The sequence below is a fragment of the Shewanella sp. 38A_GOM-205m genome (assembly GCF_000518445.1).
GTDB classification, from domain to species: domain Bacteria; phylum Pseudomonadota; class Gammaproteobacteria; order Enterobacterales; family Shewanellaceae; genus Shewanella; species Shewanella algae.
Window position 1 is genome coordinate 115,343 of record NZ_JADP01000004.1, and the last position, 55,824, is coordinate 171,166.

Genomic DNA, 55,824 nt, shown 5'->3' on the forward strand with positions numbered 1-55,824 from the left:
CTAAAAGATTCGGGGAGGCCGCCTGATGCAACTTGTCAGAGAAAATGAAGCATTGACACCCCAGCGGCCTAATCCGTTATTTATCGTTGCCGCCAAGGAGTTCAAAGATTGCCTGCGGAGCCGCTGGCTGCAAACGGCTTGCTGTTTGTTTGCCCTGTTGGCGGCTGCGGTTATTTTCGGCGCCGGGGCCTTAGGCGGTGAGTTTCGTTGGCAGGCGCTGCCGCAGTTGTTCAACTCTCTTTTAACCTTAAGTGTCTTCCTGGTACCGCTGCTGGCGCTGCTATTGAGTTTCGATGCCGTGGTGGGGGAGGCCGAAGCCGGCACCCTGTTATTGCTATTGACCTACCCCTTGAGCCGCAGTCAGTGGCTGGCCGGCAAACTGATGGGGCAGGGCGGCGCCCTGCTGCTGGCTTTGCTGCTGGGGTTTGGCTTGCCTTTGGGGTTATTGCCGGTATTGGCTCAGGAATACCGTAGCGTCGAGTTGCCCGCGGCCCTTGCCCTCTTGCTGGCCAGCGCCTGGTTGCTCGGGTTGGTGTTTATGCTTTTAGGCTACTGGGTCAGCATGCAGGTTAAACAGAAGGCTCAGGCACTGGCGCTGTTGATGCTGCTTTGGCTGCTGCTGGTGCTGCTCTATGATCTGGCCTTACTGGTATTGGCCGTGGTTGCGGCCGATACCCTTGGGCAGTCGGGATTGCAGTGGCTGATGTTGCTGAACCAGGCCAGTGTGTTTCGCTTGCTCAATCAAAGTTTTCTGGGCTTGGCCAGTGGTGTGCCGACCTGGCCCTGGTTACTGGGAATACTCTTTGGCTGGCTGTTGTTGTTATCTTGGCTGTGCCGCTACAGTTTTCAGCGCCGGCCGCTGTGAATCAGCTATTGGAGTTTGCTGTATTAGATAGTTTTTATTTAACGAAAACAAATTGTTAATTGATATAAGTATCACATTCTGACTGTTGCACTCAGGTTAAACTCATAACCTATCCTCAAGCCCCCGCGAATGGGGGCAGTCAAATCTTTTGGAGTGACTTTTCGGAGTGCCAATGCAACAGCTGACTCCCTATTTGGCGTTGGATACCAAGGCAAAACACTTGCTGGATCAACGCGATGGTTCAGAAATCGTCCTGTCGTTTTCTGAGGCTCAGGTATTGTCACACCTGTTGTCTGCCCCGGGAAACGTGTTTGGAAAAGACGAGTTGCTGGCTGTAGGTTGGCCGGAGCGGGTGGTGGCGCTGACGTCACTGACCCAATGCATCAGTATTCTCAGAAAGAAACTGGAACCCTATCCCGAAATTCAACTCAAGACGGTTGCCCGCCGTGGCTATCAGCTGAATATTTCCGAACAGTCCCATGTGCATATGCTGGCCATCTCAGATGGTGAAGCCATCCGCACTGCCTTGGTGAGTGTGTCTCTGAAAATAAAACTCCTGGGGATTTTGTTGTTGTTGGGGCTGGTGGGCTTCTTCTGGTACTACAGTGACTATCATGAGATGGTCAAGCAGGTGAGCCATTGGCGGGCCGACAAGCAGTTGCCCTTGAATGTGGGCGGCACGCTGGCCTCGGCGCAGTTGTTTTACAGTGATGAGGCCAAGCAGCTGCATCCTTCCATGTGGCAAAAGCATCTGGCACCTGAGGGAAATCTTATCCCCGGATTGAAGCATTTCAGCGCTTATGCCTCTTCGGATGGGCGTAATTACTCCTTTGCCATCTGTCCCAGTGCCGATGAAACCGGCTGTGACGGCGATGGTATCATCAATATCACCGCCATAGATCCCAAACCTGCCGGTCTTAGCATGAAGGAGTTTGTGCCCCTGAGCCAGGAGATGGAGCGGCGGATCCGTTACAACCGCATTATTCTGCCGCCGGCGGTAGACAATGCCGAGTTGGTGGAGCACAACTACCATGCGGATATCTATTTCCCGGTCGCCGATGAGCTCTTGGTGCGTACCGATCTCAGCCTATCGCTGGTTTACGACAGCAAAGACTCGGGGCAGTTTTATTCATCGGCCTGCGTTACCGACCAGGACTGCCTTACCACACCGATCAAATATCAACTGCGGGGCTATTTTCACCAGTACCGCACCGAGATTTCCGGCACCCCGGTGGATGTGTTCCAGGTGAAAGTGAACCAGAAAGAACTCACCAAGCCGGACAATGTCAGTGACTCGGCGATGCACTTCTACCGCGAGATCCGTAAAGACGATATCCGTGATGAGGAGATCTACTACTTCCGGGTCTATCAGGATCACAAGACTGCGGTTTGGATAGTGCCGCAGATGGGTAATTTACTGGCCTGGACTACCTACAGTGAAGTGAAGCTCTGAGCCGATAAGGCTACTTCACTACCATCACGGGGCACTTGGCCTTGTTGATAATCTCCTCGGCGACACTGGGCTGCAGCCAATGGGCCAGTGTAGTGCGTTGATGACAACCCACAACTATCATGCCGACATTGGCGCTCTCGGCCTCTTAGAGGATTTGGCCGGCAGCGCTGCCGCGACGGATAAGCACCTCGAGCTGCTGCTCTGGATGCAACTGCTGCAAAAGTGCATGGATTTTCTCCGAGGCTAAATATTAATCCACAAAGAGTTAGTTGAATAGCTAATTCATTGTGGGCATTAGCTGGTTAGAAATTTTGTTCTACTTTGATGAATAATAATTGCGAAAATACTAGGTTTGTAGTGCACAACTCCGATAACAACTTACTATCGATTTAACCACGGCGTCTTTTGGCATTGATCTTTTAGTAGAGATAAAAAGCCAGTGACTCGCGCCGACCTCTCATGCGCAGCAGAAGTCACTAGGGCAACAATATCGGCGTTTGGAAGCTCGTAATCAGGTAACAGCCGCACTAATTTACCACTATCAATCTGTGACTGAATGTCCCATTCGGATCGCATGATGATCCCCAAGCCTTGTAACGCCCAGTCTTTAATCACTCTACCCTCATTACTTGCAAGAGAAGGGCGAATACGAATACTTTCTATGGCCCCTGTCACTGCATGAGTAAAGCTCCACAGCGTGACATCTTCATTATTTTCTCTCAAGGCAATACATTGATGCTTCTTAAGATCTTGCGGAGTCTTAGGCTGTCCATGACGAGATAGATACTCCGGCGAAGCGCAAACAAAGCGTTTGTTTGGGGCCAAGCTCACCATCTTAAGGCTGGAATCCGCTAAGTGGCCAATGTAGATGATAATGTCCCATTTATGATGGTTTGCCCAGTTTGGGTTGTCTGACAATTCTAGCTCCACCTCTAGGCGCGGATGAGCTTGTTTATACTCACCTAATAAAGGGGCTATCACATCGTTGCCAAAGCCAAGGGGCGCCAAAACTTGTAGACGACCACTGACATCCCCTCTGCTTTCATTGAGCTTATCGATGAGTTCATCCAAGTCCTCAAGGATCGAAATACCGGTATCGACTAAGACGCGCCCTTCTTCTGTTAGGCTAACCACACGCGAAGGTCGTTGAAGTAACTTAAGTGATAGCTTCTTTTCGATATGTTGAATACGCTGAGTGACTGATGGAGGCGTTATATTGAGCGCACGAGCCGCATCTGCCAATGTTCTATGGTTAGACACTACCACAAGAAATCGAATATCTTCTGTCGTCAACATTAACTTTCAACCTAATCTATAAGTAGATTTTTGTTAATATAATTCAACTTTCTCCTATCTCATAATCATTTCATCGACATTGAACTGCAATTTGCGAGCTTAGGTAAATGAAATGATTAAACATACAGAACACCCTGATTTAGAAAAGCAATACAATGCCATCGGCACACCATTTCTCTACCTGGACAAACAAAAGTTTTTAAACAATCTCGCGCAAATGCGCAGTCATATGTCGAAACTGGGCGCGCCACTAAGACCCCACTTTAAAACGGTAAAGTCGTTAGATGCGCTTCCTTACTTAATTGACTCTCTAGAGGATCCAATCACTGTATCTACCCTTGAGGAAGCAGAACAGCTTGCTAATTATGGTTGTAAAAACATTCTCTATGCAGTTGGCATATCACAAGAAAAGCTATCACGAGTCGAGCTATTACTGAAACGTGGCATTAGCATTGTGGTGTTACTTGATAGCATGGAACAAGTCGATTTCGTTAACACCTACTGTCAGGAACATGAGTGTGTCATTAGCTGTCTTATAGAGATTGATTGTGACGGACACCGAGGTGGCGTCAGTGCAGATTCCGAAGCCTTGATTGCTATGGCTAAGAGCTTAGATAAAGGTTTTGCCGATTTTAAAGGTGTGATGCTCCACGCAGGTGAATCTTACCACTGTTCGTCTCAAGAAGCGCTAAACCAATCAGCCAGTAATGAAGTAGCGACTGCACTACTTGCAGCGAAACGCCTCGAATTAGTGGGGATTCACTGCGAAATAGTCAGCATAGGGTCTACCCCAACGGCATGTTCATACACAAACACAAGTGGAATTACAGAGGTCAGAGCTGGTGTCTATTCGTTGTTTGATTTAGTGATGCATCAGCTTGGAGTATGTACCTTAAACGATATCGCAATCTCAGTAGTAAGTAGTGTTATTGGACACAACAAATCAAGGGGACAAATATTTGTTGATGCTGGTTGGATGGCTCTTTCTTTAGATAAAGGCCATGACGAACAATGTTATGGCGTGGTTCTCCAACCGAATGGTCAAGAGAGTCAAATACTGAAAGTCGTGCAGGTAAATCAAGAGCACGGCATACTCGAAGCGGCTTCTGGAAGCGAGATCGACTTCGAATGTTTTCCCATTGGTTCTCGAGTTCACATAGTCCCAAATCATGCATGCTCTACAAGCGCAATGCACAGTCAATACCATGTCTTTGACTTGGTCGAGGGGCAAATTGAACAATGGCAACGTATCTCAGGGTGGTAAACATGCTTTATTTAGATGAAAAAACAACCGCAGCGTTAATTACTCACGAACTGGCATACAAAGCAGTCAAAGCGGCATTTTCCGCAGTACAAGAGCAGCACTCATCAATATTTCCGGTCGTTAACGCATCTGGCCAGATAGAAGGTTCAATATTTTCACTCAAATCGGCACGCACAGATCAATTGCTTGGTTGGAAAATGGGAAGTTATTGGCCTTACAATAACCAAGTTGGGCTACCAAACCATGGTACTCATATTTTTCTTCTCTCACCTGATACGGGAGAAATGAAAGCCATTTTGTCAGCAAGTTTGGTTAATGCCTACCGAACCGCTGCAGCTGATGCCATCGCAGTTGATCTATTGGCGAGACAAGATTCAACGGTACTCGCGTTATTTGGCACGGGTCATCAAGCTAAATATGAAGCGCTTGCCATTTCAAAAGTTAGGAACCTATCTAAAGTCATGATTGTTGGTAGAAATCAGACTAGTGCTAACCAACTGGCGCAAGAGCTAAGCGATGAAGGTTTAACAACTGATATCAAGACTGCTCAAGAAGCCTGTGAAAGCGCAGATATTATTGTCACCGTTACGGCGTCTACAGCTCCTCTATTTGAATCGTCGTGGGTGAAGTCTGGAACTCATATTTCTGCAATGGGAGCAGATAAAATAGGAAAACAGGAACTGCCGCCATCGCTATTTGAGAATGCCATCCTCTACTGTGATTATTTACCTCAGTCCAAAACAATTGGTGAGTTCCAGCATGCACCAGATAAAGAGATATATCAGATCTGCGACAAGCTTCAATTAAAAGAAAGGAACGAAAACGACATTACTATTTTTGATAGCTCAGGAATTGCCTATCAAGATCTTTATATTGCTAAAATAATTTTAGATAAATACCTATCCAAGGAAGATGGCCATGAATAACGTTAGCTTTTTAAAAATAAACGGTAACACCATCGATGACATTATTGACCTTACAGTGGGAGAGTTTCAAAAGCATCTTATTGCTAATAACGCAGAATGGCTTGCAGAGGCGAGTTTTAACGACGATAGTGTCAGCTACGGCATTTATTTAGACGACAAGCCAGCAGGGCTCATCTCTCTTATCGATCCAAGACTACTCGATAAGTTCGATGATCACTTTCAAAAGGACCATTTGTACGTGTGGCGTGTCATGATTGACCATCGTTTTCAAGGAAAGGGATTGGGGAGTCACGCGATTAACTTCAGTAAGCGATACGCTTCCATTGTTGGTTTAAAAGGCGTGTCGCTAACCACAATGGATAAAGAGGAAGGGAATGCTCTCTATATTTACCAAAAGCTTGGGTTTACACCAACGGGCAGAAGACTTGATGATGAAATTGAATTAATTTTTAGCTTAGATATTTGATTGAATAAATGGGCTAGACGGTTCAGTGTAGTACTCATGATTTAATTTGTGGTAAAAGTTAAGTGGCTGTTTAAATTTAGATTTTCAAATTATTGATGAATTGATTCATAAAGTTGAGGTTTTAATTTGTCAATCTGGAGAGCTAATGAAGAATATACTGAGATATATTATTTTCTATTGTCACCCCAAACCACTGCCTATGGCGGTGGTGATTGTCTTAAATTCGGGGTAAAGATCAATTGATATAAAAAAAGACCTAAATGAATAGATCTTTTTATATGCTACCAACCACAAGTAATAACATTCTGGGCTTTATGCTTAACGGGAAACTGCCTCATTAGCAGCCGCGGCAGAATGCCTTAGTCCACCAGGCCGTATTGTTCCTTGAGTACCCGGATGATTTCTGCCTTGGGATTATCCGAGAGAGTGATCTTGGCTCCGGTGACTTTCTCGGCAATACCTGTGTAGGTACGCGAGACATTCATCATGGCCTCCAGTGGCAGGTCGTTGTCGCGGGCCAGGGCTTCACGTTCCGGCATTCTGTCCTTGTTCAACAGGATATCCGGATCCGGGAAGTGGTTGAGCAGGAACTGACGGAAGCCTTCTTTGGAGTTCTCGAGGATCTTACCGTCACGGTAGGCGCTGCCATCCCAAATACGTGAAGAGTCTGGGGTTCCCACTTCATCCATATAGATAAGCTTGGATTGGCCTTGCTTGTCAGTGACATAGCCAAATTCGAACTTAGTATCGACAAAGATCTGATCTTGCTGTGCCAGCGCCTCGGAAATGACTTCGAATCCCTGCTTGAGCAGCTTTTCGTACAGATCGATATCTTCAGGCTTTTCAAAGCCGAAGGCCTCGAAGTTGGCTTCGATATCTGCGCGGCTGATGTTGACATCATCCTGCTCCGGTACCCCGGGGATCCCCTTGAGTATGCCCTTGGTCGATGGGGTGATCAGTAACTCGGGTAGCTGCTGGTCCTTTTGCAATCCTTCCGGCAGCGTGATGCCGCAAAATAGCCGCTCACCCTTTTGATAGGCGCGCCACATGGAGCCGGTAATATAGCGGCGAATAATGGCTTCCACCTTTATCGGGCGAGCCTTTTGCACTATCCACACGAAGGGATGGGGAATGTCGAGAATATGGCTATCTGCCAGCCCTTTTTCCTTGAACAGGCTGAACCAGTGGTTGGAGATGGCGTTGAGCGCCGCCCCTTTGCCCGGGATCCCTTTGAGACCCTCTTCGCCGTGGAAGATGCAATCGAAGGCGGAGATACGATCCGAGATCACCATGATCGCCAGCGGAGTATCGGCGGGCACATCATAGCCCTTTTCACGGATCAATCTGGCGCTGTCGGCCTCGGTCAACCAGTAGACACTGCGCACTTTTCCGCTGTGAACCGGCTTGTCGGTGCGGATAGGCAAATCATTGTTTACGGCTAGAACGGAATCAGCAAGACTCATGACGAGTATTCCTCTGGGTGTAGGGTTTAAGGCTAAGTCCGGCAGGCGGGGTTATTGTTATCAGCCTGTTTCCGGGATAATGCGAGCCGACGGCGGGGCAGCAGCAAGCAGCAAAAAAGGCTGTGCTTGAGAGGTAGAGCCGCTGTGGAGTCATACCAGTATGAGATGCCGCCGACAAAAGATGGGCTATTTTACCTCAGTCGCAACCTTTTGCCACGGGGAGGCTTTGTTTACTGGGGCAAAACTCTGTTCGCGATAGAGACTAATGAGGCTGCACCCCGGGAGCTTGGGCGCTGATTCGGCATCCATGTTTCTGCCGCCTTATTATGCGCCAACGGCTTTCGGCTACACCGAGGGGAATTGGTGCAATTCTGCAATCATAGCGCTGCTTGAAATTGCTTGTATACCTACAGACATACACCTATTTTCCAGGCATAGGCGGGACTGTGACCGTCGAAAACAGGGATAATGGAATGGACCCATCCACTTTAAATCGACCTCGCAATGGGCCACGATGTGGTCGCTAAAACTCATCAGAAAGAGGACGGGTCCACCTATGAAGATTACTACAATAGGTTTAGATATCGCAAAGTCTGTTTTTCATGCTGTTGGCGTCGATAAAGCAGGCAAGTTAATCAAAAAGAAAATGCTTAGACGCAAAGACTTGCTGCCCTTTGTCGCGAAAATTGAGCCTTGCCTTATCGTTATGGAGGCGTGTGGCGGCGCAAGTTATTGGGCCAGAGAACTCGAGCAATTTGGGCACGTAGTTAAGTTAATTGCCCCGCAGTATGTGGTTCCTTTTAGGCAAGGTAATAAAAATGACTACAACGATGCGCTAGCCATTGCGGAGGCTGCGCAGCGACCCAACATGCGTTTTGTAAAACCTAAATGCGTCGAGCAGCAAGATGTGCAACTGCTCCACCGAATGCGCGAACGATTAACTAAACAATCAACAGCCTTAATCAACCAAGTGCGAGGCATGTTAGCAGAATACGGTATTGTCATTACCAAAAGTAAATCTGCTTTTAAAGCCCAGTTACCTGATATTTTGGTCGATGAAGCCAATACACTGACCACCAAAGGTCGGGCGATTTTTTATCAGTTATATGAAGAGTTTACTGATATAGATAAACGGCTTAAGAGTTGTGACACCCAAGTACTAAACGAAACTCAAAACAATGTGGTTTGTCAGCGATTACAGACTATTCCTGGTGTTGGGCCTGTCACCGCTACGGCGATTTATGCTGCAGTGGGTGACGGTAAAGATTTCAGTAATGGTAGACACTTTTCAGCTTGGTGTGGCTTGGTTCCCAAGCAACACAGTCGCGGAGGTAAAGATAACCTCCTTGGGATAAGTAAGCGGGGAAATGCCTATTTACGTACGCTGTTCATCCACGGCGCCAGAGCAGTGTTGCGACACAGTGGGAGTAAGTCGGATAAGTTGAGTTGCTGGGCTATCCAGCTAGCGGAGCGCCGAGGTTTCAATCGTGCGTGTGTGGCCATCGCCAATAAACTCGCGAGAATGTCATGGGTTATCGCGGCACGTGAAGAAGAGTTTCGGCTCGCGATGTAACAACATCAAATGTACTTATTATGTTAACGATTAACTAACCAGCAAGTTGCTAAGACACTTGATTTGATGATGAGACAGTCAGACTGATCTACTAAAAACCTTACGAAAACATTGGCTCTGATGAAGCCGCAGGGATGATAAGGACAGTAGAAGCAAATATCCATCAGGGCCAGAGGAATCCCTCAACAACAGGCCGAATATATGGGTGCAATGAACTCTTCTCAAAATTGATATCGAATGTCTTGCAAACCGGATGGGTCCATATATGTTTTCGTCGAGGCTACAGGGACGTATTCACGCCGTGTCACAGGATCGCCTGTGCGAAAGGCCGTTCTCGGACGTCCTGTCCTTCACGGCATTCGGGCTTCCTGCCCATCCGCACCGCAGGTGATGGGCTGCATCGAGGCCTGAAGCTATATTAGCCTCAGTGGCAGGGCTCGCTATGCAGCGGACAATCTCTTGTGTTTATAAGACAATAGCGGTTTGGCAATAAGCCCCGCTATTGCCAAACCCTTCCTCAGTCGCGTGTCTGACCTGTGCCATTGACCAGGAATTTCTCCGTGGTCAATGACTCCAGTCCCATGGGGCCGTAGGCATGCAGCTTGGTGGTGGCGATACCGATTTCGGCACCAAGCCCAAGCTCGCTGCCGTCGCTGAAGCGCGATGAGGCGTTGACCATCACCACAGAGGCATCGACCCCTTGCTGAAACTGTTGCGCCGCTTGCTGGCTTTCGGTGCAGATCACCTCGGTATGGTGGCTGCCGAAGCGGGCGATATGCTCCATGGCATCCGCCAGCGAGTCTACCTGGCATACGGCGATTTCCAGGCTCAGGTATTCCTGGCCGAACTCCTCTTCCGTCAGCACAGTGGCCTGGTCGAAGAAGGGCGCCGCCTTCTCATCGGCATTGATCTTCACCCCCTTGTCGGCCAAGGCCTGAGCGGCGATAGGCAGCCAGACTTTGGCGATATCCTTGTGTACCAACAGGCCCTCCAGGGCATTACAGACACCGGTGCGCTGGGTCTTGCCGTTGAGCAGCAGGTTGAGCGCCTTTTCCACATCGGCATCTCTGTCGACATAGAGGTGACAAACGCCTTTAAAGTGCTGGATAACCGGAATTTTAGAGTTGTCGCTGACAAAGTTGATTAGGCCTTCGCCGCCTCTTGGGATCACCAGGTCGATATAGTCGCGCTGTTGCAACAGTTCCAGCATCAGGGCGCGGTCGGGATCCGGCACCACGGATACCAGCGCGGTCGGCAGTTTGAACTCCTGCAGTACTTTGTGCAGCACTTTGGCTATCGCCAGGCTGGAGTTGAGCGCCTCTTTACCGCCGCGCAGTATTACCGCGTTGCCCGATTTGAAACACAGCGCTGCGGCATCCGCGGTCACATTGGGGCGCGCCTCATAGATCATACAGACCACCCCGAGCGGCACTCTGAGCTTGCTTATCTGAATACCGTTGGGACGGCGGCCCAGCTCGCGGCGCTGACCCACGGGATCGTCCAGCTCGACTATGGTATCTATGCCACTGGCCATGGCGGCGATCCGCTCTGGCGTCAGGGTCAGACGGTCGAGCATGGCGTCGCTGAGACCTGCGTTGCGGGCCGCAAGGAGATCTTCCTCATTGGCCTTGAGAATATTGTCATTTTCAGCGAGAAGCGCCCGGGCCATCGCTTTCAGCACCTGATTTTTGGTTTGGGTATCTATTAGTGCCAGCTCCCTGGCCGCCTTGGCCGCTGAGCTTGCCAGTGTGGTTATCAGACTCATTAGGGTCCTCCTTTGTTCGTTGCGCTACTCTGGTGGCGGGCCGCTGCTATTTCTCCAGTTGCGGCGTTTTACTGAGTAGGGCGATATCTTTTTCCGAGACTATGCCGCCCAGGCTGTCGGTGAAGCTGTCGGCCAGTTCAGGGTCTTCCCGCTCGGCGATAAAACTCAGCAGGCTGCTGCTGTAGTTGCTGCGGGCCTTGGCCAGACGGGTGCCGTCGTCGCTGCGCAGCAGTATGGTATCGCCGGCGGCAAAGTTGCCCTTGACCTCAAGTACTTCATTGCTGGAAAGCTCGGCGCAATTCTTGGCGCTGTCCATCTCCTCATCGGCGGCGACTATCACTTCCCCTTGAGCCCTGACAGTGTGGGTCAGCCAATGCATCCGCTCCTGCAACGGAGTTTCGGATGCCCGGAACAGGGTGCCGGGATTGCGGCCCGACAACAGGGCATTAAAGCTCTCCTCTTTGAAGCCGTTGACTATATAGGTATCAATGCCGTGGGAGCTGGCCTTTTCCGCCGCTTCTATCTTGGTGCGCATACCGCCGGTACCGACATCGCTGTGACTGCCGCCGGCCATGGCATAGATGGCGGCATCGATTTTATTGACCTCGGGCAGCAGCTCGGCATCGCTGTGCAGATGCGGGTTCTTGTTGTAGAGGCCATCAATATCCGAGCAGATCACTAAGGTATCAGCGTCGGCCGCGGCTGCCACCATGGCTGACAGGTTATCGTTGTCACCCACCTTGAGTGCATCTGTGGTGACGGTATCGTTTTCGTTGAGGATCGGCAGTATGTCGTGATCCAGCAGGGTAAACACGGTTTCCCTAATCGACAGGTAACGCTCTCTGTCGCGCAGATCGCCATGGGTCAGCAGAATTTGCGCCGTGGGAAAGTCGAAAAACTTATCCCAGGTCGCCATCATCTCAGTCTGCCCGGCGGCGGCCATGGCTTTTTTCAGTACTACCTGGGCCTCAGGGCTATTGGCTTCACTGCCAGGTTTGAGCGGAAATCTGTGGGCTCCGGCGGCAATTGAGCCGGAAGAAACCAGTATGGTCTGAATGCCTTTAGCGCGGCAGCGCACAATGAATTGGGCTATGGCCAGCAGATAGCGCGAGCTACAGCCCTGTCTGTCAGGGGCAATCAGGGCGCTGCCGACTTTTAAAACAATTCGTTGCCTTGGTTGCTTATTCATAACTTCCTTAACCTGTTTGAGGTGTTACTTCGAAGCGGATTGGGGATTGAAGCTAGACCCGGCGTCTGCCACCGGGTCTATAACGGGATTTGTACTATCCAGCTATCAGCCGACCTGCTGCAACTTTTCCCGGGTAGCGTGGAAGGTCTTCTGCACTGAGTGTGAGGGATCCTGGCTAAAGTGGCTGACCAGCACTATCGCCGCAGAGCTTATGATAAAGCCGGGAACTATCTCGTAGATCACGCTGGAGAGTGTCTTGCCATCGGGCAAGACAGGCAGCAGGATCCACAGCAGCACAGTGATGGCGCCGGTGAGGATACCGGCGACGGCACCCGAGTGGGTCATCTTCGACCAGAATAGACTGAACAGCACCAGTGGCCCGAAGGCGGCACCGAAACCGGCCCAGGCGTTACTCACCAGTGACAATATGCTGCTGTCGCTGTCCAGTGCCAGTAAAGTGGCCACGGCGGCAACGGCAAACACCCCGAGGCGACCTATGTTAACCAGCTTCTTCTCGTCTATGTCCTTGTGGAACACGGCGCGGTAGACATCCTCTGTCAGCGAACTGGATGACACCAGCAGCTGTGAGGAGATGGTGCTCATGATGGCCGCCAGAATCGCCGCCAGCAGGAAGCCACTCACCAAGGGGTGGAACAGAATTTCCGAGAACAGAATAAAGATGGTTTCCGGGTCCTGCAGCCCAGGGTGGAACTTGTTGACATAGGCGACACCGATAAGGCCTGTGGCCAGGGCGCCGAGTATGGTCACCAACATCCAGCTCATCCCTATGTTGCGGGCCGTCTTGATATCTTTCACCGAACGAATTGCCATAAAGCGCACTATGATATGTGGCTGGCCGAAATAACCCAGTCCCCAGGCCATGCTGGAAACAATCGCCAGCAGGCTCATTTTCTCCACAGATTCAGACAGAGGCACTATGGTGTGATTGGCCTGCGCCATCATCTCTGTGCCATTGTTGAACTCCTGAAAAGCCACTATAGGCACCATCACCAGGGCGACAAACATAATACAGCCCTGCACAAAGTCGGTCATACTGACGGCCAGAAAGCCCCCCAGCAGGGTGTAGGCCACCACCACTGAAACAGTGATCACCAGGCCTAGCTGGTAACTCAGGCCGAAGGCGGATTCAAACAGTTTGCCCCCGGCGACCAGACCGGCAGAGGTGTAGAGAGTAAAGAAGAGTATGATCACCGCTGCAGAAATCATCCGCACCGAGCCGTTTTTCTTCTCGAAGCGCTTGCTGAAAAAGTCCGGCAGTGTCAGGGCGTCATCTGCTTCCTGGGTATAAACCCTGAGCCTGGGCGCCACCAGCAGATAGTTGAACCAAGCGCCGATAAGCAGGCCAAGCGCAATCCAGATGGTGTCGAAGCCGATAACAAACATGGCGCCCGGCAGACCCATCAGCATCCAACCACTCATATCGGAAGCGCCGGCCGACAGTGCCGTGACCTGAGGGCTGACCTGACGGCCGCCGAGAATGTAGCCCGAAATATCATCGGTAGAATTGCGATAGGCAAACAGGCCTATCGCCAGCATGACCACAAAGTAGATGGCCAAAGAGATATAACTCGAATAATCCATAGATTAGTGCCCGTTATTGCCAGTGAAGGCTTGATTGAGTTTTTGTTTGCAGAATGGGTACAGGTAGGTTGAGAGTACGAGCCAGAAACACCCTAATTGGATCAGGTACTTGGCTTTATCTCTGAGGCTGATTTGGTAGCGTGAAAGATGACTGTCAGACTCCTGTGAGCTGTTGGCATTCATCGTGATTCTCCTTCCTTAAGTTTCATCTGAAGTTGGGCTAACGAAAAACCACTTGAAGGCTAACCAATCTATTGATTAGTGTTCAAATGGTTTTGGTTCGAACGATATTATTCATGTTTATCAGAAAATGATCAAGTTTATATCTGAGTGGAATACTAGGTTTTAAACTGGATTTAAATGAGTATTTTCATTTAAATCAGTTGTTTGTGTTGTGGTTTTTTTAGTTTTTTCAATTTTTAATATATTGCATACAATTATAAGGCAAGCGATAGGTTCTATATTTGAGCTATAACAATTTTCTGATTTGGTTCTGAAATAAACCGGAAATAATTAGGGTTTAAAATTAATTTACGATAGCGTCGGCTTCTGCCAAGCGAACCACTGCAAACCCGTGTAACCCCTGGGGCAGATCTCCAATTCCAACCCGACAAACTCCTCAAAATAGCGCTTGAACTATAGGCGTTTTTATATATGATTTATCATATATCTGTTTATCCATATATTCTCCGGGTTGCTGAAGGTGCTTATTTGAGTGACCAACTGAAATTGGCAGATGTATGGCAGGCCGATCATTGGCCTTAAGGAGTGGCATTTATCATGGAACTAACCATTTTTTTCAAAGCCTTGGCCGATGAAACCCGGCTGCGCAGTCTGCTGTTGATCCTGCAGCAGGGAGAGCTTTGTGTCTGCGAGTTGACTGAGGCCCTGGCCTTGAGTCAACCGAAGATCTCCCGTCATTTGGCGCAGCTGCGAACTCAGGGGCTGCTGCAGGACAGACGCCGGGGCCAATGGGTGTTTTATCGTCTCAGCCCCGAGCTGGCACCCTGGTGCGAGCAGTTGCTGCGGGACACACTGACGGCCAACCCTGGCTTTATTGCTGATGAGCTGACTCGGCTGGAGGCCATGGCCTCGAGGCCGCAAGCTTGCTGTTGAAACCGGCCGGAATCTATCACTTGAGCGCCGGAAGTTAACCGCCGGGGGACCGGAGAGGGGAGATGTATGGGAATTTTTGAACGTTGGCTCAGCCTGTGGGTAGGGCTGTGTATTTTAGCTGGGATAGCACTGGGTTATCTGGCACCTAATGTATTTGCCGCGGTGGCGGCGCTGGAATACGCCCATGTCAATCTGGTGATCGCCGTGCTTATCTGGGTGATGATCTATCCCATGATGGTGCAAATTGACTTTTCCGCTATCAAGGATGTTGGCCGAAATCCCAAGGGATTGCTGCTGACGCTGGTGATCAACTGGTTGGTGAAGCCTTTTACCATGGCGCTGCTCGGCTGGCTCTTTTTCCGTTTTCTGTTTGCCCCTTGGGTGGAGCCGCAAACGGCGCAGGAGTATATCGCCGGGATGATCCTTCTCGGAGTCGCTCCTTGTACCGCCATGGTGTTTGTCTGGAGTCAACTGACCCGGGGCGATGCCAACTACACTCTGGTGCAGGTATCGGTCAATGATGTGATCATGATTTTTGCCTTTGCACCACTGTCGGCACTGCTGCTGGGGGTGAGCGATATTCAGGTACCATGGGAAACCTTGATTCTGTCTGTGGCTTTGTATGTGTTGCTGCCTCTATTGGCGGGGATCTGGACCCGCAAACACCTCAATAGCCGGCCAGAGGCGATTACGGCCTTGCTGTCCAGACTCAAGCCCTGGTCGATATTGGGGCTGCTGCTGACTGTGGTATTGCTGTTTGCATTGCAAGCCGAAACCATAGTGGCCCAGCCACAAAATATTGTGCTGATAGCCATTCCACTGTTACTGCAGACTTACGGTATTTTCCTGCTGACCTGGTGGTTGGCGAAGCGTTTGCGCCTGCCCCACAACATAGCCGCTCCGGCCTGCATGATAGGGGCATCCAACTTTTTCGAACTGGCGGTTGCCGTGGCTATCTCCCTCTTTGGTCTGCACTCGGGAGCGGCGCTGGCCACAGTCGTCGGGGTACTGGTGGAAGTGCCTGTGATGCTATCCCTGGTGGCGTTTGCCAATCGCCGCCGCGGTAACTGGCCAGCGGCCAATAAATTAACGGAGAACTGAGATGACAATAAAGGTGGGAATTAACGGCTTTGGCCGCATGGGACGGCTGGCCTTGAGGGCTGCCTGGGATTGGCCGGAACTCGAATTTGTGCAGATCAACGACCCTGCCGGCGATGCCGCCACCCTGGCGCACCTGTTGGAGTTTGACTCGGTTCATGGCCGTTGGTCGCACCCAGTCGAGCATGAGGGCAGTACCATAGTTATAGCCGGGCGGCGGATAGCGACCAGTCGCAATCAGGCCATTGCAGACAGCGATTGGTCTCAATGCGATCTGGTGATTGAGGCCTCGGGCAAGATGAAAACCAAGGCGCTGCTGCAGGCCTATCTTGATCAAGGGGTCAAACGAGTGGTGGTGACAGCGCCTGTGAAAGAGGACGGCGTCGCCAATCTGGTGATGGGGGTGAATCATCAGTGTTACGACCCGGCCAGGCATCCGATAGTAACAGCCGCATCCTGTACCACTAATTGTCTGGCGCCTGTGGTCAAGGTCATCCATGAGAACTTCGGTATTCGTCATGGCTCCATGACCACAATTCACGACATCACCAATACCCAGACCATATTGGATGCGCCCCATAAGGATCTGCGCCGTGCCCGCTCCTGTGGCCAGAGCCTGATCCCGACCACCACAGGCAGTGCCACCGCCATTACCCATATCTTCCCTGAGCTGAAAGGCCGCCTCAACGGCCATGCGGTCAGGGTGCCACTGGCCAACGCCTCGCTGACCGACTGTGTGTTTGAACTGGAGCAAACAGTGACAGAGCAACAGGTCAACGACTTGCTGCAACAGGCGGCCGAGACTGAGCTCAAGGGCATTCTCGGCTTCGAGTCGCGGCCGCTGGTGTCGGTGGACTACAAGACAGATCCCCGCTCCTGCATAGTGGATGGGCTGTCTACCATGGTGATCAACGGCACTCAGCTCAAACTCTACTGTTGGTATGACAACGAATGGGGCTATGCCAATCGCACCGCCGAATTGGCTCTGATGGTAGGCCGTTTGGACCGGGATGCCTGAAGGACAACACCATGGCTGAAATGAGTCCGGCGCTGCGCCAATATCTGCTGATCACCGGCAACTACTGGGCCTTTACCCTGACAGATGGTGCGCTACGCATGCTGGTGGTGCTCTATTTCTATCAGTTGGGTTACGGTGCGCTGGCCATTGCCATGCTGTTTCTCTTCTATGAGTTTTTCGGTGTGGTCACCAATCTGTTGGGCGGCTGGCTCGGTGCCCGTTTGGGGCTCAACCGCACCATGAGTATCGGCCTTGGGCTGCAGATAGTGGCGCTGGCCATGCTGTTGGTGCCTCAGGCCTGGCTGACCATTCCCTGGGTAATGGCGGCCCAGGCGCTGTCGGGGATTGCCAAAGATCTCAACAAGATGAGTGCCAAGAGTGCCATCAAGACCCTGGTACCCAAGGATGCGGCCCAAGCGGGGCAGACCCTGTATCGCTATGTGGCGCTGCTGACCGGTTCCAAGAACGCCCTCAAGGGGATAGGTTTCTTCCTCGGCGGCGCCCTGCTTAGCCTGCTGGGGTTTGCCGGTGCCATTGCCGCCATGGCCGCTGTTTTGACCTTGGTGTGGCTGAGCTCGCTGCTGTTTCTCAAGGCGGAACTGGGCCAGGCCAAGAATAAGCCCAAGTTCAGTGAGCTTTTTTCCAAGAGCCGGGCAGTGAACATTCTCTCTGCGGCCAGGCTGTTTCTGTTTGCCGCCAGGGATATCTGGTTTGTGGTGGCCTTGCCCGTGTATCTGGCCAGCCAATTTGGCTGGGATCACTGGCAGGTGGGGGGCTTTCTGGCCGGCTGGATTATCGCCTACGGCTTGGTGCAGGCCCTGGCGCCCAGGCTGACCGCCAAGGCTGACGGCAAGACAGTCGGCAAGCATAAAGGCTCGGCCTTGCCGGGACGGGCGGCGGCGCTCTTCTGGTGCGGCCTGCTCGCTCTGGTGCCCGCACTTATCGCCCTTGGGCTTGGTAGCCAATACTCGCACGCCTGGCTAATCGGCGGCCTGTTGCTGTTCGGCGCCTTGTTTGCGGTGAACTCTTCGCTGCACAGTTTTCTGATTGTCAGTTATGCCCGTGAGGATGGGGTATCCCTGGATGTGGGGTTCTACTACATGGCCAACGCCGCCGGGCGCTTGCTGGGCACAGTGCTTTCCGGTGCGCTGTTTCAGTGGTGGGGGCTGGAGGCTTGTCTTTGGGTTTCCAGCGCCATGTTACTGCTGACATTGGTTATCTCCCGTGGTCTGCCGGAAGAGCATGAGGCGCAATGATCCACTGCAAAATTAGACTATAAGGGAGTGTCACTTTTTTCCATAAGGGCATAGGCTTAGGGAAGGTGCGGCAGAGTTTTTCCGCAGCTGTATTGGCCGAATTGTTTCAAAGAGGGAAGTGTCATGTCCATGAGTTTGCAGTTTTGGGGCGCCACCCAGGAAGTCACAGGCTCCTGCCATCTGTTGCGGGTCAACGGCGAAAGCTTGCTGTTGGATTGTGGTCTTATTCAGGGAGGGCGGCAGGATGAACTGCGTAACCATGAAGCCTTTCCCTTTGCTCCTGAATCCCTGACTGCCGTGGTGTTGAGCCACGCCCATATAGACCATTCGGGGCGCTTGCCCCTGCTGGTGAAGCAGGGTTTTAGCGGCCCCATCTACACTCATAAGGCTACCATGGAGCTGTGCGCCATCATGCTCAAGGATGCCGCCATGCTGCAGCAGCGTGATGCCGAGCGGCAGAACCGCAAACGTGCCAAGCAAGATCTCGAACCGATAGAGCCGCTATTCACCGAAGAAGATGTCGAACTGGCACTGACCCGTTTTATTCCACTGGACTATGGCACCAAGCTGGATCCCATTCCCGGTGTGACCCTGTGTTTGAGTGATGCCGGCCATATTCTGGGTTCGGCGCTACTGGAGCTGTGGATCAATGATGGCAACACCCAGAAAAAACTGGTGTTCAGTGGCGATCTCGGCCGTGCCGGTATGCCGATTCTGAGAGACCCGACGCTGATCCAGCAGGCCGATCTGGTGCTGATGGAAAGTACCTATGGCGATAGGTTGCACCGGAGTTGGGAGGCGACCCTGGAAGAACTCAAGGGGATCTTCGCTACAGCCATCAGTGAGAGCCGTGGTAATATCCTGATCCCTGCCTTCTCGGTTGGCCGGGCGCAGGAGCTTTTGTATCTGTTTCACCTCTATGCCGGGGAGTGGGATCTGTCACGCTGGAAAATCTGCCTCGACAGCCCCATGGCCATAGAGGCCACCAAGGTGTATATCAATAACTATCCCTTGATGGACGAGGACTTCAAGCGCTTCGTGCATCAACACCCGGGGCAGCACCCGCTGCTGTCTGGAATAGAGTTTATCCAAAGTACCGAAGAGTCGATGGAACTCAACGACGTACACCAGGGGCTTATCATTATTGCCGGCAGCGGCATGTGTAACGGCGGTCGTATCCGCTGTCATCTGGAACACAACCTGTGGCGGCCCGAGTGCGACATTATTATCTGTGGTTTTCAGGCACTGGGAACCCCGGGGCGGCTGTTGGTCGATGGCGCCAGTGAGCTCACCATCAACGGCAATTCGGTGAATGTCGCCGCCAGAATTCACACAGTCGGTGGATTGTCGGCCCATGCGGATCAGGCTGAATTACTGCGCTGGTATCGTGAGTTTGAAGGGGCGCCGCCACTCATTCTGGTTCACGGTGAGCCGGATGCCCAGCGGCAACTCCTGAGTGTGCTGGAACATGCCGATGGTGTGCAGTCCAAACCCAGACCCCAGGCCTCGGCCATAGCGACCGAAGGCGACAAGCTGGATCTCAGCCGTTTACCCGAACTGAGCTGGGTTGTGGGCTAAATTTTAGTGGGAAGTCATAAACTTAACTTTTCGGTTCATTCCCTATAGTAGGCCGAGCGCTATGACGTTGAATCAAAAGAGAATTAACCTTAAGTGGGACAAAGTAAAGCAATATGAGTAATACCCCGTACATTGATAATAAAAATCGTCTAGCTGATGTCATAGCCGCAATACAGGTTATGGGAACATATAAGTTTTACAAGTTGGAGTTTTCTGGTTGGGCTGATCGTATATCTGGCGATGAAAGTCAGGGAGAATATTGGAAAAGGATATTTGAGCAACATCCTGAATTTTTTCGTTTGGATCAAACTAGAACTAAGGCATCTCTTGTTTGGCGCAGGAATTATCAAAAATTATATGATATTGATAAAGAAGAAAAAATATCAAGAGAAGAGTTTCGGGGGCTATGTTCTGAAAAGAAAGCACGCATTTCAAGGAACCCTTTGAGTAACTCTGATATATCAACATTGGTAACCACTGCCATTAACCTTCACTCAAGCGAAATTGCCCATAAAAAGGAAACTCGTTGGTGGATAGCCGGAACCATGAGTCTACTAGGAGTTATTTTAGGGGTGCTCTTGAAGGCTATTATCGGTTAACTATTTTTATCTTTGCTATTAACAACAAATAAAGACGCCCCTTGATAAAGGAGCGTTTTTACTGTTGGCGCAAACTTGGCTTTAGCCCTGGTGCTGCCAGAGGATCTCCAGCTCATCGGCTTCGCCCATGGCCGTTTCCAACAGGTTGACGAGCTCGGCATCAGCACCGCTGGCCTTGAAGGTTTCTATTTGAGTGCGGTTCAGCCAGTAATCCTGGTCGGCATCATGCTCTTCTACCAGGTTGTCGATCAGATACTGCAGCTGCTGCTCAGAGATATGGCCGATAAAAGCGCCGGTTTCTTTATTGCTGAGTTTGATCATTCTCTCTCCTTGGGTTGATGTGGCCTCAGTGGCCGGAAATCACAGCTCGCACTATATCTTGTTCAGTAAGTGCGTTGAATCCCATGTTTTGTCATAAAGCTCTCCTCATAAACGACCCCGGCCAGGGTGGCGATAGCCAGGCCAAGTACCAGTGCCAGCAGTAGAGGCTTGCAAACCCCCATGGGCACCAGCCAGATCAGCAGCAGCGCCAATACGCAGATGCCACCGCTTATGGGGTTAAACAGCAGTTCCATGCTGATATCGAAGGCACCCAAGGATTCGGCGTCCTGATAGCGTCGGAAATGGAGCAGGAAATAGAGGGCGGCGCAAAGCAAACTGACACTGGAAAATGCCAACAGCCCGCTGAGGCTGAAAGTTTCTTTGAAGTATAAAGTGGCCTGGTAACCCGCCACAGTCAGTATTGCCAGCCAGATAACAAGCAATGGCGCCAGGATAAATCCCATTACAGTCCCTTGATTAGACGTCCATGTTTACAGGTGACTGTAACCTAAAAGCATTTGCACAACAAATCGCCTGAGGGGATTTGTGGCTTGGTTCGCTTCTCGGCCAGGGTTTGTTTGTGCAGGCGGTTTCAAGAAGGCTATTTCAATCTCTAACGACTTGGTTACTTTTTGGTCTGCTTGCAGGATATACTCAGGCAAGTAATTGTTGTCGGAAGAAAACTTGTTTGGAGAATCCTTATGCGTTTTATCAAGACACTGTTTATCCTGTTGGCACTGATAGTGGCTGTGCCGCTGATTGCCGCCCTGTTTGTCAAAAGCGACTACCAGGTGACCACCAATGTGGTGATAAACCGCCCGGTGGCTGAGGTCTATGACTATGTGAAGTATCTGAAAAATCAAGATAACTTCAGCATCTGGGCCAAGATGGATCCGGCGATGAAACGCAGCTATCGCGGCGTTGACGGCACTGTCGGTTTTGTCTCTGCCTGGAAGAGTGATAACCCGGAGGTGGGCCAAGGCGAGCAGGAGATAGTCGCCATGGAAACTAACAAGCGCATCGATTATGAGCTCAGGTTTCTGACTCCCTTCGAGGCCACTGAACCTGCCTACATGCTGTTTGAGCCTTATGAAGGCAATAGAACCAACCTCAGTTGGAGCTTTAAGGGGCACCTGGATTACCCGACGAATCTGATGTTTCTGTTTGTTGACTTTGAAACCATGATCGCCACGGATCTGCTGCGCGGGCTCAGCAATCTCAAGCTGCTACTCGAGTCTGAGCCCACGCCGCAGGAACAGATTCAGAGCCCGTAAATCCAGGCCACCCATTGACGGTAAAGATTAAGCCCTATCAACAGGTTAATCGGAAAGGTAACCCCCAGCGAGGCCAGCATGGCCACGCCGATATTGGCCGATGGGATGGCCGCGCGGATCGCCGCCGGTGCTGCAATATAAGAGGCGCTGGCACAGAGGCCGGCCAGTACCAGTGCCGAACCGGCGGGCAGCCCCAGGGCGTGACCTGTAATGATCCCCACCCAGGCGAGTACGAAAGGCGTGACGGCAGCGAATGCCAACAGGCGCCAGTGACTCAAGGGCAGCGGAGCACAAACCCTGGCGGTACACAATCCCATCTCCAGCAGGAACAGCGCCAGCAAGGTCTTGAATCCCTGCATCAGCACAGGGCTCAAAGAGGCCAAGCCCTCGGAGCCGTAGCCCCATCCGATAAGCACGCCGCCCCCCAGCAATATCACCCCACGGCTGGTAAGCGCTTCCAGCAGGATATTACCGCTGCGTCCAGGCTTATCCCGGTTCAGGCGTCGATAGAGCCACAACATGACTATGATGGATGGCAGCTCCAGCAGTACCAGATAGAGAGTGGTTTCGGGCTTGAGTGGCCAGCCCAGCTGCTCTGTCATGGCGTAGACAACGGCAAAAGTCCCGGCACTGACCGAACCGTAGTGGGCGGCAATACTGATGGCATCGCTCTGTGGCAGGCGAACCACTTTTTTCAATATGGGATACAGCGCCAGCGGGATAGCCAGTCCCAGACCTATCACTAACCCCAGCTCGGCAAAGGACAGCTGATCTGTGTGGCCGTGCAGCGCCATGCCGCCCTTGAGGCCCAGGGTCAGCATTAACAGTATGGAAAGGGTTTCGTAGGTGGATTCGGGGACTCTGAGATCCGATTTGAGCAGACCGGCCAACAGGCCTAGACCGAAAAAGGCAATAACAACATCAGGCATGGGGTTCTCCTTGTTAGACGGCTGGAGATTGTGCTCGCCCGGCGCTATATTGGAAAATAAATTATTCACTACATATATATAGATAATTATCTATGGATCTTCGCCATCTCAGCCTGCGCTTGTTGCAGGTGTATATTGAAGTGGTCCGGCGGCAGAATATTTCCGCCGCTGCCAGACACCTGTATCTGACTCAGCCGACCGTGTCGCTGCAATTGAAAAAGCTGGCCGAGCTGGTGGGTGAGCCCATACTGGAAACCGGCCCGGGGGGACTGCGGCCGACTCAGGTTGGGCAGGAGCTGTACCGGGCCGCCGTCGACGTGATGACCCGTTTGGAAGACTTCAACGGCATGCTGGCCAAGGTGCGGGAAGGGGAGAGCGGCCACATCAATATCGGCCTGGTGACCACGGCCAAGTACGTGGTGCCGCGGATCCTCGGCGCCTTCTATCGTCGTTTCCCCGGTGTCCGAGTCACACTGAACATAGGTAACCGTGCCCATGTGCTGAATCGCTTTGAGCATCTGGAAGACGATCTCTACCTCTTCAGCCATCCTCCCAGAGGCGAAACTGTGCAATCGGCACGGATCATCCGTAACCCACTGCAGCTGATAGCCCCCAGAGATCACTGGGCTGCCGGGCAGAGTGAACTCAAGTTTGAGCAGCTCAGTCGCGAGCGGTTTCTCATCCGTGAGCCGGGGTCGGCTACTCGGTTAATGTTTGAATCCTGGCTCAGCGGTCAGGGGATGGAACTGGGCGACTGTATGCAGATAGAGAGCAATGAGGCCATTCGCCTGGGGGTCGCCTCGGGGCTGGGGTTATCTGTTATCTCGGCTCATACCCTGGAGGAAGGGCGTGAGCGCCCGGCTATTCTGGATGTGAAAGGCTTCCCGCTGGAAAGCAATTGGTATCTGGTGAGCCGTAAGGACAGGCGTATGCCCTATGCGGCGCGGCAATTGGTGCACTTTATGGCAGAGCATCTGCAGCAGTGCATAGAGGCCGAATGGGTGGCCGGTGACATAGCCCAGCTGCCGGCCAACCTGGGATTGGTCGACTGAGTCTTATCCTAATTAATCCAGCTCGCGTTCGTGCCCTTTCTCTTAAGGGGCGTGGACGTTGAGTGCTTTCGCTTCCCGGCGGGAGGTTTAACAGTAGGTTTCCAATTGTTAATCTTTCGTTGTAATCTGGGTGTTCCTTATGCAGTTTTTGCCATTACAGGTGGAAACTGCAGCGATAACAATAACTACACGAGGTTGGAATGGAAACAATAATGGAGTGGGTTAGCCAGCTCAACAGCCTGGTTTGGGGTGTGCCCATGCTGGTGATGATCCTGGGGGTAGGACTGTTTCTGTCCATAGGTTTGCGCTTTATGCAGCTTCTCAAGCTGGGGAGAGGCTTCCGTTTACTCTGGTCCGGGCGGATCCCGGATAAAGACACCAATATGAAAGGGGAGATCAGCCCCTTCAATGCGCTGATGACGTCACTGTCGGCCACCATAGGTACAGGGAATATCGCCGGGGTGGCGACGGCAATCTTTCTTGGCGGCCCGGGGGCACTGTTCTGGATGTGGTGCACCGCGCTGGTGGGAATGGCCACCAAGTTTTCTGAAGCCGTGCTGGCGGTCAAGTATCGCGAGGTCGATGATAGTGGCAACCACATAGGCGGCCCCATGTACTACATCAAGAATGGTCTCGGCCAGAAATGGGCCTGGTTGGGAACGCTATTCGCCTTATTTGGTGGTTTTGCCGGTTTTGGTATCGGCAACACAGTGCAGGCCAACTCGGTGGCCGATGCCTTGGACAGCAACTTTGGTGTTCCAGCCTGGGCAACCGGCTTGGCGATGATGATCTTGGTGGGGGCAGTCCTGATGGGTGGCATCAAGCGGATTGCCGACGTTGCCGGTAAGTTGGTACCCCTGATGACTGTGTTTTATATCACCTCAGGCTTGGCTGTGATTGTGGTCTATTTCGATCAGATCCCGGCGGCGCTGGAGCTGGTATTCGAGAGCGCCTTCAACCCAGTGGCGGCCCAGGGCGGTTTCGCCGGTGCGGCAGTGTGGGCCGCCATACGTTTCGGGGTGGCCCGAGGGGTGTTTTCCAATGAAGCAGGTCTTGGCAGTGCGCCGATTGCTCATGCAGCAGCCCAGACCAATAACCCTGTGGCTCAAGGACTGGTGGCCATGTTGGGTACCTTTATCGATACCATAGTGGTCTGCTCCATCACAGGTTTGGCGATTATCGTTTCCGGTGCCTGGACCTCGGGGGAAACCGGCGCGGCCTTAACCTCCTACGCCTTCAGCCACGCTCTGCCCATAGGGCAGTACATAGTGGCCGTGGCACTGGCTATCTTCGCCTTTACCACCATTCTCGGCTGGAGCTTTTACAGTGAAAAATGCGTGCAGTATCTATTTGGTACCAAGGCTATAGTGCCGTTTCGCCTGGTCTGGACTCTGATGGTGCCCGTGGGAGCCATGGCGTCTTTGGACTTTATCTGGCTGGTGGCCGATACCCTGAATGCCATGATGGCGATCCCCAACCTGATAGCCCTGTTACTGCTCAGCCCAGTGGTCTTTGCTTTGACTCGGGAATATTTTATCAAGCAGCGCCAGGCCGAGTTGCAAAAATAGCGAGCCAATTGCTTTAGAACCCAAAACAGGGCAACTCGAGTTGCCCTGTTTCTTTATCAGTCGGCGTTGCTGTCAAACTCAGTGTCTTCCAGCAACTCGAACATAGGTTCGGCATTGGGTAACTGTTTGAACAGGCGGCTGAAGTGCCTCTGCACCCCCTTGAGGTCTATCCCGGCCATCCCAGAGGCGAAACCAAACCAGGCGTAGAGGCCACTGAAGTTGTCAAACATGGGCGGCAGATACTTGGGGGCGGCAATAAGCCCCTCCCTGTGGGCTTGATAAAGCACCGGGATATCCTCAATGGCCAGCTTGCCGACAAACAGCATAGGGATAATCTCCGGGATCCCGGCTGTGATGGCTGAGCGGATAAAGTTAATGTTTTCCACATAGCCACGTACATAGGAGATATCCTTGGTGAAGTAGCTGCCACCCTGCACCATACCGCCGCGAAACACTCGCTGAGTTACCCGGTAACTGTCTCGTTTGCTGAGATTCTGGCCGCAGAAATAGTTGAATACTTCAATAAAGTCGGCACCTTGCTCGGCCATATCGACCGCGGTGATCCTGTCGCTGATACGCCTGGCCCGCCCTGGGTTGGAGCTCAGGGTAATGGTTTCCATCAATACGGCCAGCCCTTCCTGGGCTGCTGCTACCCTGGGAGAACCGACGCTGAGCCAGGTGGCCCAGGGTTGAGCCCGGCCATTGAGGGTGGTGCCCACATGCACCCAGCCCTCATGCACCTCGTAGACATCAAGATCCGATTGGCTGAACAGCGCCTTGCTGTTGAGCTTGACCGTGTCGCCGCCCACGGCGGCATCCGAGACTATGCCATCACTGAGACGCACCCGAATATCGTCGCTGTGAAAGTAATCTTTCAGACGGCGGCCGAGTATATCCACCGCTTCAGGCGCGGCGATTTCTTTGGGGTGATGGCGATTGCTGCGCAGCGCTGCCGGCAGCGAGAAGATGTAACTCAAACGGTCGCCGAGCTGTCTGAGATTGTGTCTGTCGCCGTGGAGTTTATGGTTGGCACTGCCGTAGAGGCGACGGCTGAATTCGCCGAAGTCGGCCTTGCCGCGGTGTTGCAGCATGTCGATAACCTGAAGATATTGCTCGATATTGGCTATCAATATCTTGCCCAGCTTGTCGTATCTTCCCAGGCGTTTGCGGGTCTGCAGACGCAGTTCGGTCAACTCTTGGCGGGTCTTATCCGGGTCAAAAGGCAGCGGCAGACGCTGGTAAAACTCGGCGTCTATGGCGGGTAATTGCTTGCCGTTACTCTCGAGAAAACGGGCTTCCATCTCTCTCGGCCACTTGATGGCATCGAGGATTTTTATCGGCGTCTGCAACCGGATCAGCTCGTCCGAGAGGCGCCGCAGATCCTCTTTATAGGCACTTGTGTCTGGCATCAATAGTCTCCTCGGAAGACACAGGTTATTGGCGGCTATCATCTTGGATAACGCGCTGTCTGGCAACAGAATTTATCTTTGCCAGATCTTGGTGCAACCGCTTGGTTATTGAGCATAGTCGCCCCACATGATTTAAGCTAATTAATTGATATTCATCATGTTGCATTGTTGGCATTCAATCTGCTTACCTGAGATAGATGGCCGGAATTTCAGGAGCAGTTATGGCAAACATGAGTTACTTGAGTGTGATTGAACGTTTTCATGAGTATCAGCCGCTCATCGATGAACTATTGCAATCGATTCTGACCGGAATGGCCGACTCTCAGCTCTTTGACGACACAGGGCGGGCCATCAGGGTGTTTTCTGAAGTGGCAGCCTGCTACCCCTTCGTGGAATTGATGTATTTACTCGACGAAAATGGTCACCAAGTGAGCCCGAATCTGGCGCTTATCAAGCAAAAGATCAAACTGCTGGCTGTGGGTGAACACCCGGATCGCAGCCAGCGCCCCTATTTTCTCAATGCCAGCGACAAGAGCGGGGTACAAATAACTTCACCTTATCTTTCCAATGCTTCCGGGCAATTGTGTCTGTCGGCGTCCCTGGGAGTGAGTCGTTTGGATGCCAGTCGCGGCTTTGTGGTAGTGGATATCAACCTGACCCGGCTGATTGAGTTTATGATGGGCGACAGTCACAGGCGCAAGGTGACGCCGCTGTTCAAGGCGGTTTATCTCACTCTGGTAACAGGGTTATTCATCATAGTCGGAGTACTGGTGCTGATTTCGGCCAGGGATATCTGGCACTTGTTGGCGCAGGGGCCGCAGCTGGCTCATGACTCACTCAAGCCGTTCGGCATCATCATCTATATCACCCTGGCGTTGGCGATATTCGATCTCGGCAAGACCATACTGGAAGAGGAGGTGTTGATGCATAAAGACATCTTCCGCCACAGCTCCACCCGGCGCACCATTACCCGATTTGTTTCCACCATACTGATCGCCATCTCTATTGAGGCCTTGCTGACCATGTTCAAGGCATCACTCGGGCAGGTGGAATATATTCAGGGAGCGATTTTGATGATGCTGGCAGTGGTTGGTTTATTGGTGGCTTTGGGACTATACGTCTGGTTGGGAGCCAAAGCCGAGGCCCTGCTTATTCAAACCCAGTCTTTGCGGGGGCAGCAAGGATAAGGAGGATGTTGCTGACATCCTCCCACATCTGCAAGCCGACGCAGAGCACATGGGACTTGTTCACACCTTCCCTAAAACATATCGTCATCATCGAGCCCCATGGCTCGTCTGAGTTCCAGGCGCTCCAGGTAATCTTCCAAGCGGCGTTTTACCTGACGTTTGTGCTGCAGTGCCTTCTCGGCCTGACGGTTTTTGGGGGTGGTCATCGCTTCAATTTCAGCATCGTTGGGCACGAGTTCAACAATATGGGCCATAACGAATTCCTCACGGTTTATCCAAGGATTTTCTAGCCAAAAAAGCATTGGCTGAAAAGCAAAAATTTTTGTCTAACAAAGCAAATGATTCTGTCCGTCCCTCTACTCAATATTAGCCTTGGTTAAACTGAAATCTAGCACTGAGTCGCAACAGGAAGTGAGATCGAGACAACATTTTGACGATCTTTTCCAAGGACCTAAAACTTGGGGATTTTTTGCTGTTTTTGACTTGTTTTTTTCATGATCCTGACCAGAATTAACCTCATAGCATTCGCTTTATTGGCTAAGGACTAGGCTGTTTATGATCCAGGACGATCGTCTCACCGCATCATCCTCCCCTGCAAAAAGCTTCGGTTTTTCCACTCCGGCCTCGGTTTGGCTGATCATGTTGGTGGCGCTTCTGTTCACCTGCCTGGGTTGGTATCTGTTCAATCAATATGCGGAGCAGCGCGGACGTGAGCGCTTTGAGTATCAGACCATGCTGGTCAAAGATGCCATAAGAGATCGTCTGTTGACCTATGAGCAGGTGCTGCGGGGCGGCGTGGGCCTGTTTATGGCATCCGATGGAGTGACTCGTGAGGAGTGGCATGAGTATGTGACCAACGCCAAGATGGAAAGCTTTTATCCCGGGATCCAGGGGATAGGCTACAGCGTTATTTTGCCCCCGGAGCAACTGGCGGCCCATGAGGCGGCCATCAGGGCTGAAGGCTTTGATGAGTATCGGGTGTACCCGTCCGGCGAGCGCGACACTTATCAGGCCATCATCTATCTGGAACCTTTCGATTGGCGTAACCGGCGGGCATTTGGCTATGACATGTATTCCGAGCCGACTCGCCGTGAAGCGATAGACAGAGCCATCAACACAGGGGAGGCGGCGATCTCCGGCAAAATCACCCTGGTACAGGAAACCCAACAGGATATTCAGGCCGGTTTTTTGATGTATTTGGCGCTTTATGATGAATCTGCCGCCGGCCCCAAGGCCGCCAAGGGCGTGGTCTATGCCGCCTTTCGGATGAACAACCTGATGCAAGGCATTTTGGCGGATAAGTTTCCCTCCCTGATTCTGCAGGTATTTGATGGTGATACCGCCTCTGACACTTCGTTGCTGTACAGTACTGAGGAGGAAGGCCAGGTTACCAAAACCTACAACCATGTGTTGCCGCTCAAAGTCGGTGGTCATCAATGGTTGCTGAAAATCGGCGCCGACAAGAGTTTTGTCTCCGAAACCGAGAAGCTGCAAAGCAAGCTGATGCTTGGCATAGGCGTGCTGTTTATCATGGTGTTGTTCTATTTCTTGCTCAATAACGCCAGAGCCAGGTATCAGGAAGGCTTGCTAGCCAATGAGATACTTGCCAATGAGAAACGCTTCCGTCTGGTTATTGAGGCCTCGCCGTCGGCGCTGATCATGGTAGATGGCCATGGACTCATCACTCTGGTGAATGCCCATACAGAGCAACTGTTCGGTTACGCCCGGGACGAACTACTGGGCCGCAGTGTGAACATACTGCTGCCGGAAAGCCTGCATAAGTCGCACAATCGGCACATGGGCGGTTATCTGCAGCAGCCGATTGCCAAGAATATGTCCCAGCGCGATGATCTGTTCGGCCGCGCCAAAGACGGTTCTTTGGTGGCGGTCGAAGTGGGGTTGACCCCAATCCATTTCACCAATGGCCAGTCGATTCTGGCCACTATCAACGATGTGTCGGATCGCAAACGGATTGAAGCCGAAAAAGCTCGCCACACAGAGGAGCTGGAGAAGATTAACCGTGAGCTGGACAGTTTTGCCTACATAGCCTCTCACGATCTCAAGTCACCGCTGCGTGGCATAGAGCAGTTATCCGAGTGGTTGGCAGAAGATCTCAGCGACAACAGCAGTGAACAGGTGCAAAAGTATCTGCGACTGATCAAGAGCCGGGTACAGCGAATGGTACTCTTGCTGGACGGCCTGCTGACTTTCTCGCGCATAGGCAGGGTGGATACCGAGTTGACGGAAGTGGACAGCAAGCAGTTGGTGCAGGATACCTTCAGCCTGGTGGCGCCGCCAACCGGGTTCAAGCTGACTATTCTGTCTGATATGCCGTTGCTGACCACGGCCAGAGTACCGTTGGAGTTGGTTTTCCGAAACCTGTTCAGCAACGCCATCAAACACCACGACAAGGGTGAGGGGGTACTCAGCGTCAGCAGCGAGCGCCAGGGCGACTATTATTGTTTTTGTGTCACGGATGACGGCCCTGGGATAGCCGCCAAGTTTCATCATAAAATTTTCGCAATATTTCAAACGCTTAAGCCAAGAGATGAAGTTGAAGGCAGTGGCCTTGGCCTCTCTTTGGTGAAAAAGTCGGTGGAAAACATGGGCGGCAAGATCTGGGTGAAATCGGAAGGGCGTGGTTGCAGCTTTTACTTCACCTGGCCGGCCCACTTCAAGGAGGAGTCATGAGTCAAACAGCCAGATACAAGGAAGTGACTATTCTGTTGGTGGACGACGACGATGTCGACTACATGGCGGTGCAGCGGGCGATGCAGCAGCTCAGGCTGCTCAACCCCTTGGCCAGAGCCAGAGATGGCCTGGAGGCTTTGGAGATGTTGGGCGACGGTCGCGTGCGCTGCCCTTATCTGATTTTGCTGGACCTCAATATGCCGCGGATGAATGGCCTGGAATTTCTCAGCCATATCCGCAATGACCCTGTGCTGTCTCTCTCCGTGGTCTTTGTGTTGACCACCTCAAGCGCCGATGAAGACAAGGTTGAGGCTTATAAGCATCATGTGGCCGGCTATATGGTCAAACATGAAATAAGCGATGGTTTTTATAATATTTTCAATATGCTGGAAAGCTATTGGCGTATTGTTGAGTTGCCGGAAGCCTGAGGGATGGAAAGCATGAATCTGCTGTTGATCGATGATGATGAGATAGACAGAGCTGCTATCATCCGCGCCCTGGATCAATCGTCACTGGCGTTCAAGGTGATGGAAGCCAACTGTGCCCAGAGTGGCTTGGAGTTCGCCTGCCAGCAGCGTTTCGACGGCATATTGCTCGACTATATGTTGCCCGATGCCAATGGCCTGGAAGTATTGAGCCGCCTCAATGAATCGGCCGGAGAGCAAACCGCAGTAGTGATGATCTCCCGTTATGAAGACGACAAGCTGGCGCAGCGTTGCATCGAGTTGGGGGCGCAGGATTTTTTGCTCAAGGATGAAGTGAATACCAGCCGCTTGACCCGTGCTATCCGCAATGCCAAGCAAAGGGCTTCCATGGCGTTGGCATTGCGCCAAAGCCACGAGAAACTCAAAGAGCTGGCCGAACATGATTCCCTGACCAAGCTGGTCAATCGTTACGGTTTTGAGCTCTGTCTGAACCGTACCTTGAGTCAGGTCAAGCGTCATCAGGACATGCTGGCGGTGATCCTCTTGGATCTGGATGATTTCAAGGGTATCAACGACACCTTAGGGCACCAGGTGGGGGATATCTTACTGGTGGAAGTGGCCAACCGTCTCAGTGCGGCGCTCAGGGAAGGGGATCTCATTGCCCGTCTCGGCGGCGATGAATTTGTAGTGCTGGTGACCGAGTCGGAGAATCGTTACTTCCCGATGGCTGTGGCCAACAGGCTGCAAAGGGCCTTTGAAGAGCCTTTCCCTCTGGGGGAACATGATGTGCTTATCGGCGCCAGTATTGGCATTGCAGTGTACAGCGATTCTGTCTGTGACAGCTCTGAGCTGCTCAAGTGTGCCGACATTGCCATGTATCGCGCCAAGAAGGTGGGCCGCAACCAGATCCAGTTCTATTCCGAAGAGTTGGCCAGAGAAGTCAGGTTTCGCAACCGCATCGAGATGGGCCTGAGAACCGCGCTGGAGCGGGATGAATTCAGGGTCTTTTATCAGGGGAAATTCGATGCAATTTCCGGTGAGCTGTTGGGCATGGAGGCCTTGCTGCGCTGGCAACATCCGGAAGATGGCCTGCTGGCGCCGGACAGTTTCCTGCCGATAGCCGAAGAGATAGGCCTGGTAGATGAGATAGGCGAGTGGGTGTTGGCACAGGCCTGCGCGCAAACCGTCAAGTGGTTGGCCATGCTGGCTCCGGTAGGCAAGCAGTTATCTGTGGCGGTTAACCTGTCACCGTCGCAGATCATTCGTGAAACCCTGTATCAGACCATAGTCAGGGTATTGCAGCAAACCGGGCTACCGGCTTCGCTGCTGGAGTTGGAGCTCACCGAAAATGCCTTGATAGAGGAACCGCTGGAACTGGCCAAGGTACTGGAGCGGATAGCTGCACTGGGAGTTGTTTTCTCTCTGGATGATTTTGGCACCGGCTTTTCATCCCTCGAACACATCAAGTACTTTCCCATCAATGTGCTGAAAATCGACAAGAGTTTTGTGGCTTCGGTCGAACAGGATGAACGCGGCAAGCGTCTGTTGTCGGCCTTGATCAACTTTGCCAACGGCTTTAACGTGGTGTCAGTTGCCGAGGGCATAGAAACCGAGGCGCAGGCGCAGTTTTGCCGTGAGCGGGGCTGTAACCTGCTGCAGGGGTATCTCTATTGTCGGCCGATTCAGCCCCAGGATTTTGAAACCCAGCATATTTTACCTTTGCTGGCCGAGGGGGATGTTTGATTTTACTTGCCTATTGGCAAGGGATAGTCAAAGATGCCACTTCTTTTGCTGGGCCATAACTCTTTGGCGGATCACTCAAACATGAAAATCGGTATTCTCTCTCAATTTCCCGAGCTCTATTCTACCCGCAGGCTGGTGGAAGCCTGTGAGGGACGTGGTCATCAGGCCAGGGTGATCAATCCACTCAACTGTTATATGAACATCAACTCGGTGCAGCCCAGTATCCATCTTGAAGGTGAGGAACTCAGCGGTTTTGATGCCATTATCCCGAGGATCCATGCCAGTGTGACTTTCTATGGCTGCGCCCTGGTGCGCCAGTTCGAGATGATGGGGGTGTACGCCGCCAATGACTCTATCTCCATAGCCCGCTCAAGGGATAAGCTGCGGGCACTGCAGCTACTCTCCCGTAAAGGGGTGGGTATGCCGGTCACAGGTTTTGCCAGCAAGCCGGATGATATTCCTGATCTCATCGCCATGGTGGGTGGTGCGCCGCTGGTGATAAAGCTTTTGGAAGGCACCCAGGGGATAGGCGTGGTGCTGGCCGAAACCAAAAAGGCCGCCGAGAGCGTTATTGAAGCCTTTCTGGGGCTTAAGGCTAATATTCTGGTGCAGGAATATATCAAAGAAGCCAACGGCAGTGATATCCGCTGCTTTGTGGTGGGCGACAAGGTGGTTGCAGCCATGAAACGTCAGGGCCCTGAGGGGGATTTTCGATCCAATCTGCATTTGGGCGGCAGCGCCGAGAAAATCAAGATTACCCCTCAGGAGCGCAAGACCGCCATTGATGCGGTCAAGGCGATGGGGCTGGCCGTTGCCGGGGTGGATATTCTTCGCTCCGAGCGTGGCGCCTTGGTGCTTGAAGTCAATTCAGCTCCGGGTATTGAAGGTATAGAGTTGACCACAGGTATCAAGGTGGCCGAGCCGATAGTGGAGCATATCGAAAAAATGGTTGCCGCCCGAAAACGCAATCGTCCTGTCATCGCCTGATTGCGCCTCGGGCTTTCCCATCCTTAGAATTCGAACTCATAGACATAGCTGAGCACTATCTTGGCATCGTCGTCCGGCAGATCCGTATCGGCCACCATAAAGGAGACTGAGCCTATGCCGGTTTCCTTGCTGATGGCCAAGTGGTAGTCGGCGTAGTCGGAAACCCCGAACCAACTCTGCACCACATCACCGTCTGAATAACCATAGTGTGCCGTCAGCGTCACGGTTTCCGTGATGGGATAGCTGAACCCGGCGTGGATATAGCTCAAATCCTTGTTATCCAGTGGCGCAGCGGCCACGTCATCACCGGCGTTAACCACCTTGGCATAACCCAACTCAAACCACTTCCAGCTGAGAGTCAGCGCCAGCTCACCAAAGTCGATATCGCCTTCGGCATCCGGGTAGCCATAGTAGAGATAGCTGATGTCATAGCCAAAGTCTTCGCCTATGCTGCCGGAGTAACCACCGTAAAAATCGAGCTCGTAACTGGTATCGTCACCAAAGTCGACATTGGAGGCCCAGGTTCCCAGGTAAAAACCCGAGTCGTGGCTATAGTCTATACCGCCTTGAACGGCGACAGAGTCATCCGTCTGGGTGGTGCCGCGCCACAGATAGTTGGAGGCGGCACCTATATTCCCCGATACAGCGGCCTGGGCTTCGCCGGCCACCAACAACAGACCTGCAATAACTGACAGTGAAAACTTGGTGTGTTTCATTCTCATCCCCTTGATGGTTTGGGTTCTGGAGCCGGGCAAGCTTGACCGGTGCAGATACTCGTTATTGTCTGTGCGGAATGAGCGAATCCTGTGCCAAGTTTAAATAGGCATTAAATACATGTGGTTAGCTTTTGAGTGTGAGATAGGTTAAGGAAATGTTGCATTTCGCTGGGGCGGGCTGCACTTTTTTTGTGCAATGGAGTGTTGGGAACCTCAGGCAATAAAAAACGCCTCAAGATGAGGCGCTTTCATCCGTGAAAAGCGGCTTAGTTGACACTGTCACGCAGTGCCTTGCCGGCCTTGAACTTGGGAATAGTGGCGGCAGGGATTTGGATCTCTTTACCGGTTTGCGGGTTACGACCAGTGCGGGCTGCACGGGTTGAAGTTTCGAAAGAGCCAAAGCCTACGATGGAGATTTTAGTTCCTTCTTTCATGGCATCGGTCACTGCTACTTCGAACGACTTGAGTGCGCGGGCAGCTTCTGCCTTGGACAGGTTGGCGTGTTCTGCCATTTTAGCGATCAGTTCAGTTTTGTTCATCTGGAGCGTCTCTTCTTTCCGTCGATAAGTTATTATTGCCCATCTAACATGCCATAAGGTTTTTGGCTTGAAAAGGCCTTTCAGCGGGCTTCTTGGGCTTTATCCGCTATTTTTTAACCAAAAAGACACAAAATTGTGAGCCGGTCGCCGATTTCCTTAAATTCAGTGCGATCTAGTCAGACTTTTCCTGCTGCAAAAAGCGCTTGGTCCTGCCGGAAAAAGCCACCCAATACTGGAATAACAGCAAGGCCAGCAACACAGCAGCCAGCGGCAGCAAGGGGATATTTCGCCCAGCCAGCTCCAGTTTGACATCCTGCGGCGTAATCTGCAGTGCAACCAAAGCCGTAGTGGCAAATGCCATGAGTCCCAGAGTCTGAATAAAGAGATAGATACGCAATGCCCACAATGACCAGGATGTGCGCATTACTATGCCTACCAATACAGGGATGACTCCTAAGGTAAACAGATCCACAGCGCCGGTGCTGATGGTGCGCCACAGTGCTACCACAGCCAGTACCAGGTAGAGGATACAAAGCAGTACCAATGGTATTGGTCTTGAAATGGACATAAATGACTCCTGTGAGAAATTGGCCTAAGTCTATGGAAAGCCCTGGGGGGAGTCCAGCCGGATTTTAATCGCTTTTTGCGGTAAAATAACCGCCGACATTTTTGGCAGGATAACACTCAATGACAGAAGAGCAGTTTTGGGAGCTGGTCAGCCGCGACTATCCCGAACAGGACCAACAGCAACTCCAGGCGCGTTTGACCGAAAAACTGCAAGGTCTTAGCGATGATGAGCTGGCAGAGTTTGATAAACACTTTGCCCGGCAGCTCAGGCTGAGTTACAGCTGGGATCTCTGGGGAGCTGCTTACATCATCGCCGGAGTCGATTCAGATTATGGCTTTGCCGAGTTTCGCAACTTCCTGGTGACTCTGGGTAAGGAGCGTTATCAGGCGGCCTGCAATGCAGCGGATTCGCTGGGGGAACTGGAAGTTTGGCCGCAGCTGAATGGCTATGCTTATCCTTTTGTTGAGGAGATAGATCTGCTGGCCGGCCAGCTATACGAGACCCGTACCGGGAAAGAGTTGCCTTTTGTGCCTTCGGGGCTGAGTCAGCCCAAGGGTAAGCGTTTCAACGATCAACCCAAGGCACTGCGCAAGCTTTACCCCAAGCTCAACGCCCGTTTCCCTTTCTAAGCAGGCTTAGTCGTTGCGCATCTGTTCACACTGAAAGCCCTGACGGCGGGAGTCGAAGCGGCAGTAGCTGCCACACTCCCAAGGAACCCCCTCTGCGGCCTGGGACTTCTCGATGGCAAACGCCTTACAGCTGGCATAGTCGCCAAAATCGTCCTCTTTGATATAACGCCCCGAATCGAAGCCATGGGTATAAATGAAGGCGCTCCAGGTTTCTGGACCCTTGGGTTTGGCATCCTGATTGATGGCGACGAGAACAATTCCCAGGGCGGTAAATAGTCCCAAGGTAATCAGCAAAGACGGCGAAAATTTCACTGGCGCTCCTGTTGTGACTGGTTTTTTTAGCTCTGCTATTAGATTACTTCCTTGGGCCTGACTCAAGCAGCCTTGTGTTAAAGCTTGTTGGGGTTGCTACAAATTGATACTCAGGTTAACGCATTTTTGTGGGTGTCTATGAAAAATAACAAAATAAAATAATCACTTATAACAGGATGATGTTCGCATATTAGTTTTGCGTTAAGCCCGGATTCAGGTTAAATTTTATACTCTGAGTTCGAACCAAATGCATACTGACATTCGCTCCCAAAGGAGGCTGATATGAAAATCAGATATCTGTTACTTGCAGCAGCCCTGACCTCTGGCTCGGCGCTGGCGGCCGACAAGGTCGATGAAAACCCGGTTACCGAGTCGGGTAAGGTAAAAATTGAGTGGCAGTCACCCAAGGATTTTCGGGACATCAAGTCTGCCAGCGAGCTGCAATCCCGTTACGAAAAACGTCTGTTCGAGACCTTGACCAAAGCCTTGGATAAAGACGTTTCCTCATCTCTAAAAGACAACCAAAAGCTGGAACTGACAGTCACAGACGTGGATTTGGCCGGCGATGTGCGGCCTACCTTTGGCGCTACCGCCAACGATATACGTGTAGTCAAGAACGTTTATCCGCCCAAGATAAGCTTCAGTTATCGCTTGTTGGAAGGCGATCAGGTGGTCGTTGCCGGCGATGAAAAGCTGACTGATATGCAGTTTCTCGACCATGTAGACAGAATTAACAGCGACAGCTTCCGTTATGAAGAAAGAATGCTGAAAGACTGGTTCCAGAAAACACTCAAGCCTAAACTCTAAGCCGTCCTCGGCATCTCCAGCAAGCACAGCCCTTGGGTGCTGTGCTTGGCCTGTTTTTTTGCCAGTGCACACAAGCGGGACAACTCATGCTCGCTGGCGTCCAGACTCAATGGCGGTGGCAGTATTCCGACGCTGAGGCGCAGTAGCGGTTGAAGGCATTCCTGCCCTTGTCTGTCCTGTGCAAACAAGTGCTGTCGTTGCCAGTGCTCGTCACTGAAAAACTGCCTCTTGCCCTGTTCAAACTCTGCCAATATTTGCTGACAAACCCCGAGCAGTTGCGGCTCTGTGCCTATCATTACGAAATCATCTCCACCCACGTGGCCGATAAATTGCGCCTTGCCGTATTGTCTGAGCAGGCCGGCGACAGCCCTTATCACTTCATCACCGCGACTGAAGCCATAGATGTCGTTATAGGGTTTGAAATGGCATAGATCAAAATAGGCCAGATAGAAACGCTGTCGCAGTTTGCGCAACCGTTGCAGCTCTTCCTGAATGGGCACATTCCCGGGCAATTCAGTCAATGGGTTGGCGTGGCGCGCCGTCTGTATTCTGTGTTCAGTGATGCGTTGCAGCAGCTCGCGGGTATGGCCCAGACCGATGAAGTCGCCCTGACGCAGAATAATGAATTCCTGCGCTATTTCGGTACCAGGCTTGGCGGTGAGTTTTTGACTCACCCGCGACAGCGGCGTGGCCGCATCGACCATAAGCACATCTTTGTCCATGAGCTCTGTGACCGCCTGGTGCTCATGAAGGGCGCGGCCATAGGGTCGGGAAAACAGCTCCATCAGTCGATGGCGATAGACCAGCCCCAAGGGATGCTTCTGCTTCAGCACCACTATGCACTGAAGCTCCGGCTGGGAGAGAAAGCGTTCGCTCAACTGCTTGAGTTCGGTATCAGAGCAGCAAGTTTGTGCCTGATGGCACAGGCTCTCTGCCGCCTCGTTGTATCTCGGTTGTTCCTGCTGACGAATGGCGAGATAGCGGGTCTGCAATTGCCTATCAGGTTGCGCCTCGGGTCTGCCAAGCAAAAAGCCCTGACAATAGGTGATCCCGAGCTGACGCAGTATCGTCAGCTCGGCTTCTGTCTCTATGCCCTCGGCGATGACTTTACAGGTCAGGCTTTGGCACAGTTCTATGATGGAGCGGACAAACTCTTGTTTAACCGGAAACTTATCTATCTGATGGATAAAGTGGCGATCAATTTTGACATAGTCGGGCGAGAGTTCTGACCAGAGTCGCAGGCCTGAGTAGCCGGCGCCAAGGTCGTCGAGTGCGGTCAGAAACCCTTGATTGCGGTAGTGATCCAGACAGGATTTGAGCTGATCTATGTCATCGGCCGGGTATTGTTCCGACAGCTCTATGACCACATTGGATGGTGCTATGCCGAACTGTTGCAAGAGTTTGAGTGTTTGCCCCTTGGGATGACTTGGATCCAGCAGTGCCTTGGGGGAGATATTGATAAACAGTTTGCCCGGCAGTTGTCTTTGCTGGAATTGCGCTATGGAGACCCGGCGGCACAAGGTCTCCAGCTCGGAGAGGCGCCCCAGTCGTTCGGCGGTACTGAACAGATGAAATGGAGAATGAACGCTGCTGCCGATAGGGCCGCGGCTTAGGGCTTCAAAGCCATGAATACTGTTGCTGTCTATGTTGATAATCGGCTGAAACAGTGCGGTGATATCCTCTTTATCCAACACACTTCTAAGCTCAGCAATCCTGTCTATGGCCATCAAACTGCAATACCTCACCAGGCCCCAAATCGGATAGAGTCTAGGTGTTGCAAGTGACACTAAGATGACAAAGCCGGGCTTGACCCGGCTTATCGGAGTGATTTTGCAGTTTGAACTCTTGCTATTTACTCTGCTGTTTAAATTTTTGTAGGGTCTGCAGCAAGACCGCCAGTTTCGGCAGCAGCGCCTCCAACTGTTCCGGGGTGGGCGCCGTTTCGGCTTCAAGATCCGCTACCGCCTGTGCCAGCTCCTGTACATAAGGGAGGAAGCGATTACTGCATGTGGTAAAGCCTTGCTCTTGGGTGAATACGGCAGAAAACTTTCCATGGCCGGCCTGTTGCAGCTGATCCAGACGGTTATCGGCATCGACAGCCTGACGGTAAGCGGTCTGCAGATTGGCTTTCAGTTGCTCAATGACCTTGGTGTATGGCATAACAGCCTCTAACTGGTGAACTTTGGCTGAAATTATAAGGAACAGGGATGCGCGCAACAAGTCGACTGCTGTGGATCTTCTTCGGATGTGGCTTGCTTTTAAGCGGTATGGCTCAAGCAAGAGATGGCGACAAGCCGCCTTTCCATCAGTTGGAGTTTGCCGGCAAGACGGCTTTTCTCATGGGCTCAGTGCATGTCGGCAAGACCGACTTCTATCCACTGCCAAACCAGATAGAGCAGGCCTATCACCACGCCGGCGCTCTGGTGCTGGAAGCCGATGTCCGCGATCCTGCGGCGCAGCAGTTGCTGCAGAAGTATGGCTTGAAGGCCGCAACACCTGATGAGGAAACCCAGACGCTGCTGCAGGGATACTGTGGCGGCAAGCCTTTGTGCCGGCAATTGGCTATGATGTCCCCCTGGTTGCAGTCGGTCCAAATCAGTATGCAGCGCTTCGTTGAACTGGGTTATCAACCCAGCCTGGGTGTGGAACAGTATCTGTTGGATGGGGTCGGTGACAGGCCCGTGCTGGAGCTGGAAAGTACAGAAATGCAGTTGGCACTGCTGGACTCGCTGGCGCTGGAGTATCAGTGGAGTATGGTTAGGGAGAGCATTCGCGGTGAAGATAGGGAGATCCAGGCGCTGATCACGGCCTGGCGCAGCGGTAATGAAAAAGCGTTGGCAGAGTTGATGTTGCATCAGCTGTCCACCGAAGGTGAAGACGTATTGCTGGAAAAACTGCTATGGCAGCGTAACCAAGGCATGGCCGAGCGCCTGTTGAGTCTGATGGGTTCCAATCAGGCGCCACTATTTGTGGCCGTCGGTGCCGGGCATCTGGCCGGCAAAAAGAGCCTACTCGAGTATCTGCATAAAGCCGGAGTCAGCAGCCGTAACTGCTGGCGGCAAAGCTGTGATATACCACCTGCCGAGGCAAACTGAGGCGCTGAGGTCTATACTTGCTGTGCTTGGACACAGGGAGTTGAGATGCAAGGCATTAGCGAGGCGTACAAGGGGTTTGAAGGAACAGTTCGTCAGTGGGATGAACGTTTTGGCAAGGTGGTTGCCAGGGTCGATCCCGGCGATTTTTATATTACAGGTGCCGATGAGTACATTTTTACCCGCTTGGGGTCTTGTGTGGCGGCTTGTATCTGGGACCCCGTACTCGGCATAGGTGGCCTGAATCACTTTCTGTTACCCGAGCGCAAACTTCACGAAGATTGGCACCAACTGACCAGCTACAGCTGCCGCTACGGCAACTGGGCCATGGAGCAGTTGATAAATGCCATACTCTGTGTTGGTGGTCAGCGACACAGATTACAGGCCAAAGTATTCGGCGGCGCCAGAATGGGCCAAAGCAGTGTGCTGAATGTCGGCCAGTCCAATATAGATTTTGTACTGCGTTATCTCGAACTCGAGCAGATCCCTGTGCAGGCGGAGGATTTGGGCGGCCCTTGGCCGCGTAAAGTTATGTTTCACCCCAACAGCGGCAAGGTCTTGCTCAAGCACATGGATCCCGAACGCCTGGCGCAACTGGTGCCGGAAGAGAACCGTTATCTGGATCAGATAGTGGATGGCAAAGATCAACCCTCGATCGAGTTGTTCGGCCCGGATGCCTTATGAGCAATGAAATGCACGTAGCGGCCCAGAGACAGATAGGGCTGCTGGCGTGAGTATTTCAGCTCCATCTCCAGCAGTTGCTGGAAGTCGAAATTATCCGGCAAGCTCTTTTTAAGATAGTCATGGATGACTCTTACCCCGGATTCACACCTCAACTCCAGTTGCCACTCGCTAAACCAAGCTTGTACATCGGCTATTTGCAGCGGATGTTTCGGGCTGAGGCGGACTTTTTTGCGGGTCTGCAGATCGGCAGCCACATAGTCGAGATTGCCCGACACCAGGGCGTGAAAGCGCATCGCTTCCTTATTGAAAAACATCAGTGAAAACAGGCCGTCATCTTTCAAGAGTGACAGCAAGCCCGCCAGCGTACCCTTGGCATCATGCAACCATTCGGCAACCGCATGACAGAGGATAAGGTCGAACTGGCCCAGTTCCGTTACGTTCAGTTCCTGAATGGCGCAGTGCAGCAGTTGAATATCCAAGGGCTCGGACGAGGCGGCAATCTGCTCTTTGGCTTGTTCCAGCATGGCCGAGGAGATGTCGCAAAGTACGACTTCATGCCCCATGGCTGCCAGTTTTTGACTGAAAAAGCCGAAACCGCCGCCGGCATCCAATATTCTGAGTTTACGGCCGGCAAAGTAGGGGAGGTGCTCTTGCAGATCGCGCCAGAGTACCGCGGCTCTGATCTGCCCTTTGGGGGTTCCATAGATATTGTTGGCGAACTTTTGCGCCAGCTTGTCAAAGTTCTGATCTTGCACTTTGGAGGGTTCTGAATGACTTGAAGGCATATAGTGTCTCACAAGCCGCAGCCCTTGGCATCAGGCCCAAGCGCTTATGGTGGACAGATCGCAAAATCACAGATAGCTCCGAAAACGGCAGGGATGAGGTATAATGCTCGGCTTGGAATACTCAAGGTGGGCTTTTTGGTTATGGAATTCAGTGTCGAACTGCGAACAATGCCTTCGTTGTTTTCGCTGTATCGCAAGATTTTTTTCGGGCGGAAGCCTGGCTGGGACAACCAGCCTTTACCTCGTATCAGCGTTAATACTCCCGGCGTGGTTTTGGAGTCCGGCAAGGTGGCCGACTACGCTCAGGTGTGTGGCTTCGAGTTTGATGGCAAAACTCTGCCGCCTACCTATCTGTATGTGATGGCCTTCAGGTTGCATGCGGTGATCTTTACCCATGACGCCATCACTTTTCCTCTGCTGGGAATGATCCACCTGCGTAACCGTATCAGTCAGTTTCGCAGTGTTACCCTTGATGAGCGTTTCGATATCGACTGTCGCCTCACCGACAGCCGAGAGACAGATTCCGGGCTGGAGTTTGACCTTATTTCCAGGGTGACTGTGGCCGGAGAGCTGGTGTGGGAATCCTTGTCTACTTACCTGTATCGCATAGATAAGCCGGGGCGCAGGGCAAGACCACCCAAGGCCGGGGATATTCAGTGGGAAAACCCCAGTGTCTGGGAGTTGGGTGACGACTTGGGGCGGCGTTATGCCAGAGCCTCGGGTGACTATAACCTGATCCATCTGCATCCCTTGCTTTCCAAGCGTTTTGGTTTCGACCGGGTGCTGGCCCATGGCATGTGGTCCAAGGCCCGCTGCGTGGCTCAGTTGATGCCTGAGCTGGGCAATAGGCCCTGTGTCATTGACGTGGCGTTCAAGTTGCCGCTGTTTATGCCGGCCAGTGTTTGCTTCTGCGCCGAGGCCATGGAGCAGGGCTATAAGTTTGAACTCAGAGATCAGAAAGGGCGCAGGCCGCATCTTTGTGGTGAGATCTCCCTGCTCTGAGGTGTCGGGGCCTAGGTTTCCCGCCTTGGCCCCTGTTTGGCTCCATTATTCCTGCGTTCGCTATTTTCCCTCCGTTCGGAAACTGTTTTTCGGCCAATTCCGGCCAGAGATTTCTTGACCCAGATTAAGGTATTGCTGAATAAAGAGGGCTCCAACTTTAGCTTGAAGCCGGAATGGCCTAGTATGCGGGTCCTTTGATCTATTTGCTTTGGCCCTTGTGGGAGTTTTACTGAATGTTGAAGGACATAGAGATCTCTAGAATGACGCCGAGGCGTCCCATTGAGCATATTGCTACTGAGCTGGGGTTGCGTCCCGGTGAATTCAGCTGTTACGGCGACCACAAGGCAAAAATCCCGCTGTCGTTGCTCGAACGGGTCTATGACTATCTGCCCGGTAAGCTGATTCTGGTGACTGCGATAACGCCTACGTCACACGGTGAAGGCAAGACGGTGACCAGCATAGGTTTGACCCAGGCCCTGCATGCGCTCGAGCACAAGGTCTGCGCCTGTTTGCGCCAGCCCAGTATGGGGCCGGTCTTTGGCGTCAAGGGTGGGGCTGCCGGCGGTGGTTATGCCCAGATAGTGCCGATGGAAGAACTGAATTTGCATCTTACCGGGGACATTCACGCCATTACCAGCGCCCACAACCTGGCCGCCGCCGCGCTGGATGCCAGGCTGCATCACGAGCAGCGCCTCGGGGCGGCAGAGTTCAGCCGTCGCAGTGGCTTGGATGCGCTCAATATCGATCCGGAAAAGCTCTTTTGGCACAGGGTGATGGATCATAATGATCGCAGCCTGCGGCAAATTCAGGTAGGGCTGGGAAATAACAATGGCCCTGAGCATGAGTCTGGCTTTGATATCACCGCCGCCTCGGAGCTGATGGCCATTTTGGCCCTGAGTCGCGATCTTGCCGATATGCGCCGCCGTGTCGGCCAGGTGTTGCTGGCACTCGATACCTCCGGACAGGCCATCACAGCCGAGCGGCTCGGGGTTGCCGGTGCCATGTGCGCCATTTTGCGTCAGGCGCTGGAGCCGACACTGATGCAGACCCTCAACGGCGCCCCTTGTCTTATCCACACCGGGCCTTTTGCCAATATCGCCCATGGCAACTCCTCTATCATTGCCGACGAAATGGCGCTGAAACTCAGCGACTATGTGGTCACTGAAGGCGGCTTTGGCTCGGATATGGGCTTTGAGAAGTTCTGCAATATCAAGGCGCCGATTTCCGGGCGTCAGCCGGATTGCACCGTCTTGGTGGCGACCTTGAGAGCGCTTAAGAGTAATGCCGGGCTCAAGGGGGAGGCAGTAAGCCAGCCTAACCAACAGGCACTGGAGCAGGGCTTTGCCAACCTGGCCTGGCACCTGGCCAATGTGCGCCGCTACGGCACACCTGTGGTGGTGGCTGTCAACCGTTTTCCCGAAGATACCGAGCAGGAGCTTGAGTGGCTGAGGCAGGCCTGCCTTGCCGAGGGCGCTGATGCTTGTGAACTCAGTGAGGCCTTTGCCCTAGGTGCCGATGGCGCCAAGGCGCTGGCCGAGTCGGTATTGGCGGCCATAGGCAAGGGCGATGGCTTCAAGCCTCTCTATGACCCTTCGCTTGGACTCGAGGCCAGTCTGGCAACCCTGGCCGAGCTTGGTTATGGTGCGGCCGGGGTTGAGTTGTCGGCCAAGGCCCGTGAGCAACTGGCCGAGATCCGGCGTCTTGGCGCAGACAAGCTGCCTGTGTGTATGGCCAAGACGCCTATGTCTATCAGCCACGATCCCAAACTCAAGGGGGCGCCAAGCGGTTTCACCCTGCCTATCACTGAGCTTAGGCTTAACGCCGGAGCCGGTTTTGTCACCGCTTTGGTGGGCAAGGTGATGACAATGCCTGGGCTGGGTTTGAACCCAGGCTACCTGCATATCGATATCAATGAGCAGGGTGAAGTGATAGGGCTTTAACTCGATAACAGCCAAGGGCGCAGATGCGCCCTTGGTTGTATTGGATACTGCCGCGCCGATTTAACCGCGATAGAAGTGTACGTCCCGCTGCGGGAATGGAATGCTGATCCCTTCCTCGTCGAAACGCATCTTCACCGCCCGGGTGATGTCCCAGTAAACTTCCCAATAGTCTTCCGGCCTGACCCAGGGGCGCACCACAAAGTCCACCGAGGATTCGCCCAAGAGGTGCAGTTTAACCGTAGGCTCAGGGTGCTTAAGCACTTTGGGATGCTCTTGCACCAGTTGCTCCAGCACGGCTTCGGCCTGTTCAATATTATCGCTGTAGCTGATGCCGAAGGTCATATCTACCCGTCTGTGATGCTCGGCGGTGATATTGTTGATGGTATCGCCCCAAATTTTGTTGTTGGGAATGATCAGCCGCTGGTTGTCCAGGGTCTTGATAGTGGTAGATACCAGGCTCATATGGCTGACTCTGCCTGTGACTCCGGCGGCATGGATCAGATCTCCCACATCGAAGGGACGATAGATAAGGATCATCATCCCTGAGGCGAAGTTGGACAGGGTATCCTGCAGCGCAAAACCGATAATTACCCCGGCAATACCGAAACCGGCAAGCAATGGGCCGAGTTCGAATCCAAGCTGTGACAAGGCTATCAGCAGTCCCAGGGTGAAAATAATCTTGCCGGAAAGCGAGGTGAAGAAGTCTTGCAGCAGCTTGCTGAACTTGAGTTTGGAGTTACTGACCGCCTTGGCGACGATTCGCTTGGTTAATTTGGCCAGCAAGACGGTAAGTAGCAAGATAAACAAGAAGATAAATATCTTGAACAGTATATCCGGCCCACCTTCAATCAACTGCGCCTTGGCGATATCAAACCATTGTCCGGCCAGACTGGAGACGATATCGATATTGAGGACGTCCTGGGTGATATCTCCGGAAATGGCAAACAGGGTCTTTTTCAGATCGCTGGTATCCACATCCAACTTATCCAGCATGCCTATCACTGCACTCAGGCTGCTGCTGTTGTTTTCCAACCGCTCTTTCAGCAGGGTCAAGGTCTTGCTCTGCTCGCTGCTGACATCTTTGCCCGCCAGCGCATTTTCGGCCATTTGCACGCCCAACTGCTGCTGGTTGTAGCTCACCAGACTTTCGAGCAACTCGGCTCTGACGATAAGACGTTGCTTGAGTGATTCTTTCGCCTGGCTGACATCCTGTCCCAGTTGTTCTGACCAGTTGAGCAGTTCCAGCAAGCCTTTTTGAATTTCATCCTTTTCCAGGCTACGGCGGGAGATCTCAAGCATCAGCTGTTGATCTTCCCCTTTGCCGAGCTTACCCTGCAGCGACATTATCTCCTTGTCGAGATATTGCACCATCTCCTGCAGGAGTTGCCGCTGCGCTTGCAGATGCGGCAAAACATTCACCTTGGCATTCTGTTCTGCGCTCTTGTCGCCAATGGCATCTATGCTCTCTTTGAGTTTATTTCTTTGCGCCAGAGTCAGCGCCTTGATCCTAAACTCAGTCACCGCCTTGAGTTCGCCCTTGGCACTGCGAAGCTGTTGAATATTTTGTCTTATGGTTTGCTGCATCAAAGTGAGTTGCTCGGTAGCGAGCGGTTCGGGTTCAGATGCGAAAGATTGCCAGGAAAGAGATAAACACAACACGAGCAAGAGAGTTCTAACCATGTTTTTGTCCGATTTTTATCTGTATTTTTGAAGTGTTGGAGTCAATAAATATGACACGAAATGTCCCATGACGCCCAAAAAGCTCGCGGATTTGTGGTTTTTCACTCATGGGAGATATAAGGCGGACGCCAGCTTTGCTAGAATAGCGCCCCTTTGTTGAGCTCGCCGGAGAACGCTCGAGTGCTATGTTCCAATTGCAATAAAACCTTTAATGTTTCTCAGATAGCCCGGCAGCGGGGCAGAGGCTTTTCCGCGCAGATCCAGTGTCCTCATTGTGAAGCCTGGCTTGGGAAGACGCCTTGGTTATTGAAATTGAAACTGGTGGGTTTTTATCTGGGGGCGGCTGCGGCTATCTGTGCCTGGTTGGTTCCAGAGACCAGACACTTCGGGATACCTGTCGCAATCCTTGGGCTGATCGTCTTGCTGATCAGCCACCTGATGGATCATCTGCACACGGTTGAAGCGCCGGTTAAAGTTGAAGAGGATGATTCGGCGCAGCGGCAGAAGTATCGCTGAGGGCTCAGTCTACCACCTGTACCTGATTAGCCAGGGAGGTTTCTACGTAATAGATGCCGCCCAAAATGGCGCCGCAAAACAGAATGGCAAACAGGATAATCCCCAGGTTATTTTTGAGAAATGCCAACATAGCTTTTCCTTTGGTTAGGCTGCTCCCATGGGCGGGCCCGCGCGAGCACAAAGAGTATAGGGTAAACTTTAACCGGCAGAGCTTAAGCAGAACTTAATCTCAGCCAGGCCTGTAAGCTGTAATTAGCGCCGAAACCTTGGCACCGTTACATATCTTGTAACTTTTAGTTTCAGCTTCGCCTTGTTAACCTTGTTGCAACCTCGGGGTAGGCTGGCTTACACTAGCGCCGGATCTATCTGGGGGATGTTAGGTTTGGATATCGCTGTTCGTACAAGAAGCACTATTGCCATATGGCTTGCCGCCATACTGGTGCTCTTGTCTGTGGCTGCATCGGCCCACAGCATTTCCCATCTCGAAGAGGGTCACAAGACCCACTGTACCCTCTGTTTCCATCAGCATCAGCTGAACAAGCTCATGCCCGGCACCGGGCTGCATCTGGATGCTGTCAAACAATCCTATATCAGAGTCAGTTTTACGGCTCCTTCCTGGCAGGCGACCCACGTTCGCCTGTTTAACAGTCGTGCTCCACCTGTAACAGCCTGAATTTAAAGAGACATCTATTTAAATTTTGCTATCGACCGCATGGAATTGCGGTGCGATGACTGCTGTATTTCAGGAGCTAAAATGACTGTTTTTTCAACTCGTATTTCGCCTCTGGCCTTGGCCTGTGGCTTGGTTTCCACCTGTGCAATGGCCCAGGACCCTACGCTGACCAATCCGGCGATCAGTGCGGTTTTGGATGGCTATTATCAAACGGCGGATCGTCCCATGGCCGAGCGCCAGGAAGGTTTTGGTCTGGGGGAAACCGAACTGGCGCTCAGCGCCAATATTGACGATATGTTTTACGGCAAACTCACCACCACCATAGAAAACCATGATGGTGATACCGAAGTGAATCTGGAAGAGGCTTTTATTCAGACCTTGGCGATGCCGGCAGGGTTTGCGGTGCGCGCCGGACGTTTCCTGTCTGATGTGGGCTATCTCAATAACCAACATCCTCACACAGACGCCTTTACCGACAGACCGGCGGCTTACCGTGCCTTCCTGGGCAATCACTACTTTGATGATGGTATCCGCTTGAACTATGTGGCGCCGACAGACCTTTACTGGGTAATGGGTCTGGAAGCTTTCAAGGGCGACAAGATGCGTGCCGAGGATGAACACGGCGAGCGCGAGTTCAAGGATGTGGGTGTTTATACCGCTTACACCAAGATAGGTGGCGATATAGGGACAGACAGTTCCTGGCAGTTGGGGCTGTCATATCTGCGCAATGAAAATGGCCGCATGACCCCTTTTGAAGAGCACGCAGGTGAGGAAGAGGAGCATGATCACGGCCACGACCATGAAGGTCACAGCCATGGTGCCTCTTATACGGGTGAAAACACCTATATTGCCGACTTTGTTTATAAGTGGGCACCCAACGGCAACTACAAGTATCAGCATCTGACTGTGAGTGGTGAATATTTCCGGGTGGCAGATTTCGTTGCCGAGGCCGAGCATGAGCATCACGAGGATGAACACGCCCATGCAGAGCCGAAAGATTACCATCAGGGCTGGTATCTGAGCGGTGTCTACCAATGGAGCCCCAGCTGGTCTACCGGGATCCGCTACGGCGAGCTGGATACCCAGCAGGCCCACGACGATCATTTCCACGGTCAGAAGCTGAAAGAAACCGAAGTTAGCCTGGCTTGGCATCACAGCCACTTCTCTACCGTAAGACTGCAGTACACCAATCAGCGTGGCACTAATTTCGACGGTATCGAAGACGACAATGTTATCACTCTGCAATACGTTATGACTCTGGGGGCCCACGGTGCGCATCAATTCTAAATTTGTCGGCCTGGCCACGGCCGCTTTGACTCTGGTGGCCAGTTGGCAGGCTCAGGCCAGCCTGAATATTTTTGCCTGTGAACCTGAATATGCCGCGTTGGCCAAGAGCTTGGCGCCGGATGCGGACATCTATTCGGCCACAACCGCCTTGCAGGATCCTCACCAGGTGCAGGCTCGGCCCAGTTTAATCGCCAAGATGCGCCAGGCTGATCTGGCGGTCTGCGCCGGTGCGGATCTGGAAATCGGTTGGTTGCCTATGCTGCAGATGAAATCTTCCAACGCCAAGGTGCGCTCTACGGATCAGGGGCTGTTTTTTGCAGCCGATCAGGTTGAGACCCTGGATAAGCTGGATTCGGTCGACCGCAGCATGGGGGATGTGCACGCCAAGGGGAATCCGCATCTGCACTTTGACCCGTATCGGATGCTGGATATCGCCAAGGCGCTGAGCGCCAAGCTGGTGGCCCTGGACCCTCAAGGAAAAGCCGATTACGAGGCTGCGCTCAAGGCATTCAGCGAGCGTTGGCAGCAGGCTATTCCCAAGTGGGAAGCCGAAGCGGCATCACTCAAGGGCAAGAAGGTTATCGCCTATCACACCAGTTTCCGCTATCTGTTCAACTGGTTGGGAGTTTCTCAGGTCGCGGATCTCGAGCCCAAGCCCGGGTTGCCCCCCAGCAGTTCACACTTGGCTTCGCTGCTTGAGCGGGCAGGGCAAGGGGATGTCAGTGCCGTGGTAGTGGCATCCTATCAGGATGAACGTGGCGCCAACTGGTTGGGTGAAAGAGCCAAGTTGCCTGTATTGGTATTGCCCATGTCGGTCGGTGGTAACGCCCAGAGTCAGGATCTTTTCAGCCTGTATGACAGCGCCATCTCGCTGCTCAAGAGCGTGAATTGATTATGGACAGCGGACTGTTCAGCATACTCTTGCCGGCCTTTGCGGCCGGCCTGCTGGTACTCTCAACCCATGTGGTATTGGGGCGTCAGGTGTTGAAGCGCGGGATCATCTTTATCGATCTGGCGATTGCCCAAGTGGCGGCTCTGGGGGCGATAGTGGCGCATCTTAACCATGATCTGGAGGATATTCCTTATTCTCATGTATGGATGCCGGCATTGTTTGCCCTGGCCGGGGCCGGAGTCATAGCCTGGTTGTCACGTAAGATGGCCTCTGAGCTGGAGGCCATGATCGGCTGCTTCTACGTGTTGGCTGCTGTGGCTGCCATGTTGCTGCTCTCCAACGACCCCCATGGTGCCGAGCTGCTCAAGCAACTGATGTCGGGGCAGATCCTTTGGGTCAACTGGCCACAACTGATCTTGCCGGCACTGGTTTATGCTCTGGTGTTGGGGCTATTGCTGTGGCGCCCGTCTTTGCTCAATGGCGCCGTGTTTTATCCCCTGTTTGCCCTGGTGATAACCCTGTCGGTGGAGCTGGTGGGTGTCTATCTGGTGTTTAGCACCTTGATTCTGCCGGCACTGGCGCTGAATAAATACAGCGGCCGTTTCGCACTTGGCTGGGCCTATCTGGTCGGGGTATTGGGTTATGTCGCCGGTCTGTGGGCCTCGGCGAGTTATGACCTGCCTAGTGGGGCCGCGATAGTGGCAACTCTGGCACTGAGCGCTCTGCTGTTCCGTGTGCTGCTTGGCTTCAGCGGCCGCCGCTGAGACTGGCGAGATTGAATGCGGCCCCAGTGGCCGCATTTTTTTATGCTGTTAAAAATCAGCGCACAGATGTAAACAAAAGATTGAGCCACAGCAGGCCTGTAGCTATACTGTCCGCCGTTGCATAAGTGGAGTAAATTTATGCTGTTGATAGTCCGTTCTCTGCTGCTGGCGGTACTCTTATTGCTGGCCTTTGTTTTTGGTGGCATTTTTTGCATCTTGCGTCCAAGACACAGAGACAATGTACACCTGTTTGCCCGACTGTTTTCGGCGGTAGCGCCTATACTGGGTGTTAAAGTCATAGTGCGTGCAGGCAAAACCAACCCGGGTGAGCCCTGTATCTTTCTGGCGAACCATCAAAATAATTTCGATATGTTTACCCACACAGCAGCGGTTCCCAAAGGCACTGTCAGCCTGGGAAAGAAGAGCCTGTTGTGGATGCCGCTGTTTGGTCAGCTTTATTGGCTTTCGGGTAATATTCTCATCGACCGTAAAAACCGTACCCGCGCCTTTGAAACCATGGCCGAGACGGCGCGTAAGATCAAAGAGAAATGCCTCTCTGTATGGATATTTCCTGAAGGCACCCGCAGTCGCGGTCGCGGCTTGCTGCCCTTCAAGGCTGGGGCATTTCATACCGCCATAGCCGCCGGAGTGCCTATGGTACCGGTACTGGCTTCCAATCAGTGCCATATCAAGCTCAACCGCTGGAACAATGGCGTGGTGATCATTGAGATGATGGAGCCGGTGGCGACCAAAGGCCTAAGCAAGGCCAATGTTAAAGAGTTGTCCGATAAGGTCCATGCCACCATGGCCAGCAAACTGAAACAACTCAATGCCGAGGCGGCAGCACTTATGGGTAAAACTGTGCCCGCGGATATCGTATAATACCCTCTGACCTATTTTTTCGGAGACAAGCATGTCCATTGAACGTCTGTTGCAGGCACAGAAGCAGGAAAACCGTGACATTATTCAGTCCTTGCTGGATGACGGTTCTGAGGCCGATGCTGAATACACCATAGAGCACCATTTTTCGTCCACTAACTTTGACCGCCTGGAAAAGGCCGCAGTCGATGCCTTTAAATTGGGCTTTGAGGTTAACGATGCCGAAGAGGTGGAACTGGATGATGGTAGTTTGATTTTCTGTTTTGACGCCATTGCCTACCACCAACTGGAAGCCGAACTTCTGGATAAGGCCTGTGAGCAGTTGCTGCAGCTGGCGGTCAAGCATAAGGTTGACTATGACGGCTGGGGCACCTATTACATAGGTGACGAGCTGGAAGATGAAGACGACGAAGAGCAGGACTAAGTCCTGTTACCAATAAAAACACCGGGTTCTTGGCCCGGTGTTTTTGTCTCTGCCAGTTTTGCCGGCAGATTTATTTTCAGTTGTAGTCGACCGGCTTCTCGCCAATAACGACCGGGAGCTCTATCTGTTTACCGGCGCGGATCACCTGCAGTGTGACCTTGGTACCAGGTGTGGTCTCGGCAATCCTGTCCATCAGCATATAGATGCGGGTAACCTCTTCCCCCTGATACTGAGTGATCACATCTCTGGGCCTCAGACCGGCCAGTGCTGCCGGGCCATTGGGTTCTATGCCGGTTACCACTACGCCGCGAAGATCCGGCAAGTTAAGTATTTGCGCCACAACCGGGCTGACGTCTTCACCCGAGATCCCCAGAGCCCCGCGAATAACCCGGCCGTCCTTGATCAGTTTGCCCATGACAGCGTAGGCTAGCTTGATGGGAATGGCGAAGTTGATGCCATGGCCACCCCCTTCACCGCCTATCTGGAAGGCGGCAGTGTTGATGCCTATCAGGCCGCCATGGGTGTCTATCAGGGCACCACCCGAGTTACCGGCATTGATGGCGGCATCGGTTTGCAGAAAGTCCAGGTAGCCTGTGCTCAGGCCGTTACGACCTGTGGCACTGATGATCCCCTGGGTAATGGTTTGCCCCAGGTTATAGGGGTTACCTATGGCAAGCACCACATCGCCCACTTGAGGTGGGCTGTCGAGGTTAACCGGTACGACTGGTAGGTTATCCCCCTGGATCTCCAGCACAGCCAGGTCAGTTTCAGGATCCTGACCGACTACCTCTGCACCGAATTTTCTGCCATCCTGCAATGCCACCACAATCTCATCGGCCTTCTTGACCACATGATAGTTGGTGAGAATGTAGCCTTCCTTGCTCATGATGACGCCTGAGCCCAAGCCCTGCAGAGAACCGCCATTCAGAGGCCGGCTCTGGTTGATACTCAGGCTATAGATGTTCACCACCGCCGGCGCGGCGCGGCGTACCGCTTTGGCAAAGGACAGCTCTGCACCACTGTTTCCCCTGAACTGCAACAGGTTACCACCAAGATTGCCTTCGCCCATAAAACGGCTGACCAGCAGAAAGACTGCTGCCATTACCAGGCCAAAGACCACTGCTTTGCAGATATAGATCAGGGTTTCTTTCATTGTGATGATATTGCTGAATATTAAAAAAGGCTCGTTAGATTAGCATGTTTCTTGCTCTTGCGAACAATAGTCAAGGCCCGGGAAGTCAATTTTGCCCTGAATTGGGCGCCGGAAATAAAAAAAGCGGGGAGAACCCCGCTTTTTCAGGATGGCTGTCAACCTCTGAGGATCAGATACAGGCTGCTATTGCCCCTGACTATCTTCAGTGCCACCGCGCCTTGTTGCTCTTTGAGCTCCTCTTTCAGCGCTTTGAGAGTGGCGGTCTTGGTACGGTTGACCCCAACAATCAAGTCACCTTTTTGCAAGCCACTCATGGCCGCTGGAGAATTCTGGGCGATATCGGTGATCTCGATACCTTTCTTGCTGTTCTCCAGAGTGGCACCGGCCAACATAGGATGAACGGCGCCGGCCGCAGTTTCTTTCACTTGGCTGGCTTCACCCAGAGTGACTTTGACTGTCTTGTCATCACCATCACGTATCAGGCCAAGCTCTAGCTTGGTGCCGGCACCCATGGTGCCAATCTTGGCTCTCAATTCCTGGAAGCTCTTGATCTTGCGGCCATTAATGCTGACGATAATATCGCCTGCCTTGATGCCCGCCTTATCGGCGGCACTGCCTTCCATTACTTCGCTGACAAAGCCACCGTGTTGGGTCTTGAGACCGAAGCCTTGAGCCAGTTCATTGTCCAGATCCCGACCCATGACCCCCAGAACGCCGCGGCGGACTTCGCCGTGTTCAATAATCTGATCCACCAGGCTATGAACCATGTTGGCAGGTATCGCGAAGCCGATACCTACGTTACCGCCGCCGGGAGCCACAATGGCGGTATTGATACCGATAAGCTCGCCGCGCAGGTTAACCAAAGCGCCGCCTGAGTTACCACTGTTAATGGCGGCATCGGTTTGAATGAAGTTTTCCAGCATCTCTATGCCAAGGCCTGTACGCCCCAGAGCGCTGACAATACCTGAAGTCACTGTTTGCCCAAGACCGAAGGGGTTACCTATGGCCACGGCAAAGTCGCCAACCCTCAAGTCATCCGAGTCGGCAGACTTGACTGCCGTGAGGTTGTCGGCCTCAATCTGCAGCAGGGCGATATCGGCATCTTTATCTTTGCCTATCAACTTGGCCTTGATTTCGCGGCCGTCGTGCAGCCCTACCTGAATATCATCGGCGCCATCGATTACATGGTTGTTGGTGACTATATAGCCCTTATCGGCATCTATGATGACACCGGATCCCAAACCGCGAAACGGTCGCTCCTGTACTTGCTCCTGAGGGGCGTTGGGGCCAAAGAAGTAGCGGAATATATCCGGTACCCGTTGGCGGGAAACCTGAGTGCCGGAAACGGCGACAGAGACAACCGCAGGTGTGGTTTGCTCCAACATGGGTGCCAGACTCGGCATGGTTTGGCCGTCTACGGCTTGTGGCAGCGCGGCCTGGGAGACTACAGGGGCCAGTGTCAGGGTGGCCCCTAGGAGGGCGACGGAAACAAGAGATAACTTGGTCTTCATCTATGCATTGCTCCTAATACGGGATCAAATAACCATGTACTGTTTGCCACCGAGGTGGCTGAATCATAAAGGCTCTTACGAGCGTCCGGTAATTAATCCGACTTTAATCCTGTTTAAAAAGTTCATCATTCATTAACAAAGATTAATTTTTATTGCACGCTGACAGGGGACGCAGTCTCTGGCTTTTCTTCCGTGTCAGGCACACTGGTCAGCATAGCTGGCAAAGGGGCCAGTTGCTCCTCTTTGGCCAATCTTTGGCTGCCCTGATTCCAATGCTGATTGAGGCGATTGATCTGTTCTGTCAGTTGTCCCAGCAGTGCCCTTTGTTCGGCCAGATGATCGCTGACCTCCTGCTTGTGTTGGCTCAATTCCATCTTGCTGCGCTCTATGGCAGCCCCTTTATTGCTCTTGCCGAGCCCCCGGCTGACCAAGGTCTTGCCGATATAACCCAGTATCAACCCCAGAATGAAAGCCGCAAACACCAGTGGCCATTCCATATCGACTCCTTAAGTTTGTCTTTGTGTCTTATGCTCTTGCTCGACCCCATAGGGATACCTGGCAAAATATACCCCGAGCGTGGGTCTCATGATACCATTTGCCGCCCCAACTCTGTTGCGTGAGTTGGGTTAGGTACCCATCAAATTAAGGTTAAAAGAGAAGAATTCAAGTGTCGCAGTTAACCCCCTGGCAGCATTACCAACAAGATCTCACCCGTGAAGATTTCAGTCATGACCCGGCGCAGGAGCAAGCGGTAAAGGCATTACAGCGTGTTTATGATGAGCTACAAAGGCCGCAAAAGTCCGGATGGCGCAATTGGTTCAGCCGGGAAAAAAACAGCAAGGTTCAGGGGCTTTACCT

Annotated in this window: 59 protein-coding genes (2 of these 59 only partly in view); 36 read left to right on the forward strand and 23 right to left on the reverse strand. The window is 52.6% G+C overall.

What is annotated here, in order from left to right; translation table 11 throughout:
• From N512_RS22310 to N512_RS0105040, 3 genes are all read left to right on the forward strand, one after another.
• On the forward strand, positions 1–26 hold the final stretch of the coding sequence (locus tag N512_RS22310) for an ATP-binding cassette domain-containing protein (protein ID WP_051472669.1). Its footprint begins 886 nt before the window's first position; 26 of the gene's 912 nt are visible here — the last part of the coding sequence; its start codon lies off the left edge, out of view; its stop codon occupies positions 24–26.
• Entirely contained in the window at positions 26–865 is an 840-nt protein-coding gene (locus N512_RS22315; RefSeq protein ID WP_051472670.1) for an ABC transporter permease, read from the forward strand. The genes N512_RS22310 and N512_RS22315 overlap by 1 nt, the downstream gene beginning before the upstream one ends.
• 172 nt (positions 866–1,037) lie before the next feature.
• Complete coding sequence (locus N512_RS0105040) at positions 1,038–2,318, forward strand: winged helix-turn-helix domain-containing protein (protein ID WP_028779623.1); 1,281 nt, start codon at positions 1,038–1,040, stop codon at positions 2,316–2,318.
• Positions 2,319–2,328: 10 nt separating this feature from the next.
• Here the strand turns inward: N512_RS0105040 and N512_RS24820 are convergent, their stop codons facing one another.
• Positions 2,329–2,439 carry a universal stress protein gene (locus N512_RS24820; RefSeq protein WP_081737090.1) on the reverse strand — a complete coding sequence of 37 codons (111 nt, stop codon included), beginning with the start codon at positions 2,437–2,439 and terminating at the stop codon, positions 2,329–2,331.
• Between N512_RS24820 and N512_RS24500 the strand changes: the two genes are divergently transcribed.
• Positions 2,419–2,565, forward strand: coding sequence for a hypothetical protein (locus tag N512_RS24500; RefSeq protein WP_197021436.1), 147 nt, complete (start codon positions 2,419–2,421; stop codon positions 2,563–2,565). The genes N512_RS24820 and N512_RS24500 overlap by 21 nt on opposite strands.
• A 134-nt stretch (positions 2,566–2,699) precedes the next feature.
• On the opposite strand, the gene N512_RS0105050 is transcribed toward N512_RS24500, so the two are convergent.
• On the reverse strand, positions 2,700–3,614 hold the full coding sequence (locus tag N512_RS0105050) for a LysR family transcriptional regulator (protein WP_028779624.1): 915 nt from the start codon (positions 3,612–3,614) through the stop codon (positions 2,700–2,702).
• A gap of 112 nt (positions 3,615–3,726) precedes the next feature.
• Here N512_RS0105050 and N512_RS0105055 point away from each other — a divergent pair, with 112 nt between their 5' ends.
• The 3 genes from N512_RS0105055 to N512_RS0105065 are packed head-to-tail and all read left to right on the forward strand — an operon-like array spanning position 3,727 to position 6,270.
• Positions 3,727–4,878 carry an alanine racemase gene (locus tag N512_RS0105055; RefSeq protein WP_028779625.1) on the forward strand — a complete coding sequence of 384 codons (1,152 nt, stop codon included), beginning with the start codon at positions 3,727–3,729 and terminating at the stop codon, positions 4,876–4,878.
• A 2-nt stretch (positions 4,879–4,880) separates the two neighbouring features.
• Positions 4,881–5,804: an ornithine cyclodeaminase family protein gene (locus N512_RS0105060; protein ID WP_028779626.1), complete on the forward strand. Its 924-nt coding sequence runs from the start codon at positions 4,881–4,883 to the stop codon at positions 5,802–5,804.
• A complete protein-coding gene (locus N512_RS0105065; RefSeq protein WP_028779627.1) occupies positions 5,797–6,270 on the forward strand; it encodes a GNAT family N-acetyltransferase in 474 nt (157 codons plus the stop codon). Before N512_RS0105060 ends, N512_RS0105065 begins: the two co-directional genes overlap by 8 nt.
• A gap of 359 nt (positions 6,271–6,629) precedes the next feature.
• On the opposite strand, the gene N512_RS0105070 is transcribed toward N512_RS0105065, so the two are convergent.
• Positions 6,630–7,733: a phosphoribosylaminoimidazolesuccinocarboxamide synthase gene (locus N512_RS0105070; RefSeq protein ID WP_028779628.1), complete on the reverse strand. Its 1,104-nt coding sequence runs from the start codon at positions 7,731–7,733 to the stop codon at positions 6,630–6,632.
• A 556-nt stretch (positions 7,734–8,289) separates the two neighbouring features.
• Here N512_RS0105070 and N512_RS0105075 point away from each other — a divergent pair.
• Positions 8,290–9,306, forward strand: coding sequence for an IS110 family transposase (locus tag N512_RS0105075; protein WP_028779629.1), 1,017 nt, complete (start codon positions 8,290–8,292; stop codon positions 9,304–9,306).
• A gap of 517 nt (positions 9,307–9,823) precedes the next feature.
• On the opposite strand, the gene N512_RS0105080 is transcribed toward N512_RS0105075, so the two are convergent.
• The 3 genes from N512_RS0105080 to putP all read right to left on the reverse strand — a co-directional run bounded on the left by N512_RS0105080 (position 9,824) and on the right by putP (position 13,862).
• A complete protein-coding gene (locus N512_RS0105080; protein ID WP_028779630.1) occupies positions 9,824–11,071 on the reverse strand; it encodes a glutamate-5-semialdehyde dehydrogenase in 1,248 nt (415 codons plus the stop codon).
• Positions 11,072–11,117: 46 nt separating this feature from the next.
• The gene (proB, locus tag N512_RS0105085) at positions 11,118–12,260 is read right to left on the reverse strand and encodes a glutamate 5-kinase (protein WP_028779631.1); all 1,143 of its coding nucleotides are present in this window, start codon (positions 12,258–12,260) and stop codon (positions 11,118–11,120) included.
• Between the two features lie 105 nt (positions 12,261–12,365).
• Entirely contained in the window at positions 12,366–13,862 is a 1,497-nt protein-coding gene (putP, locus tag N512_RS0105090) for a sodium/proline symporter PutP (RefSeq protein WP_028779632.1), read from the reverse strand.
• Between the two features lie 780 nt (positions 13,863–14,642).
• Here putP and N512_RS0105100 point away from each other — a divergent pair.
• From N512_RS0105100 to N512_RS0105125, 6 genes are all read left to right on the forward strand, one after another.
• On the forward strand, positions 14,643–14,978 hold the full coding sequence (locus tag N512_RS0105100) for an ArsR/SmtB family transcription factor (RefSeq protein WP_028779633.1): 336 nt from the start codon (positions 14,643–14,645) through the stop codon (positions 14,976–14,978).
• Between the two features lie 66 nt (positions 14,979–15,044).
• On the forward strand, positions 15,045–16,079 hold the full coding sequence (gene arsB / locus N512_RS0105105; protein ID WP_028779634.1) for an ACR3 family arsenite efflux transporter: 1,035 nt from the start codon (positions 15,045–15,047) through the stop codon (positions 16,077–16,079).
• A 1-nt stretch (position 16,080) separates the two neighbouring features.
• Positions 16,081–17,094 carry an ArsJ-associated glyceraldehyde-3-phosphate dehydrogenase gene (locus tag N512_RS0105110; protein ID WP_028779635.1) on the forward strand — a complete coding sequence of 338 codons (1,014 nt, stop codon included), beginning with the start codon at positions 16,081–16,083 and terminating at the stop codon, positions 17,092–17,094.
• 11 nt (positions 17,095–17,105) lie between these two features.
• Entirely contained in the window at positions 17,106–18,350 is a 1,245-nt protein-coding gene (gene arsJ / locus N512_RS0105115) for an organoarsenical effux MFS transporter ArsJ (protein WP_037474254.1), read from the forward strand.
• 123 nt (positions 18,351–18,473) lie between these two features.
• Positions 18,474–19,928: an MBL fold metallo-hydrolase RNA specificity domain-containing protein gene (locus tag N512_RS0105120; RefSeq protein ID WP_028779637.1), complete on the forward strand. Its 1,455-nt coding sequence runs from the start codon at positions 18,474–18,476 to the stop codon at positions 19,926–19,928.
• A 113-nt stretch (positions 19,929–20,041) separates the two neighbouring features.
• Positions 20,042–20,527 carry a hypothetical protein gene (locus tag N512_RS0105125; RefSeq protein ID WP_025009306.1) on the forward strand — a complete coding sequence of 162 codons (486 nt, stop codon included), beginning with the start codon at positions 20,042–20,044 and terminating at the stop codon, positions 20,525–20,527.
• Positions 20,528–20,608: 81 nt separating this feature from the next.
• On the opposite strand, the gene N512_RS0105130 is transcribed toward N512_RS0105125, so the two are convergent.
• Together N512_RS0105130 and N512_RS0105135 are read right to left on the reverse strand one after the other, a co-directional pair.
• A complete protein-coding gene (locus tag N512_RS0105130; protein ID WP_025009307.1) occupies positions 20,609–20,848 on the reverse strand; it encodes a hypothetical protein in 240 nt (79 codons plus the stop codon).
• A gap of 62 nt (positions 20,849–20,910) precedes the next feature.
• Positions 20,911–21,312 (reverse strand): hypothetical protein, encoded by a 402-nt coding sequence (locus tag N512_RS0105135; RefSeq protein ID WP_025009308.1) that lies wholly within the window; start codon positions 21,310–21,312, stop codon positions 20,911–20,913.
• Positions 21,313–21,549: 237 nt separating this feature from the next.
• Between N512_RS0105135 and N512_RS0105140 the strand changes: the two genes are divergently transcribed.
• The gene (locus N512_RS0105140) at positions 21,550–22,122 is read left to right on the forward strand and encodes an SRPBCC family protein (RefSeq protein ID WP_028779639.1); all 573 of its coding nucleotides are present in this window, start codon (positions 21,550–21,552) and stop codon (positions 22,120–22,122) included.
• On the opposite strand, the gene N512_RS0105145 is transcribed toward N512_RS0105140, so the two are convergent.
• Positions 22,110–23,051 carry a sodium-dependent bicarbonate transport family permease gene (locus tag N512_RS0105145; protein WP_028779640.1) on the reverse strand — a complete coding sequence of 314 codons (942 nt, stop codon included), beginning with the start codon at positions 23,049–23,051 and terminating at the stop codon, positions 22,110–22,112. The genes N512_RS0105140 and N512_RS0105145 overlap by 13 nt on opposite strands.
• Positions 23,052–23,143: 92 nt before the next feature.
• Between N512_RS0105145 and N512_RS0105150 the strand changes: the two genes are divergently transcribed.
• Positions 23,144–24,103 (forward strand): LysR family transcriptional regulator, encoded by a 960-nt coding sequence (locus tag N512_RS0105150; RefSeq protein WP_028779641.1) that lies wholly within the window; start codon positions 23,144–23,146, stop codon positions 24,101–24,103.
• A 200-nt stretch (positions 24,104–24,303) separates the two neighbouring features.
• Entirely contained in the window at positions 24,304–25,671 is a 1,368-nt protein-coding gene (locus tag N512_RS0105155) for an alanine/glycine:cation symporter family protein (protein WP_028779642.1), read from the forward strand.
• Between the two features lie 56 nt (positions 25,672–25,727).
• On the opposite strand, the gene N512_RS0105160 is transcribed toward N512_RS0105155, so the two are convergent.
• Positions 25,728–27,080, reverse strand: a complete 1,353-nt coding sequence (locus tag N512_RS0105160; protein WP_028779643.1) for a flavohemoglobin expression-modulating QEGLA motif protein — start codon at positions 27,078–27,080, stop codon at positions 25,728–25,730.
• A gap of 221 nt (positions 27,081–27,301) precedes the next feature.
• Here N512_RS0105160 and N512_RS0105165 point away from each other — a divergent pair, with 221 nt between their 5' ends.
• Positions 27,302–28,267: a PDC sensor domain-containing protein gene (locus tag N512_RS0105165; RefSeq protein ID WP_028779644.1), complete on the forward strand. Its 966-nt coding sequence runs from the start codon at positions 27,302–27,304 to the stop codon at positions 28,265–28,267.
• 71 nt (positions 28,268–28,338) lie between these two features.
• Here the strand turns inward: N512_RS0105165 and N512_RS0105170 are convergent, their stop codons facing one another.
• The gene (locus tag N512_RS0105170; RefSeq protein ID WP_025886854.1) at positions 28,339–28,521 is read right to left on the reverse strand and encodes a PA3496 family putative envelope integrity protein; all 183 of its coding nucleotides are present in this window, start codon (positions 28,519–28,521) and stop codon (positions 28,339–28,341) included.
• Between the two features lie 301 nt (positions 28,522–28,822).
• On the opposite strand from N512_RS0105170, the gene N512_RS0105175 reads away from it, so the two are divergent.
• The 4 genes from N512_RS0105175 (at position 28,823) to rimK (ending at position 34,113) form a co-directional block, all read left to right on the forward strand.
• Positions 28,823–30,958 carry a CHASE domain-containing sensor histidine kinase gene (locus tag N512_RS0105175; protein WP_028779645.1) on the forward strand — a complete coding sequence of 712 codons (2,136 nt, stop codon included), beginning with the start codon at positions 28,823–28,825 and terminating at the stop codon, positions 30,956–30,958.
• Positions 30,955–31,386: a response regulator gene (locus N512_RS0105180; RefSeq protein WP_028779646.1), complete on the forward strand. Its 432-nt coding sequence runs from the start codon at positions 30,955–30,957 to the stop codon at positions 31,384–31,386. The genes N512_RS0105175 and N512_RS0105180 overlap by 4 nt, the downstream gene beginning before the upstream one ends.
• Before the next feature lie 12 nt (positions 31,387–31,398).
• Positions 31,399–33,126 (forward strand): putative bifunctional diguanylate cyclase/phosphodiesterase, encoded by a 1,728-nt coding sequence (locus tag N512_RS0105185; protein ID WP_028779647.1) that lies wholly within the window; start codon positions 31,399–31,401, stop codon positions 33,124–33,126.
• A gap of 81 nt (positions 33,127–33,207) precedes the next feature.
• Positions 33,208–34,113, forward strand: a complete 906-nt coding sequence (rimK, locus tag N512_RS0105190; protein ID WP_025009316.1) for a 30S ribosomal protein S6--L-glutamate ligase — start codon at positions 33,208–33,210, stop codon at positions 34,111–34,113.
• A 23-nt stretch (positions 34,114–34,136) separates the two neighbouring features.
• On the opposite strand, the gene N512_RS0105195 is transcribed toward rimK, so the two are convergent.
• The 3 genes from N512_RS0105195 to N512_RS0105205 form a co-directional block, all read right to left on the reverse strand.
• The gene (locus N512_RS0105195; RefSeq protein WP_028779648.1) at positions 34,137–34,829 is read right to left on the reverse strand and encodes a TorF family putative porin; all 693 of its coding nucleotides are present in this window, start codon (positions 34,827–34,829) and stop codon (positions 34,137–34,139) included.
• A 266-nt stretch (positions 34,830–35,095) separates the two neighbouring features.
• Positions 35,096–35,368: an HU family DNA-binding protein gene (locus tag N512_RS0105200; RefSeq protein ID WP_025009317.1), complete on the reverse strand. Its 273-nt coding sequence runs from the start codon at positions 35,366–35,368 to the stop codon at positions 35,096–35,098.
• Between the two features lie 172 nt (positions 35,369–35,540).
• Complete coding sequence (locus tag N512_RS0105205; protein ID WP_037436326.1) at positions 35,541–35,936, reverse strand: hypothetical protein; 396 nt, start codon at positions 35,934–35,936, stop codon at positions 35,541–35,543.
• A gap of 119 nt (positions 35,937–36,055) precedes the next feature.
• On the opposite strand from N512_RS0105205, the gene N512_RS0105210 reads away from it, so the two are divergent.
• The gene (locus tag N512_RS0105210) at positions 36,056–36,565 is read left to right on the forward strand and encodes a DUF4240 domain-containing protein (protein WP_028779649.1); all 510 of its coding nucleotides are present in this window, start codon (positions 36,056–36,058) and stop codon (positions 36,563–36,565) included.
• A gap of 6 nt (positions 36,566–36,571) precedes the next feature.
• On the opposite strand, the gene N512_RS0105215 is transcribed toward N512_RS0105210, so the two are convergent.
• Complete coding sequence (locus tag N512_RS0105215) at positions 36,572–36,877, reverse strand: hypothetical protein (RefSeq protein WP_028779650.1); 306 nt, start codon at positions 36,875–36,877, stop codon at positions 36,572–36,574.
• A gap of 282 nt (positions 36,878–37,159) precedes the next feature.
• Between N512_RS0105215 and N512_RS0105220 the strand changes: the two genes are divergently transcribed.
• Entirely contained in the window at positions 37,160–37,684 is a 525-nt protein-coding gene (locus N512_RS0105220) for a DUF3016 domain-containing protein (protein WP_025009321.1), read from the forward strand.
• Here N512_RS0105220 and N512_RS0105225 read toward each other — a convergent pair.
• Both N512_RS0105225 and N512_RS0105230 read right to left on the reverse strand, forming a co-directional pair.
• Positions 37,681–39,414, reverse strand: a complete 1,734-nt coding sequence (locus N512_RS0105225; RefSeq protein ID WP_028779651.1) for a bifunctional diguanylate cyclase/phosphodiesterase — start codon at positions 39,412–39,414, stop codon at positions 37,681–37,683. The genes N512_RS0105220 and N512_RS0105225 overlap by 4 nt on opposite strands.
• 118 nt (positions 39,415–39,532) lie before the next feature.
• A complete protein-coding gene (locus N512_RS0105230) occupies positions 39,533–39,844 on the reverse strand; it encodes a hypothetical protein (protein ID WP_025009323.1) in 312 nt (103 codons plus the stop codon).
• Positions 39,845–39,891: 47 nt separating this feature from the next.
• Here N512_RS0105230 and N512_RS0105235 point away from each other — a divergent pair, with 47 nt between their 5' ends.
• Both N512_RS0105235 and N512_RS0105240 read left to right on the forward strand, forming a co-directional pair.
• Positions 39,892–40,779, forward strand: a complete 888-nt coding sequence (locus N512_RS0105235) for a TraB/GumN family protein (RefSeq protein WP_028779652.1) — start codon at positions 39,892–39,894, stop codon at positions 40,777–40,779.
• Positions 40,780–40,824: 45 nt separating this feature from the next.
• Positions 40,825–41,460, forward strand: coding sequence for a chemotaxis protein CheD (locus N512_RS0105240; RefSeq protein WP_025009325.1), 636 nt, complete (start codon positions 40,825–40,827; stop codon positions 41,458–41,460).
• Here N512_RS0105240 and N512_RS0105245 read toward each other — a convergent pair.
• Positions 41,421–42,215 (reverse strand): methyltransferase domain-containing protein, encoded by a 795-nt coding sequence (locus tag N512_RS0105245; RefSeq protein ID WP_028779653.1) that lies wholly within the window; start codon positions 42,213–42,215, stop codon positions 41,421–41,423. The two genes, N512_RS0105240 and N512_RS0105245, sit on opposite strands and share 40 nt — an antisense overlap.
• A 198-nt stretch (positions 42,216–42,413) precedes the next feature.
• On the opposite strand from N512_RS0105245, the gene N512_RS0105250 reads away from it, so the two are divergent.
• Positions 42,414–43,247, forward strand: a complete 834-nt coding sequence (locus N512_RS0105250; RefSeq protein ID WP_025886859.1) for a MaoC/PaaZ C-terminal domain-containing protein — start codon at positions 42,414–42,416, stop codon at positions 43,245–43,247.
• Between the two features lie 233 nt (positions 43,248–43,480).
• On the forward strand, positions 43,481–45,187 hold the full coding sequence (locus tag N512_RS0105255) for a formate--tetrahydrofolate ligase (RefSeq protein ID WP_028779654.1): 1,707 nt from the start codon (positions 43,481–43,483) through the stop codon (positions 45,185–45,187).
• A 60-nt stretch (positions 45,188–45,247) separates the two neighbouring features.
• Here N512_RS0105255 and N512_RS0105260 read toward each other — a convergent pair whose 3' ends face one another.
• The gene (locus N512_RS0105260) at positions 45,248–46,867 is read right to left on the reverse strand and encodes a mechanosensitive ion channel family protein (RefSeq protein WP_028779655.1); all 1,620 of its coding nucleotides are present in this window, start codon (positions 46,865–46,867) and stop codon (positions 45,248–45,250) included.
• Between the two features lie 180 nt (positions 46,868–47,047).
• On the opposite strand from N512_RS0105260, the gene N512_RS0105265 reads away from it, so the two are divergent.
• Entirely contained in the window at positions 47,048–47,383 is a 336-nt protein-coding gene (locus N512_RS0105265; RefSeq protein ID WP_028779656.1) for a hypothetical protein, read from the forward strand.
• A 4-nt stretch (positions 47,384–47,387) separates the two neighbouring features.
• On the opposite strand, the gene N512_RS24760 is transcribed toward N512_RS0105265, so the two are convergent.
• On the reverse strand, positions 47,388–47,513 hold the full coding sequence (locus N512_RS24760) for a hypothetical protein (protein ID WP_037436329.1): 126 nt from the start codon (positions 47,511–47,513) through the stop codon (positions 47,388–47,390).
• A gap of 243 nt (positions 47,514–47,756) precedes the next feature.
• On the opposite strand from N512_RS24760, the gene N512_RS0105275 reads away from it, so the two are divergent.
• From N512_RS0105275 to rraB, 6 genes are all read left to right on the forward strand, one after another.
• Entirely contained in the window at positions 47,757–48,056 is a 300-nt protein-coding gene (locus N512_RS0105275; protein WP_044733628.1) for a hypothetical protein, read from the forward strand.
• An 81-nt stretch (positions 48,057–48,137) separates the two neighbouring features.
• Positions 48,138–49,343 (forward strand): hypothetical protein, encoded by a 1,206-nt coding sequence (locus tag N512_RS0105280; RefSeq protein WP_025009327.1) that lies wholly within the window; start codon positions 48,138–48,140, stop codon positions 49,341–49,343.
• Positions 49,327–50,235 carry a metal ABC transporter solute-binding protein, Zn/Mn family gene (locus N512_RS0105285; protein WP_025009328.1) on the forward strand — a complete coding sequence of 303 codons (909 nt, stop codon included), beginning with the start codon at positions 49,327–49,329 and terminating at the stop codon, positions 50,233–50,235. The genes N512_RS0105280 and N512_RS0105285 overlap by 17 nt, the downstream gene beginning before the upstream one ends.
• A gap of 2 nt (positions 50,236–50,237) precedes the next feature.
• Complete coding sequence (locus tag N512_RS0105290; protein WP_093982046.1) at positions 50,238–50,999, forward strand: metal ABC transporter permease; 762 nt, start codon at positions 50,238–50,240, stop codon at positions 50,997–50,999.
• Between the two features lie 138 nt (positions 51,000–51,137).
• Positions 51,138–51,881: a 1-acylglycerol-3-phosphate O-acyltransferase gene (locus N512_RS0105295; protein WP_025009330.1), complete on the forward strand. Its 744-nt coding sequence runs from the start codon at positions 51,138–51,140 to the stop codon at positions 51,879–51,881.
• 31 nt (positions 51,882–51,912) lie between these two features.
• Positions 51,913–52,302 carry a ribonuclease E inhibitor RraB gene (gene rraB / locus N512_RS0105300; protein WP_025009331.1) on the forward strand — a complete coding sequence of 130 codons (390 nt, stop codon included), beginning with the start codon at positions 51,913–51,915 and terminating at the stop codon, positions 52,300–52,302.
• Positions 52,303–52,378: 76 nt separating this feature from the next.
• Here the strand turns inward: rraB and degS are convergent, their stop codons facing one another.
• The 3 genes from degS to N512_RS22325 form a co-directional block, all read right to left on the reverse strand.
• Entirely contained in the window at positions 52,379–53,461 is a 1,083-nt protein-coding gene (degS, locus tag N512_RS0105305) for an outer membrane-stress sensor serine endopeptidase DegS (RefSeq protein ID WP_028779658.1), read from the reverse strand.
• Between the two features lie 149 nt (positions 53,462–53,610).
• Entirely contained in the window at positions 53,611–54,966 is a 1,356-nt protein-coding gene (degQ, locus tag N512_RS0105310) for a Do family serine endopeptidase DegQ (protein WP_028779659.1), read from the reverse strand.
• A 149-nt stretch (positions 54,967–55,115) separates the two neighbouring features.
• Complete coding sequence (locus N512_RS22325; RefSeq protein WP_051472671.1) at positions 55,116–55,463, reverse strand: ZapG family protein; 348 nt, start codon at positions 55,461–55,463, stop codon at positions 55,116–55,118.
• A 170-nt stretch (positions 55,464–55,633) separates the two neighbouring features.
• Between N512_RS22325 and zapE the strand changes: the two genes are divergently transcribed.
• Positions 55,634–55,824, forward strand: the start of a protein-coding gene (gene zapE, locus N512_RS0105320; RefSeq protein ID WP_028779660.1) for a cell division protein ZapE. Its footprint extends 904 nt past the window's final position; the window shows 191 of its 1,095 coding nt (coding positions 1–191); its start codon is at positions 55,634–55,636; the stop codon falls past the right edge of the window.

Bases quoted from the DNA above. Each gene is read 5' to 3' on its own strand.
- N512_RS22315 (WP_051472670.1), top strand. From the start codon at position 26: ATGCAACTTGTCAGAGAAAATGAAGCATTGACACCCCAGCGGCCTAAT.
- N512_RS0105040 (WP_028779623.1), top strand. From the start codon at position 1,038: ATGCAACAGCTGACTCCCTATTTGGCGTTGGATACCAAGGCAAAACAC.
- N512_RS24500 (WP_197021436.1), top strand. From the start codon at position 2,419: ATGACAACCCACAACTATCATGCCGACATTGGCGCTCTCGGCCTCTTA.
- N512_RS24820 (WP_081737090.1), bottom strand. From the start codon at position 2,439: ATGATAGTTGTGGGTTGTCATCAACGCACTACACTGGCCCATTGGCTG.
- N512_RS0105050 (WP_028779624.1), bottom strand. From the start codon at position 3,614: ATGTTGACGACAGAAGATATTCGATTTCTTGTGGTAGTGTCTAACCAT.
- N512_RS0105055 (WP_028779625.1), top strand. From the start codon at position 3,727: ATGATTAAACATACAGAACACCCTGATTTAGAAAAGCAATACAATGCC.
- N512_RS0105060 (WP_028779626.1), top strand. From the start codon at position 4,881: ATGCTTTATTTAGATGAAAAAACAACCGCAGCGTTAATTACTCACGAA.
- N512_RS0105065 (WP_028779627.1), top strand. From the start codon at position 5,797: ATGAATAACGTTAGCTTTTTAAAAATAAACGGTAACACCATCGATGAC.
- N512_RS0105070 (WP_028779628.1), bottom strand. From the start codon at position 7,733: ATGAGTCTTGCTGATTCCGTTCTAGCCGTAAACAATGATTTGCCTATC.
- N512_RS0105075 (WP_028779629.1), top strand. From the start codon at position 8,290: ATGAAGATTACTACAATAGGTTTAGATATCGCAAAGTCTGTTTTTCAT.
- N512_RS0105080 (WP_028779630.1), bottom strand. From the start codon at position 11,071: ATGAGTCTGATAACCACACTGGCAAGCTCAGCGGCCAAGGCGGCCAGG.
- proB (WP_028779631.1), bottom strand. From the start codon at position 12,260: ATGAATAAGCAACCAAGGCAACGAATTGTTTTAAAAGTCGGCAGCGCC.
- putP (WP_028779632.1), bottom strand. From the start codon at position 13,862: ATGGATTATTCGAGTTATATCTCTTTGGCCATCTACTTTGTGGTCATG.
- N512_RS0105100 (WP_028779633.1), top strand. From the start codon at position 14,643: ATGGAACTAACCATTTTTTTCAAAGCCTTGGCCGATGAAACCCGGCTG.
- arsB (WP_028779634.1), top strand. From the start codon at position 15,045: ATGGGAATTTTTGAACGTTGGCTCAGCCTGTGGGTAGGGCTGTGTATT.
- N512_RS0105110 (WP_028779635.1), top strand. From the start codon at position 16,081: ATGACAATAAAGGTGGGAATTAACGGCTTTGGCCGCATGGGACGGCTG.
- arsJ (WP_037474254.1), top strand. From the start codon at position 17,106: ATGGCTGAAATGAGTCCGGCGCTGCGCCAATATCTGCTGATCACCGGC.
- N512_RS0105120 (WP_028779637.1), top strand. From the start codon at position 18,474: ATGTCCATGAGTTTGCAGTTTTGGGGCGCCACCCAGGAAGTCACAGGC.
- N512_RS0105125 (WP_025009306.1), top strand. From the start codon at position 20,042: ATGAGTAATACCCCGTACATTGATAATAAAAATCGTCTAGCTGATGTC.
- N512_RS0105130 (WP_025009307.1), bottom strand. From the start codon at position 20,848: ATGATCAAACTCAGCAATAAAGAAACCGGCGCTTTTATCGGCCATATC.
- N512_RS0105135 (WP_025009308.1), bottom strand. From the start codon at position 21,312: ATGGGATTTATCCTGGCGCCATTGCTTGTTATCTGGCTGGCAATACTG.
- N512_RS0105140 (WP_028779639.1), top strand. From the start codon at position 21,550: ATGCGTTTTATCAAGACACTGTTTATCCTGTTGGCACTGATAGTGGCT.
- N512_RS0105145 (WP_028779640.1), bottom strand. From the start codon at position 23,051: ATGCCTGATGTTGTTATTGCCTTTTTCGGTCTAGGCCTGTTGGCCGGT.
- N512_RS0105150 (WP_028779641.1), top strand. From the start codon at position 23,144: ATGGATCTTCGCCATCTCAGCCTGCGCTTGTTGCAGGTGTATATTGAA.
- N512_RS0105155 (WP_028779642.1), top strand. From the start codon at position 24,304: ATGGAAACAATAATGGAGTGGGTTAGCCAGCTCAACAGCCTGGTTTGG.
- N512_RS0105160 (WP_028779643.1), bottom strand. From the start codon at position 27,080: ATGCCAGACACAAGTGCCTATAAAGAGGATCTGCGGCGCCTCTCGGAC.
- N512_RS0105165 (WP_028779644.1), top strand. From the start codon at position 27,302: ATGGCAAACATGAGTTACTTGAGTGTGATTGAACGTTTTCATGAGTAT.
- N512_RS0105170 (WP_025886854.1), bottom strand. From the start codon at position 28,521: ATGGCCCATATTGTTGAACTCGTGCCCAACGATGCTGAAATTGAAGCG.
- N512_RS0105175 (WP_028779645.1), top strand. From the start codon at position 28,823: ATGATCCAGGACGATCGTCTCACCGCATCATCCTCCCCTGCAAAAAGC.
- N512_RS0105180 (WP_028779646.1), top strand. From the start codon at position 30,955: ATGAGTCAAACAGCCAGATACAAGGAAGTGACTATTCTGTTGGTGGAC.
- N512_RS0105185 (WP_028779647.1), top strand. From the start codon at position 31,399: ATGAATCTGCTGTTGATCGATGATGATGAGATAGACAGAGCTGCTATC.
- rimK (WP_025009316.1), top strand. From the start codon at position 33,208: ATGAAAATCGGTATTCTCTCTCAATTTCCCGAGCTCTATTCTACCCGC.
- N512_RS0105195 (WP_028779648.1), bottom strand. From the start codon at position 34,829: ATGAAACACACCAAGTTTTCACTGTCAGTTATTGCAGGTCTGTTGTTG.
- N512_RS0105200 (WP_025009317.1), bottom strand. From the start codon at position 35,368: ATGAACAAAACTGAACTGATCGCTAAAATGGCAGAACACGCCAACCTG.
- N512_RS0105205 (WP_037436326.1), bottom strand. From the start codon at position 35,936: ATGTCCATTTCAAGACCAATACCATTGGTACTGCTTTGTATCCTCTAC.
- N512_RS0105210 (WP_028779649.1), top strand. From the start codon at position 36,056: ATGACAGAAGAGCAGTTTTGGGAGCTGGTCAGCCGCGACTATCCCGAA.
- N512_RS0105220 (WP_025009321.1), top strand. From the start codon at position 37,160: ATGAAAATCAGATATCTGTTACTTGCAGCAGCCCTGACCTCTGGCTCG.
- N512_RS0105230 (WP_025009323.1), bottom strand. From the start codon at position 39,844: ATGCCATACACCAAGGTCATTGAGCAACTGAAAGCCAATCTGCAGACC.
- N512_RS0105235 (WP_028779652.1), top strand. From the start codon at position 39,892: ATGCGCGCAACAAGTCGACTGCTGTGGATCTTCTTCGGATGTGGCTTG.
- N512_RS0105240 (WP_025009325.1), top strand. From the start codon at position 40,825: ATGCAAGGCATTAGCGAGGCGTACAAGGGGTTTGAAGGAACAGTTCGT.
- N512_RS0105250 (WP_025886859.1), top strand. From the start codon at position 42,414: ATGCCTTCGTTGTTTTCGCTGTATCGCAAGATTTTTTTCGGGCGGAAG.
- N512_RS0105255 (WP_028779654.1), top strand. From the start codon at position 43,481: ATGTTGAAGGACATAGAGATCTCTAGAATGACGCCGAGGCGTCCCATT.
- N512_RS0105260 (WP_028779655.1), bottom strand. From the start codon at position 46,867: ATGGTTAGAACTCTCTTGCTCGTGTTGTGTTTATCTCTTTCCTGGCAA.
- N512_RS24760 (WP_037436329.1), bottom strand. From the start codon at position 47,513: ATGTTGGCATTTCTCAAAAATAACCTGGGGATTATCCTGTTTGCCATT.
- N512_RS0105275 (WP_044733628.1), top strand. From the start codon at position 47,757: ATGTTAGGTTTGGATATCGCTGTTCGTACAAGAAGCACTATTGCCATA.
- N512_RS0105280 (WP_025009327.1), top strand. From the start codon at position 48,138: ATGACTGTTTTTTCAACTCGTATTTCGCCTCTGGCCTTGGCCTGTGGC.
- N512_RS0105290 (WP_093982046.1), top strand. From the start codon at position 50,238: ATGGACAGCGGACTGTTCAGCATACTCTTGCCGGCCTTTGCGGCCGGC.
- N512_RS0105295 (WP_025009330.1), top strand. From the start codon at position 51,138: ATGCTGTTGATAGTCCGTTCTCTGCTGCTGGCGGTACTCTTATTGCTG.
- rraB (WP_025009331.1), top strand. From the start codon at position 51,913: ATGTCCATTGAACGTCTGTTGCAGGCACAGAAGCAGGAAAACCGTGAC.
- degQ (WP_028779659.1), bottom strand. From the start codon at position 54,966: ATGAAGACCAAGTTATCTCTTGTTTCCGTCGCCCTCCTAGGGGCCACC.
- N512_RS22325 (WP_051472671.1), bottom strand. From the start codon at position 55,463: ATGGAATGGCCACTGGTGTTTGCGGCTTTCATTCTGGGGTTGATACTG.